Origin of the sequence: Peptoclostridium sp., from assembly GCF_009881055.1 — a bacterium.
Taxonomy (GTDB): domain Bacteria; phylum Bacillota; class Clostridia; order Peptostreptococcales; family Peptostreptococcaceae; genus Peptoclostridium_A.
On sequence record NZ_WXFG01000026.1, the window covers coordinates 1 to 57,671 of the forward strand.

The window sequence follows — 57,671 nt, forward strand, 5'->3', positions numbered from 1 at the left end:
CTTCGCGAAGGAGTTCAAGCACGATTGCGGCTTTCTCCTCAGGGGTCCAGTTTCTTCTCATTCTGCTCATATTCTTATTTTATCTTATTTTTTAGAATCTGTGTCCAATGCTATGTGTACATTTTAAAGTAATGGGAATGAGTAGTAATATATTAATTGTGTTGGTGCATACAACCATTTATGGCAGGCGTAATCCAATTGCGTAAATATTGATAAATAATTAACAAAACATATAATATTCAGGAGGGAACCGAAATGTTAGTTTTAGGCAGGAAGCCAGGAGAATATGTAATGATTGGAGACCATATAAAGGTGCAGGTGGTCAAGAGTGAAAATGGAAATTTGAGACTTGCAATAGATGCTCCAAGGGAGTATCCGATTACGCGTGGGGAGATATACGAAGAGAGCCTTGAAAAGAAACAGGCTATGGCTTGCGTGTAACATATTATATCAATGCATTATGACATATGTAAAAACCATAAAACATACAATATTACATAATATAATTTACTCAAGGAAGAGTTGATTAGTCCGATTCAAATGGATTTTGAATGGACATATCAGCTTTTTTTTATTTTCGTTATCACGCCGCAAGGCTTGATATATATCAATTGCGGGAAAGGAAGCCCGCAAAACAAAAACAGGGAGGTAGTAGTAACAATGATAATCAACCACAATATGAACGCAATGAATGCTCACAGAAATATGATGGGTAACACTGCAGCAGCAGGAAAATCAATGGAGAAACTTTCTTCTGGCTTAAGAATTAATAAGGCTGGAGACGATGCAGCAGGTCTTGCTATATCCGAAAAGATGAGAGGACAAATAAGAGGGCTTGACCAAGCATCAAGAAATGGACAAGACGCTATATCTATGGTTCAAACAGGTGAAGGTGCATTAAATGAAACTCACTCAATTCTTCAAAGAATGAGAGAGTTAGCAGTACAAGCATCAAATGATACTAATACTGCAGATGACCGTTCACAAATACAAAAAGAAGTTAACCAACTAACTGAAGAAATTAACAGAATAGGTAACAACACAGAATTTAATACAAAAAAATTATTAAATGGCGATGCTAAGGGTGCAGGTACTTCTGGAGCAGTACAAGAAAGTGTAAAATTTGATTTAACAGGTATTGTTGCAGGTGCAACTGGTAACACTAAATTAACGATAGGTGGAACTGAATATACAATATCATATGATGCGACAGTGGCAAATAATAATGATGGTAGTGCAGATGTAGTTAATGCTGGTACTAAAACTATCAAGCTTGCTACAATGACTTCTGATCCAAATGAATTAGGAGATCGTTTAAAAGCTGCATTCGAAACTATGCGTGGAGCAGATCCATCTTTATCAATAGCTGAGTTTGATTTCACTAGTGATGGTGGTGAAGGACTTACAATTACAGCTAGAGTTGGTGGAAGTTTTGATGGTCAAGCAGGAGATGGGCAGATTAAATTTAAGAGTGGAACAAATCCTACAACAACTCAAGTAGCTGAAGGCTCAAATGGAACAAATGGTACGTTAACATTCCAAGTTGGAGCAAATAACGACCAACAAGTATCATTATCTGTTAATGATATGAGAGCAGTTGCATTAGGAATTGCAAGCACTAGTGCGGGAGCTGACGCGGATGCCGGTGCTGGTGATGCTGCATTTGCATCTGGAGCAGATAATCAAATAACTAAAGATGTTACAAGTGGAACTGAGTATGCTCTAGATTTATCAAGTGCAGCTAAGGCTACTGATGCAGTTAAAGTTATTGATGAGGCTATAAAATCAGTTTCAACAGAACGTTCAAAACTTGGTGCATTCCAAAATAGATTAGAGCACACAATAGCTAACCTTGGAACAGCTTCTGAAAACTTAACAGCAGCTGAATCAAGAGTTAGAGACGTAGACATGGCTAAAGAAATGATGCAGTTCTCAAAGAATAACATCCTTAGCCAAGCTGCTCAAGCTATGCTGGCTCAAGCAAATCAACAACCTCAAGGAGTTCTTCAGCTTCTAAGATAATTTAAGTGACGTGCCTGACACGAGCTTACGAACTTATGGGAGAATCAGTCTTCGGACTGGTTCTTCTTTTTATCTGGATAACTATTCGTTAAAACTATATTCAGAGAATAGTGCGCTTGGTTTAAAAATAGCTGAGCCTGCCAAGAGCGTATGAACTTATTGGAGAATAAGTATTTGGACATTGTTTTTGGCATATTGCAGTGAATTTGATGTTGACACAACTAAAATCAAAATCATATGATATTATTGCATTTGAATTAGAGATTGGTTATATGGGTATACTTTAAAAACGGTAATTCCTTTATGCTGTTGCTCGAATAAATTATCAAAGGAGAGTGAATGCTGATGTCAACTATTAACCTAGGCACTGTCTCAGGGCACTCATACCCTACGGTGGAAATCAAGTCCCTGCCAGAAATAAAAACTCCGGCCGTGCAAGAAATTGAGCAGCAGAGCAAGGCGCAGGGAAGGAAAGAAATCGGAGAGAGGGCCCATGAGGCGGCGCTGCAGCATCTGGCAAAGCTTCTCCATCACAAGGACATACAGGTTTCAACATACATGGATACACGCTCGGGTCTCAAGAATACCGTCATTACAGACGGGGAAACGGGCAGGACAATTGCGGAGCTTCCTCCGGCAGCAGTAATAGAGATTACCGAGAAGGCCAGAGAAAAACACATCGGCTGGATAGTCGATGTCATGACTTAAAGCTCTGGTGACTAAAAATAGCAAAGCCTGACAAGGGCTTATGAACATATTCGAATACTTGACACCAATGGAAGAAACCGTGATGAACTCTAGGAAGGATAACATGATATAATAGATTTAATAAGAAAAATGCGGAGGCGAGAATATGGACATAGCAGCACTGTCAATAGTTATGAACCAGTCAAAGGTACAGCAGGATGCGGGGATTGCGGTAATGAAGATGGCAATGGATGCAGGAAAGGAAACTGCAGCCAAAATTACAGATATGATAGAGACTGTGGCTGTGGATCCCAACAGGGGCAGGCACATCGACATAAAGGGTTAGCAATGAGCCTTATGGCATCGCAGGTCAGGTCGCTTGATTAGGAAAGCAGAGTAACAGAATACGGGAAGATACTTTAGTTAGCACTGATGGCTGAAAAACAGCTGTAGTGCTATTTTTATTTTTTGGCTGGAAATATTTCTTGTAAAGGGCTTTACAAAAATGGAAACAGAGGATATACTAACTGTAACAACTGTACTAATTATAATAATACAGTTAATGCGAAAGAGGTGAATAAATGTTTGAGCTTGATTTGAGAAGCCGCGTCCCGATATACGAGCAGCTTGTGGAGAAGCTAAAGAAGCTTATAATAAGCGACATGTTAAGAGAAAACGAGCAGCTGCCGGCAGTGAGGACTCTGGCTAAGGAGCTGACTATAAATCCGAACACAATACAAAAGGCTTACAGGGAGCTTGAGCGGCAGGGGTACATATACTCCATTCCAGGCAAGGGAAGCTTCGTGAGCGAATCTAAAAGCGGGGTGAATATTGAAAAGATGAACGAGCTGAAGGCAGAGCTGGAAAAGATAGTGTCGGAGCTTATATTCATGGGAACCGACAAGGGGGAGCTTATAGAGCTCATAGAAAATGTCGGAGATAACGGAAAAAGGGGTGAGGGAGATGATTAGGGCTCAAGGCGTTTCGAAATCGTACCATGACGTGCTGGCACTCAGCGGCGTCAATCTAGATGTCAGAAGAGGAAGCATATACGGCCTTATAGGCTCTAACGGCGCGGGCAAGACTACTCTCCTTAAGATACTCTCGGGTATATACAGACAGGACAAGGGCAGATTGGAGATAGACGCCCAGGAGGTGTTCGAAAACGAGGGCCTAAAGCAGAGGGTGATTTTCATACCGGACAGCCCGTATTTCCTGCCCCAGCACACAATAGACGGCATGGCGGAGTTCTACAGGGGAGTATATGAAAACTTCAGCGACGAGCGCTATGAGAAGCTTAAGGAAGTTTTCCAGATAGACACGGGCAAGAAGATAGAGTCGCTCTCAAAGGGAATGCAAAGGCAGGTGGCATTCTGGCTGGCGCTTTCCATGATGCCGGACCTTCTGGTGCTCGACGAGCCCCTTGACGGGCTGGATCCGGTGGTAAGGCAGAGGGTCAAGAATCTGCTTATACAGGATGTGGCTCAAAGGGACATGAGTGTAGTCATATCCTCCCACAACCTGAGGGAGCTTGAGGACATATGCGACTCAATTGGCATACTCCACAGGGGTGAGATGGTGGCGCAAAAGGATATAGACGACTTCAAGTCGGACGTGCACAAGATACAGGTCGCCTTCAGGGATATGGTAGGGCCGAGGCTCTACGAGGGTATGGACGTGCTCTATCGGGAAGAGCGTGGGAGTGTCAGCATGCTCATAGTAAAGGGCAGAAAGGCAGAGGTGATTTCGAGATTCAGGGAGCTTCAGCCTGTGATACTCGACATATTGCCTCTGACTCTCGAGGAGATATTCATATACGAAATGGGGGATATAGGATATGCGATTAAAGACGTCTTTATTTAGCAGGGCCGTATTCTTAAACGACATTAAAAGGTTCACCTGGGCCTTCATAGGGTATTTTGTAATGCTCTCCCTTGCAGTGCCTATACAGCTTATAATGAAGGCCGGCTATCTGGAAGAAATCGGGTCCTTTACAGTAGCTGACAACCCGTTGGCTATGATATTCAGATTCAGGAGTTTTGACATGATGCTCATGGCGGTGGTGCCGATTCTTGCGGGGGTGTTCCTGTTCAGGTACATGCAGTCAAAACGGAGCGCGGACATGTACCACTCGCTTCCGGTTTGCAGGGATGCTGTGTTCAACTCGAAGCTGGCCGTGGGGGCATTGCTTTGCTCGCTGCCTGTGGTTGCAACCGGCATAATATGCATGGCCATAAGAAGCTACATAGGGCTGCAGGAGTACTTTACGCTAAATGCTGTGCTCAACTGGATGTACATAAGCGTGCTCTTCAACATGACGCTGCTCCTTGCAAGCGTGCTTGTGGGAATGACTACGGGAATATCGGTGATGCAGGGCGCGCTGACGTACATATACCTGTTCCTTCCCATCGGCCTGAGCACGCTCGTTATACTGAACATAGAGCCATTCATGCACGGCTTCAGCGCGGACTACTACATGACGCAGAAAATGATGTATTTTTCTCCGCTTGCAAGGATGGCAGAGCTAAGTTCGAAATTCACACTGAAACCAATGGAGATAGGAGGTTATGTAGCGGCGTGCATAGTAATGGCAGCGGCTGCAGTAATGCTCTACAGGATAAGAAAGACCGAGTCCTACTCCAGGGCGGTTGCGTTTGACGTGTTCGAGCCGGTATTCAAATACGGAGTTACGTTCTGTTCCATGCTGCTTGGAGGCACTTTCTTCGGGCAGACGGGCGACAGCATGGGCTGGATGGTGTTCGGCTATGCTGCAGGCTCCGTAATAGGCTATGTGGTCGTGCAGATGATACTCAAAAAATCATTCTCAATACTGGATTATAAAACATTTATAGGCTATGTGGGTTTTGTGGCTGCAGCAGTGCTGGTCTTTGGAGTGCTCAAGCTGGACGTAATGGGATTTGAAAAAAGTATACCGCAGGCAGATGAAGTGGACAGGGTATACATGGGGTACGGCATATATTCGTATATCGATGGCTATGATGAAGCGTCTTTTTACACAAGCGCCGAAAACATAAAAAATGTGATAGCAATGCACAAGAAGATGGCGGGTGATGAGCGAGCTTTTGAGAGCAGGAATTCCGATAAGAACTCAGCGAGAATAAGCATAGCATATGAGCTTGAAGGCGGCAAAAGGCTTGTGAGGGATTACAACGTGCAGCTTGATGAGTACAGGGATTTTCTAAAGCCTATATACGAGTCCATGGAGTACAAGAGGGCCAACTATGGAATACTCAAGGTGTCTCCGGAGAATGTGGAAAAGATAACGCTAAGCCCCAATCAAAGCAGCAGGGTAAATGGCGTTTCCATAGTGGACCCGTCGGAGATAAGGGAGTTCATGGAGATTGCAGGAGGGGACATAAAGGACGCTACCTATGATGAGCTCGAGAATACAAGGGGCTGCACATCAAGCGTAAATATTATGCTGTCTAACAACAAGACTCTTTATTTCACATACAACAAAAGCTTCGACAAGACCAGAAACTGGCTGGAGCAGAAGGGATACCTCAGGGGAGCGGTCATAATGCCTGAGGACGTAAGCTATATTGTGGTGGAAAAGAGAAGCAACTCCGATGCTTACACTATTGAAGACAATGAAGCGAAGGGCGGCAAGGCCATAAAGAGATTCGAAACCAGGGATAAGCAGCAGATAGCCGAGTGCCTTGATACGTTCGCTGACGGATACAAGAGTGACAATCAGTATATAATAGGGGTGTATACAGAAAGAATAGAGGAAGGATTCTACGGGACTTTCGATGAAGAATCTGTTCCGGATTTCGTCCAGAGCTACTTCAAGTAATAAATAAAATAAGTTTCAGGGGGACAAAGAATCCAAGGTTCGGTTTGCAATGCATACAAAGATTAAAAGGCTCTTGCGGCTAGATTTTAAGTCGCAGGAGCCTTTTTGCGCAGACGACATAAAATTTGTCTATATATTACAAAAAATGAATAAATTATTTCGATTTCATATTTTTATTCATAATAAGTATAATTTGTAATTGTAAAATGAAATTTACTGCAGTGAGGTCAATGACATGGCGGACAGAAAAAAGCACATATTGGGAGTTGAAAATCTGAGCAAATCATTCGGACATGTTAGGGCAATTGAAAATGTGTCCGTTGATTTTTACGCAGGGGAGATTACTGCGATTGTTGGCGACAACGGCGCAGGAAAGTCCACGCTAATTAAGATGCTCTCGGGAGCCGAAAGGCCTGACAGAGGAAAAATATGCATAAATAAGGTGGAACACAACTTCTTCACGCCATCAGAGGCTATAGAGAATGGGATAGCGACTGTATATCAGGACCTTGGGCTTGTGAACTGCATGGACATAAGCTCGAATATTTTCCTTGGTCTGGAGCCGCTTAGAAAAGGCATATTTGTGGACAAGGCCAGGATGAAAAGGGAAAGTCGAGAGCTAATAGAAAAGCTCAGGATTGGAATATCTGACATGGACCTGCTTGCAGGAAACTTATCCGGGGGCCAAAGGCAGGCTCTTGCCATAGGCAGGGCTATAAAGCAGGGCGGCAGGATACTAATACTTGATGAGCCGACCGCAGCCATGGGGGTTAAGGAGACACAGCAGGTGATAGAGCTGCTTTTAAACCTTAAAACCCAGGGCTACACAATAATAATAATAACTCACAACATGCAACAGGTTTTTTCGCTGTCCGACAGGGTTGTTGTGATGAGGCAGGGAAGAGTTGCTGGAGACCTTTCTACAGGGGAGTCCTCGCACAACGAGGTTGTGGGACTAATAACCGGCATGGAAGGGGTAAGCTGAGATGACTTTGACTGACAAAATAAGAAAAGTGAATATAGAGCCAGGCAGCAGCTTTCACCAGCTGCTTTTGATGGTAGTGCTTGTTGCAGCCGTGGCTGGTCTTAGCATATCGTCGCCGTTTTTCCTCAAGTGGGACAACATGAGGAATATTCTGGACCAGAGTGTAATAAACATAATAATAGGAGCAGGCATGACTTATGTGATAAGCAGCGGCGGGATAGACCTTTCCGTAGGGGCGGCAGCTGCTGTATGCGGCGTCATAATTGCCCTGCTGCTAAAGGCGGGACTGCCCGTATTCCCTGCGGCGGCAGCGGGGCTGCTTGCAGGAGCGCTTCTTGGCGGTGCGAATGGACTCATGGTCTCAAGGCTCAAGGTAAATCCTTTCATAGTTACTCTGGCCTCCATGTCTGTATTCAGGGGGCTGACGCTGATACTCACAAAGAGCATACCCATATACAGCTTTCCCACTGAATTCACATGGCTTGGAAGCGGCAGCGTAATAGGCATGCCTGTGCCTGTTATAATTACGCTTGCAGTGGTTGCGCTAGCGTGGACCACGATAAGGAGAACTAGGCTGGGGTATTACACGATGGCCATAGGAGGCAACGAGGAGGCCCTTAGGAGAACGGGCGTAAGCGTGGATTATTACAAGACTGCCATATACATGATTTCAGGTTTCACGGCGGCGCTTGCGGGGCTCATTGTCACAGCCAGGTTAAACAGCGCAGACCCGCTGGCAGGGTATATGTACGAGCTTGACGCCATAGCCACGGTCATACTTGGAGGAACGAGCATAAAAGGCGGTCATGGAAGCATGGCGGGCACGGTTATAGCAGGGCTTTTCCTTTCGGTTGTAAGAAACGGCCTTACAATAAACGGAATAGCATCCTACTGTCAACAGCTTCTAGTTGGGCTGATAATACTCTTTGCGGTTGTGATTTCTGAAAGAAGCGGAAGAAGACTATGAAGCTAGAGTGGAACAGAGACGAGATGACACCGCTGCAAAGAGCAAGTGCCATTTCCAAGGGTATGGCCTATGACAGGCTCCAGGCAAAGCCCTCAATAGGCGAGCAGCCTGCAAGGGTTCTGGGGATAAGCATAGAGGACTATCTGGGCGATCCAAGGCTAATGGCGCTTGCGCAGACAAAGGGATTCATGCTGTATGGCCAGGACGGCGTGGGAGTTGGTCCGGACCAGTTTGCATTGCCGGAGGCCATGGGGGCCAGGCTCGTATATTTCCGGAATGATATACCCCAGATGGGAGAGCCGATAATTAAAAATCATGGAGATTTAGATATGCTGGAGCCGCCGGACCCGGCAAGGGACGGCAGACTGCCGGTTTTCATCGAGGCGCTTGAAATTATAAGGGATAGGATAGGTCATATTGTGGGGGTTGGCAGCGGCATAGGAGGACCATTCACAGCGGCTGCATTTTTGAGGGGCACAGGTCAGCTGCTCCGGGACATGAGAAAGAGCCCCGAGCTTGTCCACGGCCTGCTTGAGATAACAACTACAGGAGTAATAGCCTACATGGAGGAGTGTTGGAGAAGAGGCTTTGGCTGTGGAATAGGCGAGCCGCTCGCATCAGGCACTGTGATAAGCGAAAGGGACTTTGTAGAGTTTGTTAAACCCTGTCTTTTTAGAATAGGCGAGTGGAGCAGGAAGAATTACGGCAAGGGTTACTCACTGCACATATGCGGCGACACGAGGAGAATATGGAATCACATGGCGGATGCAGGGGCATCAAGCATAAGCCTGGACAATATGGTAGACCTTGCGGATGCAAGAGAAGCCATAGGAAGCAGGGTATCGCTAGGCGGAAACGTACCGCCGGTTGACATCATGCTCCGCGGCGGCAGGGAAGATATATACCAGGCGGTGAAAGACTGCATATCAAAGGCGGGAGACAATCCCAAAGGGTATGTCGTGGGAACTGGCTGCAGAGTGCCTCTTGGCACGTCGAAGGAAAACGTAATTCATTTCATGGATGCGGTAAGGCTGCATGGCAGCTTTAAAAAGGAGTAGGCTATGGAACAGGACTTGTTTGAATCGTTTAGGGAAATGAAGGAAAAAAATATGATGCTTCTAAAGGAGGCCAAGGAGAGAGGCCAGAAAGTGGTGGGGCTATACTGCACATACGGCCCCCGGGAGCTTGTGCTGGCTGCGGGAGCCATAGGCGTTGGACTTTGCGGTACGCGAGAGGAGCCAATAGCAGATGCTGAAAAGCACCTGCCGAGAAACCTGTGCCCGCTTATCAAATCCTCCTATGGCTATGCCGTGACAGACGCATGTCCGTACTTTTACTTTTCGGATATGGTCATAGGTGAAACAACTTGTGACGGCAAAAAGAAGATGTTCGAACTGATGAAGGAATTCAAGAAGGTTCATGTGATGAATATGCCCCAGAATCAGGAATCGCAGTCTTCTCTTGAGCTGATGTACGCAGAGATGAAACGCCTGAAGGTCGCACTTGAAGAGTATCTTGAAACGAGCATAAGCGACGAAGATTTAAGAAGGGCAATACACACTGTAAACGAGGAAAAGAAGGCTCTAAAGAGGCTCTATGACCTCAACAGGGCAAAGCCGGCGTTTATATCGGGAATGGAGCTGCTGAGGGTATCCTGGCAGATAGGCTTTCACAGCGACAGAGAGGAGCGCGTCAGGCTAATACACAAGCTCTGCGGCGATATTCTATCGGAGGCGGCAAAAGGAAAGCACGCTGTATCCGAAGATGCGCCGAGGATACTCCTTACCGGAACTCCCGTAGGCATTGGCAGTGAAAAGGTGGTTGCAATAGTCGAAGAAAGCGGAGGGACTGTAGTCAACATGGAAAGCTGCGGCGGCTACAAGACACTTGGTTTTTACATTGACGAGAATGACACTAGGGATCCGCTGCTCCTTCTGGCTGAGAAATATCTAAAGATACCATGCTCCATAATGTCACCAAACGATGGGCGCTTGGAGCTAATCAAGGAAATAGTCAAGGAATTCAGCATAGACGGCATAATAGACCTTACGTGGCAGGGCTGCCACACGTACAACATAGAATCGAATCATGTGGCAAGGCTTGCTAAAGATAAGCTGGGCTTACCTTTTTTACACCTGGAGACGGACTATTCACAAAATGATGCAGAGATGCTGAGGGTACGCATAGGCGCATTCCTTGAAATGATGGGTTAGCTATACATTCAAAAGAGAAAGAGGGGGTTTTCATGAGTGTTGAGATATTAGGTCTTGGTGCGTCGGCCATGGATATAGTAATGCAGTGCGAGAATCTGCCAAAGGAGGATGGTTTTTCATTCATACACTGTGAAAAGCTTATGCCGGGTGGAAGCTGCGCAAATGTTCTCGTAACGCTAAGCAACATGGATATCAGAACGTCACTTGTGGCACAGCTTGGCGATGACCACTACGGAGGGCTTTTTCTCGAAGACATAAAGCTCAGCGGAGTGGAGACTGAGTACGTTAAAGTAAAGCAGGGCGGTGAATCGCTGCATACATTTATAACGGTAGATAAAAAAGGAGATAAGGCCATATATTGCAATTTGGGCGACAGCCTGCTGGAGCTTGGGGCGGACGATGTGGGCAGTGAAATGCTAAAAGGCATAAAACTTTTCTACACTGATATGTTCCCTGTAAAGCCGGCTATAAAGCTGGCAAGGCTGTGCAAGGAGGAGGGCATCCCAGTAGCAGTCAACCTGCAGTGTGCGCCTTCTTTCATGTCATTATGCAATGCAAGCAGTCAGGAGCTTGAGGAGATGTTCTCTCTGGCAGACGTGATATTTGCATGCAGGGAGGGCCTTTTGGAGCTGGCAGGGAGCGATGACTACCTCAGCGCCGGAAACAGCATATACGATAAGTACAGGCCAAAGTACGGGTTGGTATTTACTTTAGGAGAAAATGGAGCGCTTGTTTTTGGAGAGGAAGGATTAGCTGAGATTCCAGCAATTGATATTGAGGCGGTAGATACTACAGGCGCCGGGGACTCTTTCATAGGAGGCTTCATATATGCGTTTTTTATTAGCAAAATGACTGCTGCAGATTCGGCAAGATTTGCAAACGCCTGCGCAGCAATAAAGTGCACACAGCGAGGACCAAGGCTAAAGGCTTCAAAAGAGGACATACTTGAAGTGTTAAGCAGGGAAGCTTAAATTTGTTATGCATTGATTAATGCAAGTGAGCTGTTCCTGTATAATAAAAAATCAAACTACATTAGGAGGCTTTAATCGATGAAAAATGCAAAAAGACTAATCGCAGCTTTTTTGGCAGCAACAATGATGTTTTCGATGGCAGGCTGCTCAGCAAAGCAGGAAGCAAAGACAGCCGAACCAAAGAGTACTACGCAGGAGACACAAAAGAATTCTGCTTTTGCAGATGCGGAAAAGAAGCTTGAGGAAGCTCTAGCTCCACTGCCTGCAAAAGACAGCAAGGCAAAGCTTGCGGCTTTGGAGATAACTCTTGCAAATCCTTTCTGGGTGACAATGAAAGAAGGATACGAGTCTGCAGCAGCTGAATATGGAGTTACAATAGATGTGCTTGCAGCTCCGAAGGAAGACGACGTGAACTCTCAGCTTGAAACGCTGAAAACGCTACTTAGCAAAGATTACAACGCAATAGCTATATCGGCTATAACTCCATTCAACCTTGTTCCTGGAGTAGCTGAGGCGACAAAAAAAGGAATACCTGTGGTAGCGGTAGGAACATCTGTAGATGCAGAGGAAGCCAAAAAAGTAAACGCAAAGATAGAAGCCTTCATAACATCCGACTTTGAAGAGCAGGGCAAGATGGGCGCTGAATTCATAGCAGAAAAGATAGGCTCTGGAAAGGTTGCAATAATCGAAGGGCTTCCTGGAGCTGCTCAAGGTGAAGCTAGAAAGAGCGGCGCGCAAAAGGGCTTTGAAGGCAAGGACGGCATAGAAGTGGTTTCGGTTCAGCCAGGCAACTGGGACCGCAAAACTGCATACGATATAACTACGAACCTGCTTCAGGCCAACCCTGATTTGAAGGGAATATTCTGTGCAAATGACATGATGGCCCTTGGCGCTGTTGAAGCTCTTAAGGCTGCGAACAAGAAAGACCAGGTCGTTGTGGTAGGCGTTGACTTCATAGAAGAGGCGAAGGCTTCGATAGCAAAGGGCGAACTTGACGCAACAGTTGCTATGTCGCCATATCTTTTCGGTAAGGGCGGTTTGATAATTGCGCTTAAGGTTCTGGAGGGGCAGACGATAGACAAGGACATCTACTGGACTCCGCTTGGACTTGTAACAAAGGACAATGTTGACAGCTTCGAAGGCTGGAAATAGAAAACTTTCAGGGCAGCATTCACATAGGGTGCTGCTCGATTTATTTTTAAGGAGCTGAGTGATTTGAAGACGTGGAACATAAAAACTCCCAGGCTTGTCTACAGTGGACTGGGCTCGGTTTCAAAGCTAAAGGATATAATGGAGGCTAATTCGGCTAAAAGCGCATTTGTAGTGCTTGACAGAGGGCTCGAAGGAACTTGTTTTGAGACAAAGCTCAAGCTAGCCTTGGAAGGATATGAAACGACTTGCTGGGACGGTTTTTCAACAAATCCGAGCGTTATCCAGTGTGAGGATGGCGTAGAATGCTTCAGAAGAAACAAAGGGGACATAGTTATAGCGGCCGGAGGAGGAAGCGCAATAGATGCTGCAAAATACATCCTCATGAACAGTGGTTTTCAGACTTTCGTGGCAATACCAACTACATGTGGAACCGGCGCGGAATGCAGCCCATTTGCGATAATAAAGGAAACTGAGCCTTTGAGGAAAGCGGCAATATCACATGAGAGGTTCATACCAGAATACGTAATACTAGATCCGCAGTCGCTGGTGTCGCTGAGCAGGGAGATGATAGCTGCTACTGCAATGGACACGCTGGCTCACGGAATAGAGGTGCACATATCAAAAAATGCAGATTCCCTTGTCAGGATAAGCACAAGGGGGAGTCTTGATACCATTTTCAGACACATGGAAAGAGCCGTGTTCGACAGGGATATGGAATCTCTTGAAGCGCTTCAGAATGTGGCGTTTACGGCAAGACTACTTTATCCAAGGACGGGGCTTTCAATAGCACATAGTCTGGCCCACCCTCTTGGAGCAATCACGGACTGGCACCACGGCATTATAATAGCTCTCTTGCTGCCCCAGACGCTGATTTTCAACAAAGGGTACTGCCAGGAGTTTCTTGGAGAGATAAATGGAATATTATCGCTAAATGACGGGCGCAAAACCGATATAATAGAGTGGATAGAAGACATTGCCCATAGATCGGAGATGTTCAAGCATCTAAATGCATCAGGATATCCATTAGAAGAGCTGGCAATAGACAGGATAGCAAAGGAAGCAATGAAAAGCAGTAACATTGCATCAAACCCGAGGGAGATAAGCTCATCCGAGGAATTGAAAGAAGTTCTAGTTGAATCTCTAAAGAAGATAAAAGTTAGGTGATGGCTCTTGTGGCAGGCAGTTTAGGTCGCAGGAGCTTTTTAAAATATGGAGAATTTTGCTAAGGGATTATTTCGATTTTGAACACTATAGGTGGACTGGTTGAAAATTTCAGGTATCGGCTCTAAACTTTTCATGTCATTTGCCGATAAAACTCCTTAGAGGAAACAATATATAAGGACGGTGGATACATATGAAGATTGAAAGCTCTGTAGTAAGCACCAACACGCTGTCTCAAAGAAGCGAGATATCGCATTCAGAAAAGATGTCGTCCGAAAAGGCAGATATGGTAAAGCAGGCTCTAGGCAAGGAAGATCAGGCGTCATTTCCGGGAGAAAGAAAGCTCATAGAGGCCATAGAAAAGGCTAATCCCGAACTTGCCGGACAGAACACAAGCATAAGATTTTCAGTGCATGAGAAGACAAAACAGATAATGATAAAGATAATGGATAATTCGACAGACGAGGTCATAAAAGAAATCCCTTCGGAAAAGATACTCGACATGGTGGCCGACATGATGGAAAAGGCAGGTCTTTTCGTAGACAAGAGGGGCTAGAATTAATATAGGGGTGATAAAATGTCGACAATAAGGTTCGGCGGTATGGCATCGGGGCTTGACACGGAGAGCATGGTTAAGGAGCTAATGAAGGCCGAAAGGGCCAAGGTTGACAAGCTCCAGCAGAGCAAGCAGACAAAGACATGGGTGCAGGAAGCCTACAACGATATGAACAAGAGCTTCGCCAACTTCATACTGGATTCGAAAAAGGCGCTCGGCATCACAAGGACAAGCTCCACAGGCTCCACGTTTTCAACATCCTACAGCAGCTTCACATGGGTGAAAAGCGCATCGTCCTCAAATGAAAGCACATTTACAGCGACAGCTACCACTTCTGCGGTATCGGGAACTCATAGCATTAAAGTAGAGAAGCTTGCAGAGGGAGTCAACAAGGCAAGTATTAAGGATATCGCTGCCAGGAATGTCGAATTGGGAGGCGCTCTTACCGATGTCACTTCGACTACCAAGCTTTCAGAGCTTGGAGCAGGTGGTTCGGTAAACATAAAGACCACATCAGGAGAAGTGAATATTTCTATTACAGCTGATAAAACAATAGCTGACATAGTAAATGAAATCAATTCAGGGAATTTAGGCATAAAAGCAACGTTCGACGATACATCCAACAGGTTTTTTATTTCCACAACATCAATGGGGAGCAACGCCAAGATAAACATTACCGAGACAATAGATTCAGGTAAAAAAAGAGTTTTCGCTGAATCAGCAGAGGGCGCAGAAGATAGCATATTCGCAACTGATTTAGCAGCCGGAGTTGATATTACCGGCCAGGACGCTGAAATAGAATTTGACGGGGCGGCGGGAATAAAATATTCCTCAAACCAGTTTACAATAAACGGCATTACGATAGACCTCAAAGCGGCTCAGCCGGGAGTCACAAACACCATAAAGGTCGACACAAACACAGACGGCATAGTCGAGAAGGTCAAAGCCTTCGTTGACTCGTACAACACACTCATAGACAGCGTAAACACAAAGCTCGGCGAAAAAAAGTACAGGGACTACCAGCCGCTCACTGACGAGCAGAAGGAAGCCATGGACGAGGACACAATAAAGCTTTGGGAGGAGAAGGCCAAGTCAGGGCTTCTGAGAAACGACTCGACCCTGCAGAGGACTCTGGAAACCATAAGATCAAGCCTCTACGAAAAAGTCGAAGGTGTCTCGGGCTCGTTTTCTTCAATGTTTGAGATAGGCATAACTACAGGTTCCTACACAGACAAGGGCAAGCTGGAGATAGACGAGACAAAGCTCAGGGAAAAGATAATGCAGGATCCTGAAGGTGTGATGGAGCTGCTCTTCAAGACCTCAAGCTCGACTGATGAGGATACCAAAAAGGCAGAAACAGGAATAATCAACAGAATATACGACAACATGGTTGAGGGCATGAAGGACGTAATAGACAAGGCCGGAGCGGGCGACAACGCCAGCCTCTACAGGAAAGTCCAGTCCAACATAATGATAGAATTCGTAGTGAAGGGCTCAAAGAGCCTGATAGATGAAGACCTTCTCAGCATAGCCAAAAGGATAGACACAGAAAACGACAGGCTATCGGACGTAGAGGACAGATACTGGAAGCGATTCACCGCACTTGAAAAGGCAATGCAGCAGATGAACTCACAAAGCAGCTGGCTGTCACAGCAGCTTGGGGGAGGACAATAACGGTGCCAGGCACGAACTAATGAACATATAAGGGGTGTTAACTGTATGGCAATGACAAATCCATATGCGAAATATCAGGAGCAGTCGGTATTCACCGCAACTCCGGAAGAACTGACACTTATGCTCTATGACGGCTGCATAAAATTCATAAACAGAGCAGCAATAGGCATAGAAGACAAGAACATAGAAATGACAAACACAAACATAATAAAAGCTCAAAACATAGTAAGAGAGCTCAATATAACACTCAACATGGACTACGAGGTTTCAAAGGGCCTAAGGCCGCTTTACGACTACATGCATACAAGGCTCATAGACGCAAACATAAAAAAAGACTCACAGGCGCTGGAAGAAGTAAAAGAACTCATAACAGACATGAGAGATACGTGGAAAGAAGCCATAAAACTCGCCAGAATGAACTCGAGGTAATAATATGAGAATAGAAAGCATAATAGGAAGACTAATAGAGCTGCTCGACAAAAAAGCAGTGCTCATGGAAATGCTCTACTGGATGACACTAGAGCAAAAAAGCTTCCTGAAAACCGAAAGCATAGACTCATTCATGAACGAGATGAAAAAAAGGCAGCTCGCCATGGACGAAATAGACCAGATAGACTCGGAATTCTACAGACTATACATAGAAGTCAAGGAAATGATGGGCATAGCCTCACTCGAGCATGCGGACACAAAAAAATATCCGCAGCTTGCATCGCTCCACCAAAAAGTCCAGGCTGTTATGGAAATAACACAGAAAATACAGGAACTAGACGAGCAGAACAAAAGCGAAGTCAGCGAAAAATTCGAGCAGGTCAAAGAAGACATGAAAAAACTCCAGGCTCAAAAAAGCGCAGCCAGCAAAATATCAAAGGGTTACGCCTCTAAATACAACCACGCCCAGGGAGTATTCATAGACAATAAAAAATAAGAACAGCGAGCACATAAAAATGTGAAAGCGACGCCAACCGGCATCTCTTTCGCATTTTTTATTGCACAGAATCATACAGGAGAGCTTGATTTATTTGAGTTTTCTAATTGTCGAGTGAATCCAAGTGAAACAGGGGGCCTCTAAATTCATATGGGTTTGAAAGATTTCATAGTTAGGTAAGAGAGACATCTATATTTCGAATAATGCTGCGGAGAAAATCCAAGAGGAATAGGAGAGCCTTATTTTTTTGGTTTTGTTGGATTTCTAGACGAAGAGAATTGCAGAATTGAAGGAATTTCGAACTGTTTGAGCGAAGCGAGTTTTCGAAATTCCCAATGATGCAAATCGAGGAGTCGCTAGAAATCCTAAAAACAAAACATAAGGGCGTATATTCCATTGGATTCAGCTCCGCAATTTCAATTTTTGCAAGTTACAAGATTTAAGAAATCCCAAAACCATATAGGAAGTGCGACTGTTTCACAGGATTCACATTCACCGCACTAGAATTCCCATCCCCACACCTTCACGACTCTTTTCCTGCAACATTCAGATAAAAACCATAATTCGACACAAAAATCCTGTCAAGACCCAAAAATCTCTTAACACGTTCCTAACAAAACTGCCCACAGCCGGATAGTTGAAATATGAGTTATGCACAGAACTATCCACATTATCCACAAAAATTAATCCACGGAATCCAGGAAACGTATTTTTGCAATACAATGACGGAAGGGCACGTTTGGCGCCAGAAGTGAGGAAAATGAAGCATTTTATTCATACAAAAACAGCATGAATTTATAAGTCGATTTGTTCTCATTTTTAATTTTTGGTTGAATTTTTGCATGTGGATAACTTGGTTATAAACTCGAGAACCAGCTGTCGATTTCTATCAAGTTTACATCCGCCTGCCGGGGGTAACAATATTCAATAAGTGAAAACATTGCATGTTTGGGGGGGTTCGAATGGAGGACATAGAGATACTAAGACGGATACTCGACATAGATTCTCTAAGCAGGGCACTGGATGAAAAGACAAGAAAGCTTGCGGAGGATAATGACGCAGACATCAAAAAAGAGCTGGTGACCATGGAAACGCAAATGATTGAAGCGGCAAGGCAGGAAGGAAGGGCAAGCATGCAGTTCCTGATAGACGAAGGAAATAAGGAAGCCGAGAAGATAAAAAGCCGCTATGAGAGCAGGCTGACGGAGCTGGACGAGAAGTTTCAAAAGAGAAAAGACGGCATGGAAAACAAGCTTTTCTTCGAGATATTTCTAAAAGGGGATGTTTAGATGTCGAGCGTTCAAAAATATGCGGCTGTAAACGCGAAGGTCCGGGCGCTCAAAGCGAGGCTGCTAAGGGACGAGGACTATAAAAATATGCTGGCAATGGGAAATGAGGTCGAGATAGTAAGGTATCTCAAGGAAAAGACCGCATACAACCATGTGCTAAAGGACATAGACCCGGACAACTACAACAGGCAGGACTTCGAGTTTTGCCTCAGGAAGGCCATACTCGACGACTATGAAAAGATAATCCACTTCCTTACAGGAGAGAGCAAGCAGGTGCTCAAGGTGCTCACGATGGTCAGATACGAGGTGGAGGACCTCAAGCTAATACTAAGGTCGATAAGCCGCGGCGAGGATCCGGGAGAGATAACAAATCGCTTTCTCCGCAAGGAGAGTTTCACGGGCGTAAACAGGGAAGAGCTTGTAAAGGCCAGGACCATAGAGGATTTCGTGGAGCGGCTAAAGGGCACAATATATTATAGGCCGCTCAAGACGCTTACGCAGGAGGACATGGAAAAGAGGCAGTTCCATATGGAGATGAACATAGACAACGCCTATTTTGAGCTCCTCTTCAAGCACATAGAAAAGCTCGATCCGGAGGATAGGGAGCTCATGCTAATGCAGGTGGGCACTAACGTAGACCTTCAGAACATTCACTTCATATACAGGGCACTTACATTCTACAAGCTCACGGGCGTCGAGATATTCAACTACGCTTTGCCATTTGGATATTACCTCAAGGGTAAGACGCTCAAAAGGATATGCTTTAGTGGGACCCCCGAGAATTTCATGGCTGAAATGAGAAGCACCAGTTACTGGTCGCTGCTCGAGAGGGGCGTAAGTGACATATTCATGGAAAGGGCGATGTCACAGGCGCTCTACGACAACTACCAGACAGTCGGAAGTATGAACATAACCCAGATAATAGAGTACTACCACAGGATAGAGTTCGAGATGAGGGATATAATTTCTATCACGGAGGCTGTAGGGTACGGCATGGAATATAATGATGCCAGGAAATACCTCATAAGAAGGATATAAGGGGGTGATAGCGAATGGCCGTTGAAAAAATGGAGCTAATGACTGTGGCAGGCCCCAGGGAGAGTATTGAAGAGGTGCTAAGGAGTGTAGTGCTCCTTGAGAAAGTCCACATAGAAAGCTCGATCAAAAAGGCAGGCGAGGGGAGTCTGACGCTGTGCATGCTTGAAGAGGCCGAGGGTGAAATGGAATGCGACATAATGCCGTATGCCGAGTTCGAGGATTTTGGCGAGCTGGAAAAGAAGATGGCCATAATCAAGGGCTATTTCGGGATTGAATTCCATGCGGACAAAAATCTGATAACGAGCGAATGCTCCTACAAAAAATGTAGCCAGGAGCTCGAATGGCTCTACTCGAAAATAGAGCCCATTCACAATGAGATTGTCGACAAAGAAGCCCGTCTTGCTGCGCTGAGGGAATTCAAGGACAGCCTGAGGTATATAAGTTCAATAGACGTCACAATCGAAGAACTGGAACAGATGAAATACTTCAGCTTCAGGATAGGTACACTTTCGAAGGACAAGAGACTTAAGCTCAAGGAAAGCTACGACAGCATAACAGCCGCCATATTCCACATAGGCTCGAGTGAGAAGGAGGAGGTATATCTGGCCGTGTACCCGCGGGAGATAGAGGAGGATACGGACAAGGTCTTGAAGTCGCTCAATTTCCACGACATACGGATTCCGCAGGAGATAACCGGAAACCCGGGTCAGGCAATAGCGGTCATAGATGAGACTGTGGGAAATCTGGAAGCTGAGACGGGGAATCTCAAGTCGGAGCTCGAGGGATTCAAGGAGGAATACGAAGACGATCTTATAAAGGCATATAACATGCTGCTTGTCCAAAAGCAGATTGAAAGGATAAAGCGCAAGATGGCTTTTACCGACAACTTCTTCTTCCTGACGGGATGGGTTCCAAGAAGGGACAAGGCGCAGGTGCTCGAGAGCATTGAAAAGGCGGACGAGAGGGCCGTAGTGGTTTGGAGCAAGGACAAGAGCGCACAGGCGATTACGCGGCCGCCCACGAAGCTGCGGAACAACTGGCTCATAAAGCCATTTGAAAACCTGGTCAAGATGTACGGGGTGCCGTCTTATGACGAGCTCGATCCGACAACGTTCCTGGGCATAACATACATGCTGCTTTTCGGGGCGATGTTCGGAGACGTGGGGCAGGGCGCCGTGCTGTTTTTCACAGGGCTCTACCTTGCGCTGAAGGTCGAGAAGTTCAAGGCATACGGTGCCATACTCACAAGGATTGGAGCGAGCTCGGCCGTGTTCGGGCTGCTCTACGGCAGCGTGTTCGGATTCGAGGAAGTTTTGCCGGCATTGTTTGTGAGGCCAATCGAAAACATAAACTTCGTGCTCGCCTCATCCGTGGTTTTAGGGGTGGTACTTCTTACAATTAGCTTTGGGTACAACATAGTTAATGCCATAAAGCAAAGGAATATAAAGGATGGTTTGTTTGGAAGGAACGGCGTTGCGGGTCTCATATTCTACATTGTGCTGCTCATAATGATATACCAGGTGTTTGCAAGCGCATACATCTTGAATGTGACGGTCGGTGCAGCGCTGGCGGTGGTACTCATAGCGCTGATGGTGCTACGGGAGCCTCTTTCCAACATAATAATGAAAAAAAGGCCTCTCTACCACGAGAATCCATCGCAGTACTACATTGAAAGCGGCTTTGACATATTCGAGACTCTCATGAGCATGGCGAGCAACACCATATCGTTTATAAGGGTCGGGGCTTTTGCGCTCAACCACGCTGGGCTCTTTATGGCATTTCTTACGATGGCGAAACTGATGGGTAATCCGACAGGAAGCGCCATTATTATAATAATAGGGAACATAGTGATAATAGCGCTTGAAGGGCTAATAGTATTCATTCAGGGACTAAGGCTCGAATACTACGAGCTTTTCAGCAAGTATTTCAAGGGCGAGGGCAGGGAGTTTGACCCAGTTAAGATGAGCGCCGAATAGGCCGTAAATAAGCCATATAAAAAATTGGAGGGATAACATATGAAGGCTATTCTTATAATCAACTGCATGATAGTGTTTGCAACCATAGCAAGCGGAGTATACCTGGAACTTAGCAAATCAAACAGACTTGGCAAGCGGGCCAGCCTTATGCTCAAAGCCAGCATAGGGGCGTGTTCTGCTTTCATGCTCACTGCCGTTGGTATGATGGTTCCTGACATCGCATTTGCTGCAACAACAGGAGCTGCAACTAGCGCATCGGGTCTGGGATTCATAGCCGCCGCGCTCTGCACGGGCCTTGCCACAATAGGCGCTGGCTACGCTGTGGGTGCAGTCGGCTCTTCGGCGCTTGGAGCCGTATCTGAGGACCAGAGCATACTTGGAAAAACGCTAATATTCGTAGGCCTTGCCGAGGGAATTGCAATATACGGGCTCATAATATCAATACTTATACTAGGAAGGATATAGCACTTAGTTTGGAGGGACTGTATGAGATCATTCATTATAAGCGACGATAGCGACACCCTTCTGGCGATGCGGATTGCCGGCATAGACGGCGTCATGGCCAGGGAGCGCTCCGAGATATTAAAGGCTGTGGACATGGCAGTGGCCGACGAAGGGATAGGAATACTTATAATCACAGAGACGGCGTCGAAGAAGATTTCGGAGAGTATAAGCGCCGTGAAGCTCAGCGCAAAGCATCCGCTCATAGTCGAAATACCTTCGCGCAAGGGCAGCATAAAGCCGCCCGACTATATAACTAGCTATATAAGGGACTCTATAGGCATAAAGATATAGCATTGGGGTGATGAGCATGGTAACATTCGAGGACAAGCTCGAACTTTTCAAGAGCATGGTATACGACAAGGTCAAGGAAGAATCGGACGCCCGCATGGAGAAGATGAATGCAGAAAAGGAAAGGATACTTTCTCAAAACAAGGAAAGGCTTCAAGGCGAGGCTGAGAAGATAATAGAGGACATGATTGAAAGGGGCAACCTAAAAAAACAGGAGATAATATCCCAGGAGACTATGGAAGGCAGAAGGAGGGTATTGCTCAAGCTGAGCGGCTTTGTAGACACGCTAATGCAGCGCCTTTACGCAAGAGGTGCCGAATTTGCAAAGGGTGAAGGCTACAGGGAATTCTTCCTCAATAAGCTGGAGAAGGCTTTTGCATGCATAGCGGCCAAGGAATGCGCCGGCAGGACGCTCATGCTAGAGCTCACTGCAAAGGACAGGGAGATGTTCGAGGCGGACATAAGGAGACTGTTCGAAAGAAGAGGCTGCGAGAACAGCGGCATCGAATTCCTCGAGCTCGCAGAAGAGCACATAGGGGGGTTTGTGCTCACAGACAAGGACGGGACATTCAGGATTAACAGCTCCTTGTCTGAAATGATAGACGAAAACAGAGAAAAAGTCGGACGCATGGTGTTTGAATACCTTGAAGAGAATGGTGATGATTATGAATAACAACGGTGAAAATAGATCAGAAGAAATGCAGGATATGGACATGGATATTCATGATGTCCAGTCGGCGATTGTTGCCATGGTAAACGGGCCTGTCGTAAGAGCCGAAGGCGTAAAGGGTTTCAAGGTCAGAGAGATGGTTATGGTGGGAGGCAAGAAGCTCCTAGGTGAGGTCATATCAATAGAGTCGGACAATGCCACAATACAGGTTTACGAAGAGACAGAGGGGCTCAAGGCGGGCGAGGACGTGGTGCCCACAGGCAAGGCGCTATCGCTAAAGCTAGGACCCGGCATAATAGGCAACATATTCGACGGCATACAACGGCCTCTCATAAAGATTGAACAGATATCGGGCAATTTCATATCCGAAGGCATTGGGCTGATATCCATAGATCCAGACGCGCTCTGGCAGGTGGAAATCAAGGTGAGCGAGGGCGATGAACTCGCTCCCGGCAGCGTGTACGCAACAATACAAGAGACCAGCCTCATAGAGCACAGGCTCATGGTGCCTCCGGAGGTTACGGGCCGGGTGGTAAAGGCGGCCGATAACGGGAAATACAGCCTCGAGGATGAGATAGTGGTTCTAGAGGACAGTCAAGGCGAAAAACGCAGCCTCAGACTTTATCAGGAATGGGCCGTGAGGGAGCCCAGACCCACTCAGCAGAGGATGTCTATAGAGCAGCCGCTTATCACAGGCCAGAGAGTGCTAGATGTGTTCTTCCCGCTGGGCAAGGGCGGAACTGCAGCGCTGCCGGGGGGCTTTGGCACAGGAAAGACCATGACACAGCACCAGCTAGCCAAGTGGTCTGATGCGGACATAATAGTCTACATAGGCTGCGGCGAGCGCGGCAACGAGATGACAGAGGTGCTAGAGGACTTTCCGAAGCTAATGGACCCCAAAAGCGGCAGGCCGCTCATGGAAAGGACTGTGCTCATAGCCAACACGTCAAACATGCCTGTTGCGGCCAGGGAGGCGAGCATATACACGGGTATCACGATGGCCGAATACTACAGGGATATGGGATACCACGTGGCCATAATGGCCGACTCGACATCGAGATGGGCCGAGGCCCTGAGGGAGATATCAGGAAGGCTCGAGGAAATGCCCGCCGAGGAAGGATATCCCGCATATTTGCCTTCGAGGCTGGCGCAGTTTTATGAGAGGGCGGGGTATGTAAAGACGCTCTCTGGCAGCGAGGGCTCGGTCACTGTAATCGGAGCTGTTTCTCCTCCCGGGGGAGATTTTTCAGAGCCCGTAACTGAAAACACAAAGAGGTTTGTAAACGCATTCCTTGCGCTTGACCGGACCCTGGCATACGCAAGGCACTATCCGGCCATAAACTACCTGAGCAGCTACAGCGGCTACATCAAGATGCTGTCGAACTGGTTCAAGGACAACGTGGCGGAGGACATTATGAGCCTTAGGGCCAAGATGCTCGAACTGCTGCACGAGGAGAAAAAGCTCATGGAGATAGTCGAGCTTGTCGGCGAAGATGTGCTTCCGGACTCTCAAAGGCTTGTCATAGAGATTTCAAGAATAATAAAAAACGGCTTCCTGCAGCAAAACGCCATGCACAAGGAGGACACCTACGTGCCGCTCCAGAAGCAGTATCTCATGCTAAAGACTATAAACCTGCTCTACGAAAAGGCAAGCAAGGCCGTCAAGGAGGGCATACCTATATCCAAGGCGAAGGATGACATGCTTTTTGCGCAGGTAGTCAAGATGAAATACAACATACCTAACGACAACCTCGAAGGCTTTGAAAAGCTAAGGGACGACATCGAAAGCTACTACGAGGAGCTCTACAGGAAATACGAGGAGTAGGAGGGATACTAATACCATGAAAAAGGAATACCTGATGCTGGATAAGATAGAAGGCCCTCTTATAGTGCTCTCGGGCATCCGGGGAGTCGCCTACGGAGAGATAATAGACATAACAATAGACGGCCAGAAAAAAAGAAGCGGGAAGGTTGTAAAGGTCGACAAGGAAGTTGTCATAGCCCAGGTTTTCGAAGGCACCTCCGGCATGTCGACAAGTAACGCCAGAGTGTATTTCACGGGCAAGCCTCTTGAGATAGCGCTCTCCGAGGATGTGCTCGGAAGGGTGTTCGACGGCGTGGGACGCCCCATAGACGGCGGGCCGCAGATATTCAGCAAGGAAAAGCACAACGTCAACGGCAACCCCATAAACCCGGTCTCGCGTGAATACCCAAGGGACTTCATACAGACGGGCATATCAGCAATAGACTGCCTTGCGACTCTCATAAGGGGGCAAAAGCTCCCGATATTCTCGGGCAACGGTCTTTCCCACAATGAGCTTGCGGCCCAGATAGTGAAGCAGGCCAATGTGGGCGCCAAGGGCAGCGAGAGCTTTGCCGTGATATTTGCCGCAATGGGAGTAAAGCATGACGATGCAGATTTTTTCAGGAAGACATTCGAGCAGTCCGGTGCGCTAGAGAGGGTTGTAATGTTTATTAACCTCGCTGACGACCCAGTGGTCGAGAGGCTCTCGCTCCCAAGGTGCGCGCTTACAGCAGCTGAATATTTGGCGTTTGAAAAGGACATGCACATACTCGTAATACTAACGGACATGACAAGCTACTGCGAGGCCCTAAGGGAGATATCGTCGGCAAGGGAAGAGGTCCCATCCAGAAAGGGATATCCCGGCTATCTCTACAGCGACCTTGCAATGCTCTATGAAAGGGCGGGCATGATAAAGGGCAAGAACGGCTCCATAACGCTCCTGCCCATACTGACGATGCCAAGCGACGATATAACGCATCCTGTGCCCGACCTTACAGGCTACATCACTGAGGGGCAGGTCGTACTCTCAAGGGATCTGTTCCAGAAGAACATATACCCGCCGATAAACGTGCTGCCATCGCTTTCAAGGCTGATGAAGGACGGCATAGGAGAGGGCTTTACAAGGGAGGACCATGACGAGATAGCAAACCAGCTTTTCTCGCTCTATTCGAGGGTTCAGGACGTAAGGGCTCTGTCCCAGATAATAGGCGAGGAGGAGCTCTCGGAGCTTGACCGGAAATACATGGATTTTGGAAGAAGGTTCGAAGAGGTGTTCCTTGCCCAGGACTTCAACGAGAACAGGGAGATTGGCCAGACGCTCGATATGGGATGGAAAATGGTGGACATACTGCCTGTGGAGGAGCTCGACAGGCTTCAGCCTGAAACCATCAAAAAATATCTGCCGTCACAAAAGCAGGGGTGATGATGCATGAACGGACAGACAGCCGCAACCAAAGCAAATCTCATGAGGCTAAGAAGCTCCCTTGAGTTTTCGCAGAAGGCCTTCGAGCTTCTGGACAAGAAAAGGAACGTGCTCATACGCGAAATGATGACACTCGTTGACAGGTCAAAGGAGATACAAGCGGAGATAGCAATAGTCTTTTCGGACGCATACAAGGCGCTCGAGATGGTCAACGTGTCCTTCGGCACGGAGTACGTGGAGGAGCTGGCCCTCTCCATACAAAAGGACGAAGACTACGAAATACTCATGAAGAGCGTAATGGGAGTAGAGATTCCAAGCGTGAAATTCGAAAAGCATCCGGTTACCCCAAACTACGGCTTTTTCAGGACCAACCCGGCCTTCGACATAGCAATAAGAAACTTCAGACAGGTCAGGTATCTCATTTACGAGCTGGCAGAGGTTGAAAACTCGGTATACAGGCTGGCTGTAGAGATAAAAAAGACACAGCGCAGGGCCAATGCGCTAGAGAACGTCCAGATTCCAAGGTACAAGGCTCAGGCCAAGTATATACAGGAGGTGCTCGAGGAGAAGGACCGTGAGGATTTCTTCAGGCTGAAAAGGATAAAGGGCAAAAAATAAAAGTGTGATTTAAAAAGCACGGTGCTGGGTAACTATTTAATAGGCAACATGAAAGCCACAGAAGGGGGATGTAATTATGAAAGTAACAGTAAGCGGAAAAAACATACAAATAACGGATGCACTACAAAGCTCAGTAGAGACGAAGCTAAGCAAGCTTGAGAAGTATTTCAACAAGGAGATAGAGGCTACGGCAACGCTTAGCACCCAGAAGAACCTTCAGAAGATAGAAGTTACAATTCCGGTGGACGGTTCAATACTTAGAGGCGAAGAGGTTCAGGAAAACCTTTATGTAGCTATAGACCTTGTGGTTGACAAGCTGGCAAGACAGCTCAGAAAGTACAAGGAAAAGCTTCAAACCAAGGAACACAAGACAATAAGATTTGAAAACATAGAGCCTTACGTTGTTGAGGAAGGCGAGGAAGCAAAGGCTGAGTCCAAGATAGTAAGAAGAAAGAGGATAGGTCTCAAACCTATGATGGAGGAAGAGGCAGTGCTTCAAATGGAGCTCTCCGGACAGGACTTCTACGTGTTCATAAATGCAGAGACTGACGAGACTAACGTAGTTTACAAGCGTAAGGCTGGAAACTACGGAATAATAGAACCAGAATAGGAAATTTCAATTAACAAAAGCCATTAGAAAGTACTCCCTTTGGAGAAGCGCAAGCTTCTCCGTTTTTCTTTTTTTGCAAGGTTTTTTATGGTATAATTAACGATGGGATAATATGACAACAAGCGCAGTATCAGATAGAAGCCGCATCATTAAAAAAGATTATGGAGGTTGTAGATATGATAAAGAAAGTCAAAAAGGCTGTCATACCGGCTGCGGGACTGGGGACCAGATTTCTGCCTGCAACAAAGGCTCAGCCAAAGGAGATGCTTCCCATAGTCGACAAGCCTACTCTGCAGTACATTATAGAGGAAGCCGTGAATTCCGGCATAGAGGAGATACTCATAATAACCGGCAGGAATAAAAAAAGCATTGAGGACCATTTCGACAAGTCGGTGGAGCTCGAGCTCGAGCTTGAAAAAAAGGGAAAGGACGACCTGCTTGAGCTTGTAAGGGGGATATCCGAGATGGCCAACATATACTATATAAGGCAGAAGGAGCCTCTTGGCCTTGGGCATGCCGTATACTGCGCAAGAAGTTTCATAGGAGACGAGCCATTTGCGGTGCTGCTCGGAGACGACATTGTGGATGCCGAGACGCCGTGCCTCAAGCAGCTCATTGGCGCATACGAGGAATATGGAACTTCGATACTGGGGGTTCAAAGCGTTGCAAAAGAGGATGTCAACAAGTACGGCATAGTTGACGGCTACGAGGTAGGCGAGGGAGCCTACAGGGTCAACAGCCTCGTGGAAAAGCCAGAGCCTGAAAAAGCCCCTTCGGAGATTGCGATACTCGGAAGATACATAATAACACCTCAGATATTCGAAATACTAAAAAATACTAAGCCGGGCAAGGGTGGAGAGATACAGCTTACGGACGCTCTCAACGTGCTAGCCAAGGAGTCGAGCATGCACGCGTATGTGTTCGAAGGGAGAAGATACGACGTGGGCGACAAGATGGGATACCTTGAGGCGACTATAGATTTTGCGCTCAAAAGGGAGGACCTCAGAGCGGGCCTTTTGGAATACATGAAGCAAAAACTGGGATGCGGCGAAATTTAGAGCAGATACGGACACGCATGCTGCGCTCGGGCATATAATGCTTGCCCGGGCGCGTTTTTTTCGATGTCGGAAAATATTGACATTGGCACGGTTTGGATATAAAATTTATTTTGTATAATCCTCCGACTCGAGAGTCGGAAACTGGAGGGCGAACTCTATGCTAAGAAGAAAAACATGTATTTTACTTGCAGCATTACTTGCAGTGACAGCAGTTTTGGGTGGCTGCAGCAAGAAAGAGCAGGCATCGTCGGATGCTGACAAGGCCATAAGCGTGCAGGTCGAGCCAGCACAGGAGAGAGACATAACGATTACCACGGTCATTTCAGGAAAGATAAGTCCGATTCAGGAAGCTGGAGTTTCGGCAAAGCTGCAGGGTCAGATAGAAAGCGTAAATGCGGAGATAGGCGACTATGTAAGTGCCGGGGACGTACTCTTCACTATGGACAGCGACAGCCTGAGTGCCAGCTACCAGCAGGCACAGGCTGCTTACAATTCTTCGAGGGCAGGCTACGAAAAAGCCCAGCAGGCTTCTGCCAATGCAAAGCTTAACCTTGAGAGGAACAGAATGCTTTACGAGCAAGGCGCAATATCAAAGCAAGCGTATGAGAATATGCAGCTTCAGGCCATGGATCAGGATCTGGAGATGGCAAGATATGGCGTGGAGAGTGCTCAGGCTGCAGTCCAGAGCGCAGGCATAATGCTCGACAATGCAGTTGTCAGAGCACCTATATCTGGAACTGTTGCTCTTGTGAGCGTGCAAAAAGGCAGCATGCCGCCGCAGGGAATGCCGTCAATAGTTATAACGGATTCATCAAGAGTTCAAATGGATGCGACTGTTTCCGAGTATCTTATTAACAAAATAAAAAAGGGCGAGGAGCTTGATGTCAGGATAAAGTCGGCTTCTTCAAAACCTTTCAAGGGCATGATAACTGCCATGTCTGATGCAACTGCAAGCGGGTCAATGACGTATCCCATAAAGATAGAGCTTGAAAACCCGCAGGGTCTGATAAAGGCCGGAATGTTTGCCGAGGTTGACATAGCTACAGAAGGCGAAAAAGGCGTGCTCAGCGTGCCGTCTGAAGCTGTGGTTGTTAAAGGCGGCGAAAAGCTGGTTTTTGTAATAAAAGACGGCAAGGCCAAGGCAAGGAAGGTTGAAACCGGAATCGATGATGGAAAATTCGTAAAGATAATAAGCGGCATCAAAAAGGGCGAGCAGATAGCAGTCAAGGGGCAGAACTATCTTGACGACGGCTCGAAGGTCAAAATAAGCGGACAGGAGAGTGCCAAGTAATGAATCTTCCAAGTATGTCCGTAAAAAGGCCTGTAACGACGCTTATGTTCATGCTCATAGCAGTGCTCATAGGAACGGTATCTCTCTTCAGGCTCCCGGTAGATCTCTATCCGGAGCTCGAGGTGCCGGTGGCAATAGTGTCAGTCGACTACAAGGGCGTTGCGCCGCAGGAAATGGAGACGCTTGTCACAAAACCCCTGGAGCAGTCTCTGGCTACTGTAAGGGATCTTAAGAACATATCCTCGTATTCGAGGGAGGGCAACTCCATAATAGTTGTAGAGTTCGAATACGGGACAGACATGGACTTTGCAGCCCTCGAGATGAGGGAAAAGGTGGACATGGTCAAGGGGGCGCTGCCGGACGATGCGTCGGCTCCGCTTGTGCTAAAGATTGACCCGAATGCAATGCCTGTAATACAAATAGGCGCATCCTCGAGCATGGAGACGGGCGAGCTCAAGACTCTCGTTGAGGACGACATTCTTTCGAGATTTGAAAGGCTCGAGGGAGTGGCTTCGGTGAGCGTCTCCGGAGGCGAGGAGACTGAGGTGAAAATAGAGCTCGACCCTGAAAAGCTGTCTGGCTATGGGCTGTCAATCAGCGATATCAGAAACTCCCTTAGAGCAGAGAATCTGAACCTTCCGGGCGGAAACGTAAACAACGGGGATAAGGAATTTCTCGTAAGGACTACTGCCGAGTTCAAGAGCGTAGACGAGATAAGAGAACTTCCAATATCGCTGCGCGGCAATGGCGTTGTTAGGCTCTCGGACATAGCCTCCGTAAAGCTGGGCTACAAGGAGCAGACAAGCCTTTCGAGACTCAACGGGAAAAACAGCATAGGAATTGCAATAACAAAGCAGTCGGTGGCAAACACTGTTACTGTTGCAAAAAACGTGCTCGAGGAGCTCTCGAGCGTCAGGCAGGACCATCCGGAGATAGAATTCGTAGTCGGCTCGGACCAGTCGGAGTTCATAAACAAGTCGATAGACAACGTGACGTCGAATGCAGTGGCTGGCGGTCTGCTTGCAGTAGTGGTGCTATTTTTGTTCCTCAGGAACATAAGGTCGACTTTCATAGTCGGAATAGCTATACCGATATCCATTATTACGACTTTTGCGCTCATGTATTTCAACGGGCTTACAATAAACCTCATATCGCTTGGAGGACTGGCCCTGGGCATAGGAATGCTGGTGGACAACTCAATTGTAGTGCTTGAGAACGTATACAGGTTCAGGGAGGAGGGCTACAGCAAGCAGGAGGCTGCGGTCGCAGGAGCCAAGGAGGTTGCGATGGCAATATCCGCATCTACTCTCACTACTGTGGCCGTGTTCCTGCCTATAGTTTTTGTTCAGGGCTTTACAGCGATAATATTCAAGCAGCTCTCGTTCACTGTGGTATTTTCGCTGCTGTCATCGCTTGCAGTTGCACTGACGGTGGTTCCCATGCTGGCGTCGCAGGTGCTTGAGGTGGGAGAGGTCAAGCAGAGAAGGCACAAGGGAGTTGGCATAGGCAAATTCCTGGACATGTTCTCGAATTTCATTGATGCCGTTGACAGCAAGTACAGCAAACTGCTCCACTTTGTGCTGTCGCACAGGAAGACAACTGTCCTCACGGCCATAGGTATATTCGTGGCATCCATGATATCTGTAGCGTTTGTAGGAGGAGAGTTCTTCCCCAAGGAGGACCAGGGGCAGTTTACTGTGACCATAGAAACGCCTTTCGGCACCAGCCTTGAGGACTCGGACGCATACGTGCAAAGGATTGAGGAGATAGTCGAGGAAATACCGGAAAAGGATAAGGTGTTCTCAAGCGTAGGCTCTACAGAGGGCTTCAGCCTCACAGCCACAAACTCCTCAACTGTAAACGTAATGCTTGTAAATCAGAAGGACAGAAAGCGCTCGACGGAGCAGATTGTTGAGGAGGTCAGGAAAAAGGCACAGGACATTGCAGGCGCAAAGATTACTGTGACTGAGGCTTCCAGCATGGGAATGGGGCCGACAGGCTCGGCAATAGAAATAGAAATAAGAGGCGACGACATAGACATACTCAAGGGCATAGGAGCCGATATTGAGGAGATAATCAAAAATGTTCCCGGCACGGCTGAGGTGTCAAGCAACACCAAGGAAGGGGATCCCGAGGTGAGGGTTTCTGTGGACAGGAACCGAGCGTCGTATTACGGTATAACAGCCAGCGAGGTTGCAAGCGCGCTGGAGGCATCTGTGGAAGGTGTCAAGGCAACGACACTCAAGACGGGTAGCGACGAGATAGACGTAAACGTATCAATGAACGACAGGGTGAAAAACTCAGTCGAAAACATGAAGCAGATACTCATAAGCTCGAATTCCGGAACTTCTGTGGCGCTTGGCCAGATTGCGGAAATAGGCTACGGCAACTCACCGACCCAGATAACAAGAATTAACCAGACCAGGACTGTGAGCGTGGGCTCGCAGCTCAGCGGAAGGGACCTCAAATCGGTGACCGACGAGATAGAGGCAAAGCTAAAGGGCTACCAGCTGCCTGCAGGATATTCATACGAATTCAAGGGGCAGCAGCAAGACATGATGGAGGCCTTTTCGAGCCTTTTCCTGGCTCTGGTTCTGTCTATAGTAATCATATACATGATACTGGCGTCCCAGTTTGAATCTCTCATCCACCCGCTCACGGTAATGCTTTCGGTGCCGTTTGCGCTTTCGGGAGGATTCATGGCGCTCTTCCTGACGGGACGCGCGCTTTCAGTTCCTGCTTTCATAGGCGTCATAATGCTGGCGGGCATAGTCGTAAACAACGCCATTGTAATGGTGGACTTCATAAACCAGCTAAGGAGCAGGGGAATGGAGCGGAACGAGGCGGTCGTGAAGGCGGGCTTTACAAGATTCAGGCCGATACTTATGACCACGCTTACAACGCTTCTTGGACTGCTGCCGCTTGCGCTGGGAATAGGGGAAGGAGCAGCCACACAGGCTCCTATGGCGACCGTTGTAATCGGAGGACTGTCGCTTTCGACGCTCCTGACGCTTGCGTTCATACCGGTGGTCTATACTATATTTGATGATTGGACAGTAAAAATTAGAAGTTTTGCAGAAAAAGTGGGTATAATAAGAGACAGAAAAGGGGTGTAACATATTATGACATTGTCAAAACGAATTAAAAGAAGTGCAATAGCTCTCATGGCCGGGTTTCTTGTGCTGGCCTCGAGCATAATGACTTATGCGCAGGAGACTCCTGCGGCGGAAGTGGTTGCCCCTGCAGTGGCGCCAGCTGCAGAAGCAGCGAAGCCTGTTCAGCTTTCGCTTGAAAAGGCTATAGAGGATGCGCTCAAGAATTCGAGCGCAATTGAGATTGCGGATCTCGAGCTTGAAACCAAGACGGTGGAGCTTTCACAGGCAAAAAGAACAGAGTCGAAATACTCGGACAGCGATTCCTCGACATACCAGTATCTCAGCGGAACGCTAGAAGGCTTCCAACTGGACAAGAAGGTAAGCTCGACGGCGGCGACTTACGCACTCGAAGAGGAGAAGATAAAGAGGGAAAAAAGCATAGAAGACATAAAATACAATGCCACAAGGGCTTACTACGGGGTCATGAGCGCAAAGGGCGCTTTGGACGCCGCAACTGACAACCTGGACAATACGAAAAGAAGCCTTGATATAGTGAAGAAAAAGTATGAGCTGGGGGTTGTCTCAAAGTCGGACCTGATAATAGCGCAGCTTTCGCTCGATGAGGCTGTTTCGACAATGGAGAACGCCCAGAACACATATCAGAATGCTGTAATGGGGCTGAATCTTGTAATGAACTATCCGCTGCAGACTGAGCTTGTGCTTACAAGTCCGTACAGCATGGCCAAGTTTGCGGCCAACGTAGAAGAGGATATAAAAGCAGCATTTGAAAAAAGGCTGGACGTCAAGAGTGCGCAGCACGGTGCCCAGCTGGCACAGCTTGATCTTGACGCAACCAAGGTGGTATACACTCCAAATACATTCGTATACAGGAAAAAGGAGCTTGCACTCAAGAAGGCCCAAAAGGCACTCGAGAGCATGAAGCTTTCTGTGGAGTATGGAATAAGGGGCAAATACAACGACATAAGCACCAACCTTAGAAATATAGACCTAAAAAAGGCCAAGCTTGAGAAGGCCAAGGAGCAGCTGAGGCTCACCGAGCTTTCTTATGACGTAGGATACAAGACTATACTAGATGTGAGACAGGCAAGAAACATACTATACTATGCCCAGATTGACTATGACGGCGAGATTGCCGCATACAGCCTTTCTGTGCTTGACTACAACAAGGCTGTAAACATAGGCGACTAGCACAGCTAAATACGGGACTAAAGGAGAAGTATACGCTTCTCCTTTAATTTTATAGAAATATCACAAAATTTTTTTGAGTTTTTGCATTGCCGGGCGGATACTTTCCAGCCGGCGGATTAATTGATTTTGTTTTGGCAATAGAGTATAATCAAAACAAGTCAGTCATGCACTAACAAAATGGACAGAACAGCAAATTATTATTTTGCAGGAGGTCAGATATGAAAGATTGGATGAAAAGGGCAGTGGCCATAGCAATAGCTGTAATATTCGTGCTCAGCACAATAATGGTTTCATTTGGAGCCGAAATGAGCGACGTTTCAAGTCACTGGTCGAAGGCATATGTAAATGAGATGGTAAGCAAGGGCATAGTTACAGGCTATACGGACGGTACATTCAAGCCTGAAGCGCCTGTAAGCAGGCTCGAGGCAATAGTAATGATATCAAGGCTCTATTCAGCTGCCGAGATCGACAGCGTATATGCAAGCTCAAAAGCCACGTATGAGGCGGATTTCAAAAAATACGGAATACCGTCATGGGCGCAAAAATCTCTCGTATTCACAATACAAAAGGGCCTGGTTCCAAGCAGCATACTCACTAATGTTATGAGTGGAGACAAGCAACTTGAGGCAAAGCGCTACGAGATTCCAGTATACCTTGGCAGGGCTCTTGGCTTTAGCGACGAGAGCAAGGTGTACGTTCTTGATTTCGAGGATGCAGACAAAATACCAAAGAGTGCGCTTCCATACATAGGCTATATGGCGGACAAGAAGATTGTAAGCGGGCAGACAAACTATCCGAGCACGAGCGTGCTATTCAACTCTTATGGGATTGTCAAAAGAGGCGAGATGGCAAAGATGCTCAAGCTCACAGCAGACCTTATGGGAAAAACAAGCCAGCCTGTTGTAACGCCAACAGACGAAGCCGTCATATCGATAAAGGGCACAGTGTACTCTGTATCTCAAAGCAACGGCAGCATAACGCTCATAGTTGAAAATTCGGCAGGAACAAAGCTTACGTTCAAGAACACTTCAAGCGCTGTATCTGTAATGTTGGGTTCAAGCATAGGCAAGATTTCAGACATTTCAAGCGGAAGGGAAGTTGAGCTTGAGGTTTCGGGCGAAAAACTGTATTCAGTGAAGATCAAAGAGACCAGCTCAAGCCTGGTGGGCTATTTCCAGAAGACCTACTTCAAGCTTGAAAGCGACGGCTCCAACAGAGCGTATGTCGTAATAGAAGTCGACGACAGTGACAGGGAATATCCTGTGGGCTCAAGCATAAAGGTGACTCTGGACGGCAAGGCTTCAAATGTGTACAGCCTCAGCTCTGACGATAAGGTTTCTTTCAAGGTTGTAAGCGGAGCGGTGACCGAGGTGGAGGCGTTCTCCAAGAGCGGAAGCGCAACTGGATATGTCAAGAAGATAGATTCAAACGGCAAATACATGATAATCACGGACAAGAAGGATGAGGACAAGGAGTACAGATTCGACATAGACTCCAAGGCTGATGTTGAAAGGAACGGCGAAGATGCCGAGATTTCAGATATCAGAGTGGGCGATGACGTGACACTTTCGCTCAAGTACGCTGTTATTACGGCGATAGACGCAGAGAGCGTTACAAAGAAGGTTACGGGCGTGCTCAAGGAGATAATAATATCAGGAGAGCCGAAGATAACTATACAGGACAAGGACAAGAAGCTGGTGACATATCAGCTATCTCCTGAATTTGAGGTGGAAATCGACGGCAAGAGCGCGGGGCTTTACGACCTCAGGCTAAACTACGAGCTTGTGCTAAGGCTCGAGACAGATATTGTAAAGACAATAGAGGCTGACGACCAAGTTGTAATATCAACAATAACAGGCGAGATAACAAGCATAAGCACCAGCGACGATACAATAAAGCTGACAGACAGCTCTACAAAAAAGACGGTATACGTAAGATACACCTCAAGCACTACGCTTGAGGACTACGACGGAGACACTCTAAGAGAGAGCGGCTTCAGCGAGGGCGACATAATATCGGTGATAGGCAAGGACAATGTGGGCTCGTTCAGCGCCGACAGGATAATAAAGATAAAATAGTATAGCGAGCCAGGGGTATGATATGTAAGATGATCCTCTTGGCTCGTTTTTTCTATGCCATGGTTACACAAGGGGACGGTTCTGATGTCCCAGATTCTTTGTGCGAAATTAGTTAATATATTTACAAATATGCCGTATGGGAATATAATTAACATGTAAACAATTTATCGGAGGAGATGAAATTTATGAGCATGAAAAAGGCGTCAGCAGTCCTAATGGCATTGGCTTTGATTTTTTCGATGAGTGGCTGCTCGGGCACGGATTCAAAAAAAGACGACGAGCTCCACGGGACTATAGAGGCTGTAGAGGTAGACATAAACTCCAAGATACCGGGCAGGGTGGCCGAAGTGCTTGTGGAGGAGGGCGACAAGGTGAATAAGGGCGATGTGATTGCAATAATCGACTCCGACGAGCTTGTTGCAAAGAAAAACCAGATGCAGGCGCAGGTGGACGCGGCGCTGAGCCAGTACAACGCGGCCATGAGCCAGGTGGATGCGGCGAACGCACAGCTTGAGAAGGCGCAAAATGGAGCCAGGAGGCAGGACGTGGCAAAGGCTCAGGCGGCCGTGGATTTCATACAGCAGACCTACGAAAGGGTCGAGAGACTCTATGAAAAGGGCGCCGTATCCAGACAAAAAAGGGACGAGGTTAAGCTGCAGCTCGATGTGGCCAGGCAGGATCTTGACATGGCGCTCGAGGGCGCCCGCGCAGAGGACATAAGCGGAGCGCAGGCTATGGCGGCATCGGCAATGAACATGGCGTCGGCGGCAAAGGCCAAGTATGACCAGGCGCAGGCAGGCTTGGACGAGGTTATGGCCTACATCGACGATACCACAATCGAATCTCCAATAGACGGCACGGTGACTACTGTCGCTGCAAATGCAGGAGAGCTTGTATCTACGGGGATGAGCATTGCTGTTGTCAGCGACACTAGCGACATGTGGATCGAGGTCGATGTTGAGGAGACAAATGTCGAAAAGCTCAAGGAAGGCGATTATGCGCAGGTACAGGTGCTGGCCCTGTCGGGGAAACAGCTTGAGGCAAAGATTGTCAGCATAAACAAGAACCCTGATTTTGCAGTCAAGAAGGGCACCGATGAATCGGGCAACTATGACATCATCTCATACGGAGTCAAGCTAAAGCTCGAAGGAGTGGCTGAGGGCATAAGGCCGGGGATGAGCGCCAAAATAAAATTCAAGGAATAGGCGGTGCGCAAGTGTGGAATGGCTAAAAAGAAGGTACATGGACTTTGTGATGGTCCTGCTGATACCGCTCATAGTCACAGCGGCGCTGTGCGTCATGTTCCAGGACAGGACGATAAAGGAGATTCCAACTGCCGTATACCTGGGTGACAACAGTGCTCTTGCAAGAAAGATAGCGGGATATTTCGACGATTCCGAGACATTCGACATCAGATATTATGCTTCGAGTCCCTACGAGATTGAGGAGCTCATCGAAAAAGGTGATGCCAATTTCGGGCTTGTTATTCCCGAAGGCTTTGAGAGGGACATAAAAAGCCAAAAGCAGACTACGGTGCTTACTGTAATAGACGCCAGCAGGCTTGCAATGGCGTCTGCGGCTAAGATAAAGGCGTTCGAGATACTAATGAGCGTCAAGGCGGGAGCGCTCATGCAACTTCTGCAGGCGAAGCTTTCGCTGAATTCGCAGCAAGCGCTTCACACTGCGCTTGCGGTGGACATGAAAAGCAGGCTGCTCTACAACGAGCTGAGGGACTACAAGTCGTTTCTCATGCCGGGGATTATGGCAGGCATACTCCAGTCGGGCCTTGCAATGGCTGCTGCCGCCAGCAGGAGAAGCGATAAGGAAGGCCCAAGGCGGGTGCTCACCCGAATAGGCTATTTTTGGGCGCTTGGCTTTTCAGCTCTTGCTATTAACATAGCGATGCTGGCAATTGTATTCGGGGTGCCGCTGCGAGGAAGCGCTGCAGCCATAGTGGTGCTCTCAGCTGCGTTCGCCCTGTGCGTATCGGCGATGGGGGTGGCAATATCGTGCGTAGTCAAAAATAGCCTCACTTGCGCTCAGGCTGCTGCTGTGCTTTTTCTTCCCAACACAATGCTATCAGGCTACACATGGCCGCTTGGGGCAATGCCGCATGCGTACGAAACGGCCGGCAGGTTCATACCGTACACAAGGTACGCCGAGAGCCTTCGGGATATGATGATAAAGGGCGAATCGCAGAGCCTCCACTCGGACATGCTGTATTTGCTGCTGGTCGCGTGCGCGGTGCTTGCAGCAGCCCTCGTGTTTGCGCTTAAAAGGCCCCAGGGCATATCGGGCAAGCTGGAAATCGACACGACAAAGCGGAGCATTGCAATACTAACGGCAGGGCCCATATTTTTCACGCTGCTCTTTGGCGGCATATATCTTAATGACTACTACAACTCAATACCCTTTGCAGTGAGCGACAACGACAATTCGCAGCTTTCAAGGATGATAGTCTCGCAGTTCGAAAGGAGCGAAAAGTACGAGCTTGCAGGCTATGCTGATTCGCCGGCAGAGCTCAAGTCGATGCTGGATTCGAAAAAGGCCCATATAGGGCTTTATATACCAGCTGATTTTGAAAAAAACGTCAAAGCGCTCAAATCGCCAACGGCAGCCGTAATAGTCGACGGCTCAAATATTGCGGTGGCAAACAACGCGCAATCCAAGGCAACCGAGATAATCTCGACAATAAGCGCCGGAGCGAGCATAAAGGCCATGGAGGCCAGGGGCTTCACGCCTGATACGGCGCTAAACCTGGCTAAAATAATAAACATAGAGTCGCGGAACCTTTACGACCCCAAGCTGACGTACAAGATGTACATGATGCCAGGCTTCATAGTTATACTGGTGCAGCAGCTTTTCATGTCGGCGCTGACTCCAAAGCTCCTGGATAGGGGCAGGATATCATTCAACGCCGCAGGATTCTCTCTGCTTGGAGCCCTCGTATACTCTGTGTGCATGCTGCTGGGCAGGCATGCTTTGGGTATGGATTTTACGGGCAGCATAGCAACGGCTTCGCTGTATGTGTTTTTGATGCTCCTGGCGCTGAGCGGAGTGGCCGCAATAATAGCCTTCTCGTTCGGGGATGCGCTCAGGGCCACTCAGCTGTGCATGATGCTCTCGATGCCGACTTTCCTGACGGCCGGTTACGTTTGGCCGCTTGAGCAGATTGATCCTGCGCTGAAAGCAGTTGTTGGAGCTGTCTGGCCGGCGATTTATGCAGTATCGCCCATAAGGGACGTGCTCATAAAAAACGCGCCGCTTAATCAGTTTACAGTGGAGCTCTTGTCGCTCCTTGCATTCGGCCTGTTTTGGGGCGCGGCGGGTTATTATGTTTCGAAAAGGACTGGCCACATAAAAAAAAGAAAGCCGTCAGAGCAGGCGGCGATGGAGGTAGGGCATGAATAAAAAGGAGCTTTCCGGTTTTTTGGAGACATATGATTTTGTAGAGGACATGTCTGGCAAGACAATAGTCAATCTTATAAAGACTACCGCTATAATGAGGGCGGTGTATGACGAGCTTTTTCATAAGCATTCGATTTCAGAGCCCAAGTTCCTGGTGCTGCTGCTGCTCTATCAGGAGCCTGAGGGCATGGCCTTTAGCGAGATAGGCAGGAAACTGCTTGTGTCCAGAGCCAACATGACAGGGCTCATAGAGCGCATGATGAAGGAAGGTCTCGTAGAAAAAATGCTGAATCCGTCAGACAAGAGGTCGACCAAGGCAATTCTTTCGCAAAAGGGACGCGACTTATTTGAAAGCGTAAAGGATGGCCACATAGAGTTCAGCAGGAGGATGACGGCAGGGATAGACAATGAGGAGAAGGAGCTGCTGAACAGGCTGCTCGTAAAGCTGCAAAACGACATAGTAGATTCATTTGAATAGAAGCGGGGGTGTTTGTATGAATATAAAAATGAAGATAAGCTGTCTTGCCATGGCGGCAATTATGGCGGCTTCAAGCTGCGGCGCCGCAGTCTATGCAAGTGGTCAGGATGAGGTTGCAACACAGGAAACGGTGCTGAGCATAGACGTTGAAGGAGCAATAGAGCTGGCCATGCAAAACAACATGGACCTGAAATCAATAGCTGTAGACACAAAATCGACAGCTCTCTCAAGGGAGATGGCTGAAAGGGCCGAGAAAAAGCTAAGCGACGGGAAAAGCAGGCTCAGCGACGCCTCCGAAAGCGTCGGGGCTCTCGAGCAGCTTGCGGGCAAGCTGCCTGAAGGAGTTAAGCTTGGCGACATCGCAGGAAGCAACGAAGCAGTAGCAGGTCTTTTAAAGGAGCATCCTGAGTTTGCGGGGCTTGACAAGGCCGGACTTGAAAAAAACGTGATAAATCCCGCCAGAGATGCAATTGAATCGGGAGACGTAAAGCTGGAGCTTGGCATTGAAGATGTCAACGATTCGATAAAGGACAAGCTGGACATAACGGCGTCGAGATATCTCTCCATGAGTTCATCCACAAAGCTCCTTACGACCATGGCGCAGCTGCAGGAGAGCGTCACAGGCTCGGGCTACAAAATAGCAAGAAAAAACGTGGCTCTGCTCACAAGAAAAAGGTATTATGACGTCCTCAAGGCCAGCAGGATAGAGGAGATAAAGAGGCTGGCCCTGGAGAGGGCCAGAAGCCAGTATGACATGGCCAAGGCGTCATACGAGGAGGGCATGAAGGCAAAGGACGACATGCTGCTCTCGAGGGTGCAGCTGAATCTCTTTGGAGCAGCATACACAAAGGCTCAGATGGACAGGAGGAACGCTGAGATAGAGCTCAAAAGGGTCATGAACATAGACATGGACACAAAGCTTAGCCTCACAGAGAACTTTTCAACAGAGCCGCTACAGGCGGATCTGAATGAGGGACTCGCCCAGGGACTTGAAAAGAGGCTGGAGATGCAAAAGCTCATGGCACAGTACATCGTAGACAAGCTCAATTTCGAGCTGACAAAGGGGCCCTACCCTGAAAACACATACCAGTACAAGGAGGCACTAGTGAAGCTTGAAAAGGCGCAGGCCGAGCTTGAAAAAGGGCAGGTGGACACGGGGGCCCAGATAAGACAGTCATACGAAAGTCTTGTAAGCGCTACGCAGATGCTCGAGTATACACAGGGCATAGTGGAGGATGCGAGAGAGTCGCTTGCCATAGCACAGCTGCGTTATGACGAAGGCTACTCGTTTGAAACCTCGGGCATAAAATCAGCAGGGCTTTCGGATTTTGCAGGCACTATAGTGGAGGTCATAGCGGCGCAGGAGAGGCTTGCAGACGTTGAAGAAAAGACGGTCGACATAATATACAGCTACAACCTTGCAAAGGACAAATATCTAAATGACATAGGAACATACTAATTGCTGCTCGGGAATTCCTCAATGAGGCGCTACAAATAAAAAACCGCCATTTGGCGGTTTTTTTGGCATAGGATGAGAATTTGGGTATATAATTATAGATATAACAAAAATATAAAAAGATAATTCGTGGGGGGATAAGCAAATGATATTTTTCATCGATACTGCAAATGTGGACGAGATAAGGGAAGTCAACTCGTGGGGGGTTCTTGACGGAGTGACTACAAATCCGTCGCTTGTGGCAAAGGAAGGCAGAGATTTTCAGGAGGTCATAAAGGAGATAACCTCTATAGTTGACGGACCTGTTTCGGCAGAGGTCATATCGCTGAAGGCCGAAGGGATGATAGAGGAAGCCAGGGAGCTTTCCAAAATACACAGCAACGTGGTTATCAAAGTGCCTATGACTGACGAGGGACTAAAGGCTGTAAAGGTGCTTTCTAAAGAGGGTATAAGGATAAATGTTACGCTAGTGTTCTCGGCAAATCAGGCGCTCCTTGCGGCCAAAGCAGGAGCCAGCTTTGTGAGCCCGTTCGTTGGAAGGCTTGACGACGTAGGCAATAGGGGCATGGACGTCATAGAGGATATAGTCAGGATATTCGACACTTACGGCATAGATACTCAGGTTATAGCCGCAAGCATAAGACATCCGCAGCACGTAATTGAGGCCGCTCTTGCCGGCTCTCACATAGCAACTGTGCCATACGGCGTATTCAAGAACATGCTGAGGCATCCGCTTACTGACACAGGCATAGAAAAATTCCTCTCCGACTGGGAAAAAGCTGCGCAAAAATAATAATTTTAATAAAAGATGAGGCCTGCATAAAGAAATTGTATATCTCAATATGGAATATCTGCTATAATATTGGAGTGCGTTTTGAAAAACTGCGGAAAATCAAGAGCCATTTGCATGAATGCTTGACAATAGATAAGTATTGGGAGTGATAATCTTGGATAGAAATCTTGGGATAAACCTTGTCAGAGTAACTGAAGCTGCAGCGCTTGGAGCAGCAAAACATTTTGGTAAGGGAGACAAGAATCTGGCCGACCAGGCTGCTGTCGACAGGATGAGAGCTATGTTCGAGAGCATAGACATAAGCGGAGTAGTTGTAATAGGAGAGGGAGAACTCGACGAGGCTCCTATGCTCTATATCGGCGAAGAGATAGGAATGAGAAGGGAAGGCAGCCTCGAGGTGGACATCGCTGTAGACCCTGTTGACGGTACTAGCTGCGTTGCAAAAGGACTCCCGGGCTCGATTTCTGTTGTCGCAATGGGGCCAAGAGGAACACTGCTAAATGCTCCCGATATGTACATGGACAAGATAGCTGTTGGTCCAAAGGGGAAGGGTCTTGTCCAGCTTGATCTCCCTGTGAAGGAGAACGTCAAGAGGCTGGCTCAGGCTCTGGGCAAATCAATTGAAGACATGACGGTTACAACTATAGACAGGGAAAGAAGCCTTGGCGTAATAAGCGAATGCAGAAGCATGGGCTGCAGGGTGAGGCTTTTTGATTCTGGAGACATAGAGGCCGCAATAGCAACATGCTTTGAGGAAACAGGCATAGACCTGATGATGTGCATAGGCGGCGCTCCAGAAGGAGTCATATCCGCAGCTGCAATAAAATGCCTTGGCGGAGATTTTCAGGGAAGGCTAATGCCATACACTGAGGAAGAGAGCGCAAGATGCTACACCATGGGGCTTAACGTTGAAAAGCTGCTTACAATAGACGATCTGGCTGCCGGAAATGAGGTTTATTTTGCGGCTACTGGGATATCTGATGGCAGCCTGCTCAAGGGAGTTAAATTCTACGGAGACAGCGCGAGGACGCAGTCGGTAGTAATGAGAAGCGCTACGGGCACAATAAGATTCATTGATGCCATACACAGGCTTGAGAAGAAGCCTGGATACTCAAAATAAGCTGCTTATTTTTCAAATGGATATTCTATCAGCCGGATACGCCTTGGATTAAAGGCGTGCCCGGCTTGAAAAACGCCATGCTCATGATGATTGCTATAGCGCTGTGCAACTGTTTGAACAAAGTTTAGACTTCCTGTGAAGTGCAATTCAAATATCAATTCTTAATACATCCTCCTCTGGTTGAATTCCTGTATTATGACCTTGCATATACCCAAATAACACTATACATAGATACTAATTATGGCGCCGGCATATTTGACTGCCTTGTTTCATTTTGGATTTTACGTGGATTCATTTAGTTGTATATTTTATACTTTATATATTTTATATTTTTTGATTTATAGATTTTGGAGGTGCAGTTTTGGACAGAGATGAACTTGTAGGCAAGAAGCTTTCCGACCTTAAGGAGATTGCAAAGAAGCTCGGCATAAAGTCGATTGCCAAATATAAAAAAGAAGAAATCATAGACATGATACTAGCGGCAGAGGAAATAAATGACGAGGAAGAAATACACCTGCAGGAAGTGGGCGCTGAGGCTACGGATGTTGAGGATGCGGCAATCGATGAAATAACAGGCTATGCTGTAGTGGTGCAGGGCGCTGAAGTAGGGCCTGTTAAGGAAGGGATTATTGAAAAGCAGGAATTGGAAGCTCCTGCAGAAGAAGCTGTAATTGTCGTGGAAGACACTGCTGAAGGAGTCCTCGAGATACTGCCGGACGGATATGGATTTTTGCGGGGCTCGAATTACCTTTCCACAACACACGATATTTACATATCACCATCCCAGATAAGAAGATTCAACATGAAGACTGGAGATAGAATTACTGGTATAACAAGGCCTCCAAAGAGCGGCGAGAAGTTCAGGGCGCTGCTTTATGTTAAGAAAATAAATGATGAGAATCCGGAAACAGCCGTGAGAAGGCCGTCATTCGACAAGCTGACGCCGATATATCCGCAAAGCAGGATAACGCTCGAGAACAAGTCGTCGCAGCTTGCAACAAGGCTGATAGACCTTATAGCGCCTCTGGGTAAAGGTCAAAGGGGTCTTATAGTGGCTCCGCCTAAGGCGGGAAAGACTACTCTTCTAAAGAGTGTCGCAAACAGCCTTGCAAGCAACTATCCCGAAATCCACCTGATAGTGCTGCTTGTAGACGAGAGGCCTGAAGAGGTAACCGACATGCAAGAGTCCATAGACGGGGAAGTAATATATTCAACCTTCGACGAGCTTCCGTCGCACCACATAAAGGTGGCGGAGATGGTGCTAAGCAGGGCGAAAAGGCTTGTTGAGCATGGCAAGGATGTGGTGATACTCCTGGACAGCATAACAAGGCTTGCAAGAGCCTACAACCTGACTATACCACCAACCGGAAGGACGCTTTCGGGAGGACTTGATCCGGGGGCTCTCCACGGGCCGAAGCGATTCTTTGGAGCAGCAAGGAACCTCAGAGAAGGGGGCTCGCTCACAATACTTGCCACAGCGCTTGTGGAGACGGGTTCGAGAATGGATGATGTGATATTCGAGGAGTTCAAGGGCACAGGAAATATGGAGATACACCTGGACAGAAAGCTGGCCGAAAAGAGGATATTCCCTGCCATAGACATATATAAGTCGGGCACAAGGAGGGAGGAGCTTCTGCTTTCCCAGGAGGAGCTGGCAGCCGTATGGAAAATAAGAAGGGCCATGAGCAACGGGGCTTCACAGGAGGTCACTGAAAAGGTGGTCAATGCGCTTGTTAAGACAAGGGACAACAAGGAGTTTGTGGATCAGATAAACAAGACAGTTTAAAAGGCAAAAAAAACTTGAAGTTAAGAACTTATTGTGCTAGAATAAAGAAGTTGAATATCGACCATATATTTTCCTAGAGGGAAATAACATAGGAAAGAGAAATTTAAGGAAGAGGTGATACTGATGAAAAAAGATATACATCCAGATTTCAAAGTTGTAAATGTTCACTGTGCTTGTGGCAACACTTTTCAAGCAGGTTCAACAAACGATGAAATAAAAGTGGAGATTTGCTCTGAATGCCATCCTTTCTATACAGGAAAGAGCAAGGCTGTAGAAAAAGGCGGAAGAGTCGAGAGATTCAATAAGAAATACAACCTATAAGAACAGAACTCAAAGAGAGCTTAAACGGCTCTCTTTTTATTTTTTGCCAGCGCAATTAAATGTTTATGATATGCATTTTCCAATTGTCGATAATTTGAAAAAATTCGAATTTTTTTTATTATTATGACTAAAACGTAAGCGGTTCAACTGCAAAAAAAAGTGTGCTATAATGAACCAGCAATTTGATTTGTTTGAAAAATCACAATAGTATTCAAATTGAGCTTCAGAGTGCACTCATCCAGAAACAAAGCTTAACAGGTGGAAATGTATTAAACACTACATAGGACTCATGATCTTCAAGTAAACGTTTCCACGGACTCATCACTACAAAGTTCACATCAGACATCAGGAGGTATTAGCAATGAAGAAGAACCAAACTAAGGACTTTTTTGTACTTGGACTTGCCCTGTTTGCAATGTTTTTTGGTGCGGGCAACCTAATATTCCCGCCGGCTCTAGGGCTTGCATCGGGAGACAAGTGGCTGGCTTGCGCCATAGGATTTTTTCTTACAGGCATAGGAATGCCTATACTAGGAGTGCTTGCAGTTTCAAAGGCGGGTGGAACTATAGACGACCTTGCAAGCAAGGTTAATCCGACGTTCAGCAAGATACTAGGAACAATAATAATACTGGCAATAGGACCGCTGCTTGCGATACCAAGAACGGGTGCTACAGTTTATGAAATGGGCATAAAGCCAATGTTCCCTGAATTCAGCCCGATAATAGTATCAGTGATATATTTCGCAATAACTCTTTTCTTTGTAATAAAGCCGTCTGGCATAGTTGACAGCATAGGAAAAATACTTACGCCTGCGCTTTTGGTTATAATATTTGCTATAATAATAAAAGGCATAGTAGACCCTGTGGGAGCACCTGTGAGCACAGGCGTGGCAAATCCGTTCTCGAAGGGTTTCACTGAAGGCTACCAGACGATGGACGCCCTGGCTTCAATAGTATTTGGGGGCATAATGATGCTTTCTCTTGCTCAAAAGGGCTATGATGACAAGAAAGAGCAGATAAGTGTGGCAATGAAGGCCGGCGTTGTTGCGGGTATAGGCCTTGCGCTTGTATATGGCGGACTGCTTTACCTTGGATCCACAGCAAGCGGAGTTTTCCCTCAGGACATGGCAAGAACAGACCTTATAGTTGCAATAACTCAAAACGTGCTTGGAAACTGGGGCACTATAGGCATAGCTCTTGCGGTATCGCTTGCATGCCTTACAACATCGATAGGTCTTACTGCGACTGTGGGCAACTATTTTGAGGAGCTTACAAACGGCAAGCTTTCATACAAGATGATAGTAATAGGAACTGTAATATTCAGTGCCGTATTTGCCAACGTGGGAGTTGAAAATATTGTCAAGTTCGCGGTTCCGCTGCTTGTTACTGTATATCCGGTTGCAATAGTACTTATACTAATGAGCCTTTTCGACAACCTCATAAAAAACAAGAAGGCGTATACAGGAGCTGTATACGGAGCGCTTGTTGTAAGCCTTATAGACGGAGTGTCGGCTATGGGTGTCAACACTGAATTCATATCAAGATTCATAAAGATGCTTCCTCTTTCGGGAGCAGGCTTTGCATGGGTGCTGCCAGCTGCTGTAGGAGCTGTAATAACATCAATGATCATGAAAAATAGGGAAGAGAGCAGCACGCTTTAATTACACTGGCATGACACACTATGAGTGCACATTGTCTTTCTTTATTATGAAAGAAAGGGATAGTTTATGAAATTCTACATGGACGAGGCTTTGGGTCCCAGATTCGTCGTGTTCCACTACCTTATAAAATGGTATATTGATAACTTCGGACTGCTCTCGTATATGTGCGCAGTGGTAGGAAGTATCACAGCCATTTTTGCATACGCTATATACATCAACATGCAAAAGGGTGAAAAAGACAGGGCTATGCTGGTACTCATGCTGGCTGTGATAGTCTCGGGAGGTCTTGTCGGCCTGGGCATAGATATGTCCAACGGGTATATGCCCCTTAGATGAGTTCAAGCAACATCTATATATTATAATGAAAGAATAATTTTCAAATCAAAAAACTTCGCTGCTACGCGGAGTTTTTTGATTTTTGTCTCATTTTTAATTGCCGATTTGATATAATAATAAGTAGTGTGTTTAAACGAGTTGAAAATCTAGGAGCTGAGTGGATGAAAAAATGTAATGTAGGCGGTCAGGCTGTTATAGAAGGCGTAATGATGAAGAATGAGGACAGGCTGGCGGTAGCCGTAAGAAAGTCAGACGGCGATATAGAGCTCCAGGAAAAGGTGCTTTCAAGCTGGATAAAGAGCAAGGGCATAGACAAGATGCCTTTTGCAAGAGGCGCTTTTGTGCTTATAGAATCAATGGTGGAAGGCGTGAAAGCTCTGAATTTTTCTGCCGACTTCTTTGAAGATGAGGAGGAGGAAAAGAAGGGGGCGCTAGACAAGTTTTTTGACAAGGTTTTCGGGGACAAGGCTTCTGAAGTTGCAATATACATCTCGGTTGCAATATCCATAATGCTGACTGTGGTGCTGTTCATACTCCTGCCGACATTCATAGGGGGCTTAATAAATGGGATTACAGACAACGTAATAGCCCTAAACCTTGTTGAAGGGATTGCAAGGGTAGGATTGTTTGTCGCGTACGTATATCTCATATCGTTCAACTCTGACATAAAAAGGGTATACCAGTACCATGGAGCTGAGCACAAGACTATACACTGCTATGAAAACGGGCTTGAGCTGACGCCCGAGAATGCAGCAGGCTTTACCAGGATACACACAAGGTGCGGAACTAACTTCATGTTTGTTGTGCTGATAATATCTATGCTCATGTTCTCGCTGTTCGGATGGCCGAACCCATTTATGAGGGTGCTTTACAGGCTTGCTCTGCTGCCGGTGGTTGCAGGCATATCCTACGAGATAATAAGGCTGGCGGCCAAAAGTGATACACCTCTTCTAAAGCCTCTAATGTGGCCGGGGCTTATGCTGCAGAAGATAACAACAAGGGAGCCGGACAATTCGCAGCTTGAGGTTGCGATAGCGGCGCTAAAAGCCGTAGTCGAAGAAAAGAAGGCGGCAAATGAGACTTCCGTGGAGGGTGAAGCCTGTGAAGGTTAAGCAGCTGCTGGAAAACGCAGTGAAAAAAATAGCGGACATGTCTGAAACTGCGCTGCTCGATGCCCAACTTCTGCTATCAAAGGCGCTCGGAAAGGACAGGCTCTATGTAATCACGCATATTGAAGATGAGGTTGAAGAAAAAGCCGAGTCTGAGTTTTGGGGAATGGTGTGCGAACGAGGCAACGGAAGGCCTCTTCAGTATATAACAGGAAGCCAGGAATTTATGGGACTTGATTTTTATGTGAGTGAAGGCGTGCTTATACCGAGGCCGGACACGGAGATCCTCGTTGAAGAGGTCATAAGGCTCGCGGGCGGATTTGAAAAGCCGGTGATAGCCGACATAGGCTGCGGCTCGGGGGCCATAAGCGTTTCTCTGGCGAAGTATGTAAAGGGGGCATTCGTATACAGCCTGGACATATCCAAGGCGGCCCTGGATATAGGGCGCACTAATGCAAAAATTAACGGGGTTGAGGAGAGCATTGAGTTCATGGAATCTGACATCCTATTGGCGCTCGAAGACTCCGGAATAATGTTTGACATAATCGTCTCGAATCCGCCGTATATAAGGAAGAAAGACATTGAAGAGCTCCATTTGCAGGTGAGGGGCTATGAGCCGCTTACTGCGCTGGATGGAGGAACGGACGGCCTTGAATTTTACAGAAGGATTACAAAGGAGAGTCTGGCATTTCTAAAGCCCGGAGGATACCTTGCTTACGAGGTCGGGCACGACCAGGCCGGGGATGTAAATCGGATAATGGAGGCCTGCGGAGGTTTTGGCGAGTTGCGCATATTAAGCGACCTTGCAGGCATAGAAAGAGTTGTAATAGGCAGGAAACTGTGATATAATACTTTTGCTGGAAAAATGGTAAAAAATAGCACGAAGAGTTATCCATATCGATCATAGAGTAATTAGGAAGGTGGAAATAGATGTTTGACAAGCTGGAATTTCTAGAAGATAAATATGAAGACATAACAAATAAAATATCTGATCCCGAGGTTATTAATGACCAGTCACTTTGGCAAAAGCTCATGAAGGAGCACGCCGAAGTGGAGCCTATAGTCATGAAATACAGGGACTACAAGAATACTATCGCAGGTATAAAGGATTCAAAGGAGATAATACAGGAGTCATCTGACGAGGAGCTCAGGGACCTTGCCAAGATGGAGCTTGACGAGCTTGAGGATAGGATAGAAGGGATAAAGGACGAGCTTAAGATACTGCTCCTGCCGAAGGACCCTAACGACGAAAAGAACGTAATAGTCGAGATACGAGCAGGCGCAGGCGGAGACGAGGCCGCTCTGTTTGCAGGCAACCTTTTCAGGATGTACTCAATGTATGCCGAGAAGAGAAACTGGAAGACGGAGCTCATGTCGGCAAACTCGACCGGCGTAGGTGGCTACAAGGAAGTAATATTCATGATAAAGGGAAAAGGCGCCTATTCAAGGCTCAAGTACGAGTCGGGCGTTCACAGGGTTCAGAGAATTCCTGACACTGAATCGAATGGAAGGATACACACTTCTACCGCTACTGTGGCTGTGCTTCCCGAGGTTGACGACGTGGAAATTGAAGTTAACCAAAATGACCTGAAGATCGACGTGTTCAGATCTTCGGGCAATGGCGGACAGTCTGTAAACACTACCGATTCGGCCGTAAGGATGACGCACCTCCCTACAGGCATAGTGGTGTCGATGCAGGACGAGAAGTCGCAGCTCAAGAACAAGGAGAAGGCCCTAAAGATACTTAAGGCCAAGCTTTATGAGATTGAGCTTGAGAAGCAAAACAAGGAAATAGCCCAGTCCAGAAAGAGTCAGGTAGGCACTGGAGACAGGTCAGAGAGGATAAGAACCTACAACTATCCTCAGGGCAGGATAAGCGATCACAGGATAAACCTTACAATATACAGGCTCGACTCGTTCCTTGACGGGGACATAGACGAGATACTGGATGCGCTCATAACTACAGACCAGGCTGAAAAGATGCAGATGGTTGAATAATAAGTACTCGGGAGAGCTCGTAAGGGCTCTCTTTGATTTTAGGCATTCAAAAATGCGAGGTGGAATCATGAAAAAGACTCTTATAAGCAAAATGGATCCGGAGAACATAGATATTGAGCTCCTGAAAAAATATGCAGGCATTATACGCGATGGAGGCACAGTTATATTCCCGACAGAAACGGTGTATGGGCTGGGAGCTAACGCTCTCGACGAGCAGGCTGCCGAGAAGATATACAGGGCCAAGGGAAGGCCCTCGGACAATCCTCTGATAGTTCACATATGCGACATTGCCCAGCTTGACATGCTTACAGACAGCGTAGGCGAGAAGGCAAGGCTTGTAATGGAGAGATTCTGGCCGGGTCCTGTAACGCTGATATTTTCAAAGAAAAAAACCGTTCCGTATGCGACTACCGGGGGTCTTGACACGGTGGCCGTAAGGATGCCGGCACATCCGATAGCACTCGGGCTGATAAGAGAATCCGGGGTCCCAATAGCCGCGCCCTCTGCCAACATATCGGGAAGGCCATCGCCTACAAGGGGAGAGCATGTGGCAGAGCAGATGGATGGCAGGGTCGATGGAATAATACTAGGCGGCGACTGCAAGGTGGGAGTTGAATCTACGGTTATAGATCTAAGGGGTGATGTACCTGTGATTCTAAGGCCGGGCGGATTATCATCGGAGGAGCTTGAAGCTGTGGTTGGCCGAGTGGAAACAGATCCGGCTATAAAGAGCGCTGATACTGGAGCTGCCCCGCTCGCGCCAGGCATGAAATACACCCACTATTCGCCTGATGCGCAGGTGTACGTTGTAAAAGGCAGTGGAGAAGAGGCGGCCAGAATTATAAACAGGCTTGTTGAGGACAATGCAAAAAAAGGCATTGTATGCGGTGTAATATGTACAAGTCAGAACTCCAAGTACTATGATGCGCCCGTAAAGCTCGAGCTTGGCTACGACAGTGCAGATGCTGCCAGGAACATTTTCAGCATATTAATAGAGATGGACAAGCGCGGTGTTCACGTTGTATATTCAGAGAGTCTTGAGGAAAAGGGGCTTGGAGCCGCCGTTATGAACAGGCTTGTCAAGTCGGCCGGCTACAGGTTTATAGAAATACAGGAGGATTAGTCATGAGGTTACTTTTTGTATGCACCGGCAACACCTGCAGAAGCCCTATGGCTGAAGGCTTTGTTAATGACATGTCACAAAGAATGGGACTTGACATAGCTGTTGCTTCAGCCGGAGTGATGACTGCTGACGGGCTTGCTGCCTCGGAAAATGCAGTACTTGCCATGAGGGAATATGGAATAGACATATCCGGCCATAGGAGTGCGCGCATAAGAAAGGAAGCCCTCGAGTCGGCGGACATAGTTCTTACGATGAGTCGATCTCATAGGGACATACTGCTAAGCCTGGAGAGCGACAGCAAGAACATATTTACGCTCAAAGAATTTCTGGGAATTGCTGAACTTGACGTTATGGATCCCTACGGAGGGGATATAAATATCTACAGGGATACGGCTGCGGAAATAAAATACCTGGTTGAGAAGCTGGTTGATTTGCTATTTAAAAAAATTTAGCCATACGCAAAAAAAATATTAAACTGTCACTATAATGTAGTATAATATACAAGGTTTAATCTTGGAGGTGAATTTCTTGAAAATAGCAGTTGCAAGTGATCATGGTGGTTTTTGCCTTAAAGAGGAGATAAAGGGCTATCTTCTGCAAAAGGGCTATGAGGTTGTTGATTTTGGAACTGACAGCGACAAGTCTGTGGATTATCCTGCATTCGGCAAGGCTGCAGCGGTGGCTGTATCTTCCGGAGAGGTAGACAAAGGCATAATATGCTGCGGCACAGGAATAGGCATATCCATGGCTGCAAACAAGGTGAAGGGAATAAGGTGCGCCGTCGTTTCAGATACGTTCTCGGCGAAAATGTCGAGGGCCCACAATGACGCGAACATGCTTTCGCTTGGCGAAAGAGTTGTAGGAAAGGGTCTTGCACTTGAGATAGTAGACGCCTGGCTGGCCACTGAATTCGAGGGCGGAAGGCATGAAAACAGGGTAAGGCAGATAATGGAGATAGAAGGCTGCTAATAAATTTGAGGAGGCGAGACATGTCTAAGGTTATAGAAGTGCAACACCCGCTTATACAGCATAAACTTACACTTATAAGGGATAAGAATACAGGCTCGAAGGATTTTAGGCTGCTTGTAAAGGAAGTATCGCTGCTTCTTGGATATGAGGTTACGAGCGATCTTCCGCTGGAAGAGGTTGAAATAGAAACTCCGCTTGTGAAGACAAAGAGCAAGGTTATTGCAGGCAAGAAGCTGGGCATAATCCCGATACTGAGGGCCGGGCTTGGAATGGTAGATGCAATGCTTGAGCTGATGCCTGCGGCCAAAGTAGGGCACATAGGCCTTTACAGGGATCCGGAAACATTGAAGCCAGTGGAATACTACTGCAAGCTGCCTTCTGATGTAAGTGAGAGGAAGCTTATAGTAGTTGATCCGATGCTTGCTACAGGAGGATCTGCAGCTGCAGCAATAACGTTCCTCAAGGAGAGAGGGGCAAATGACATAAAGCTTGTCAATATTATTGCTTCTCCTGAAGGTATAAAAACGGTTCAGGAAGCTCATCCGGACGTGGATATATATGTGGCTTCAATAGACGAGAGGCTAAATGATCATGGCTACATACTCCCTGGTCTTGGAGATGCTGGAGACAGGCTTTTCGGAACAAAATAGCAATGCTAAGGCGGCAGTTTTACTGCCGTTTTTTGTTTGCGCAATATTACAGTAAGGGTACAACTTAACATATTGACTTGTAAATTCTGAGAAAAGGGTATAAAATTAAAAATAAGATGCATTTTTAAGAAATTGTTTATTTTATAAGGAACATTTATGCTTGGACGGAGTCCAACTATGCGGGAGGAATATACTTTTGAGCAGGCCTTCTTGGGATGAGTACTTCATGGAGATTGCACATGTAGTAAAGAAACGCTCCACATGTCTTAGGAGGCAGGTGGGTGCTGTAATAGTAAAGGAACGACAAATACTTTCAACGGGATACAATGGGGCTCCTAGGGGCCTTTTGCATTGCATAGACATAGGCTGCCAAAGGGAAAAGCTCGGGATTCCTTCGGGTGAAAGGCACGAGCTGTGCAGGGCCACCCATGCGGAGCAGAATGCCATAGTGCAAGCCGCATACAGCGGCATAAGCATAAAGGATGCCACTGTATACTGCACCACCATGCCATGCGTGCTGTGTTCAAAGATGATAATAAACGCGGGCATAAAGCGGGTTGTGTTCGAAGGCAGCTACCCTGACGGCATGTCGCTTGACATACTCAGGGAAGCTGGAGTGGAAATCATTCAGGTTGATTAATGGAGGGGTTAGTATGGAATTAAAGAGCATCATGAACGTGTTCCTCTCGTTCGGAGTGGCATTTGCAGTGTCGTATCTTTTGACTCCTTATGTAATACGGCTGGCTCACAAGGTTGGAGCTATAGACGTGCCAAAGGACGACAGGAGAGTACATAAGAAGCCCGTGCCAAGGCTTGGCGGAATAGGAATATTTGTGGGATTCATAGTCGCCTCATTCATGTTCGTAGATATGAGTCCGCTACATATGTCAATAATAGCAGGTTCGTTTATAATAGTCGGAATAGGAATAATAGATGATATAAAGCCGGTCAGCCCAAAGGTCAAGTTCTCGGCTCAGATACTTGCGGCTTTTGTTGTTATGTACTTTGGCGTAAGGATAGAATGGCTGACAAATCCGTTCGACAAGGTGGACGGTATGATGTACCTTGGAATGTTCGGAATACCTCTTACTCTCCTTTGGATAGTGGGAGCGACAAACACAATAAACCTGATAGACGGCTTGGACGGACTGGCTGCAGGAGTGTCTGCAATAGCGGCTCTTGCACTTACGCTTGTGGCGGTAATAAACAACCAGTCTACAGAGGTTGTGCTTCTTGTTGCACTTGCAGGAGGGGCGCTCGGATTTTTGCCGTATAACTTCAATCCCGCAAAGGTGTTCATGGGAGATACGGGGTCGCTGTTTCTGGGCTTCATACTTGCGGTTATATCCATAGAGGGCGTTATGAAATCGGCCACGGCGCTTGCTGTTGCTATACCCATACTTGCGATGGGATTCCCTATATTTGACACTACTTTTGCAATAATAAGACGTGCGGCAAACGGGAAGTCTATAGTCGAGGCTGACAAGGGACACTTGCACCACAGGCTCCTGAGCAAGGGACTTTCACAAAAGCAGACAGTGCTCGCACTCTACGGCATTAGCATAATGCTGGGTGTAAGCGCGGTTGCAATATGCGAGGTTAGCACCATGGAGGCCGTTGGAGTGCTTTCTGTGGTTATGATGGCAATATATTACGGCATGATAAAGCTCAGGCTTTTGTCCCTGGATGATGAATTAGAATAGGTGGTAGCATAATATGAAGAAAAAGATAATGACTGTATTTGGAACAAGGCCTGAAGCTATAAAGATGGCTCCGCTTGTGAAGCTGCTTCAAAAAAGCGATGAATTCGAAGTGAAGGTGTGCGTGACTGCCCAGCACAGGCAGATGCTGGATATGGTACTTGAGCTGTTTGCGATAGAGCCGGACTATGACCTTGACATAATGCAGCACGGACAGACTATTACAGATATAACCTCGAGAGTGATAAAGGGCATGGAGGAAGTTCTCAAGGCAGAAAAACCCGACATGCTGCTTGTGCACGGCGATACAACAACTACATTTGCGTCTGCTCTGGCAGCGTTCTACCAGAAAGTGCCTGTTGGGCACGTAGAGGCGGGGCTGCGAAGCGGAAACAAGTATTCTCCTTATCCTGAGGAGATGAACAGGATGCTTACAACTTCAATATCAGAGCTTTACTTTGCCCCGACTCAGGGCAACAGGGAAAACCTGCTCAAGGAAAACATAGCAGACTACAAGATAGCAGTCACAGGCAACACTGTCATAGATGCGCTTATGTCTGTTATAAAAAAGGACTACAGTTTTGGAGAGAATCTAGATGCTGTAGACTTTGAAAACAAGAAGGTAGTACTGCTCACATGCCACAGGAGAGAAAACTGGGGCGAACCGATGGCTAACATATTCAGAGCTGTCAGAAGGCTCGTAGACGGCCATAAAGACGTGGAGGTTGTATTCCCTATACATATGAATCCAAACATAAGGAAAATGGCTTCAGAAATACTTTCAGGCAGCGAGAGGATACATATAATAGAGCCGCTTGACTACGAGCCGTTTGCAAATCTAATAGACAAATGCCATATTGTCATGACCGATTCAGGAGGGATACAGGAAGAAGCTCCTGCACTGGGCAAGCCAGTTGTTGTGATGAGGACTGAGACGGAAAGGCCTGAGGCTGTTGAGGCAGGCACTGTCAAAATAGCGGGCGTGCTTGAAGAGGACGTCTATAATGCGGCAGCGCTGCTTATAGAAGACGAGGCTGAGTATCTGAAAATGGCAAAGGCGGTCAACCCTTATGGGGATGGCACCGCATGTGAAAAAATAAACAAAAAACTCATTGAGTTTTTCTACAATTAGAATTATGAATCCTGCATGAAGCTTTTACTTCAAAAAACCCCATGCAGGATTTTTTATATGCAGTATTGTATACATCATAAAGATGCAAAAAAAATGATGAAACAATGCGCATTTTATGGTAAAATTCTATATGTATTATCGCTATACAAAAAAATATATTTTGGGTTTTGAAAAAATACAAAATTCATTGTATAATATAAAAGGAATTCGCTTTGCGATAATGAAGCGACATGGTTAAAATATAAACTTAGTGCTCACACCCTGGATGTAAAAAGTATACATATATGAGCATACATAATGGAGAATATTTATGAAAGGCAGCGCAAGAAAAAAATGGCTTGGTGATGCAGGCAGAAGGAAAAAGTGGGTTGGCTCTCTAGGCAACTTGAGGCTCTTTACCCATCTTGGGATAATGATGTCTGTGCCTATTGTGTTTTGCGTATGGCTGGGCAATCTGATTGACAAAAAGCTGGGCACCGCTCCTTGGTTTCTCTTCATATTCATACTGATAGGAATAGCGGCTTCTTTCTTAAATCTGTACAAGATAGTCCTACAGGAAAAGAATCGGAATGAAGGCATGAAGAGATGAAAATATTCTAAATAAAAGAATGATAAGTAGGTGCAAAGACTTGGAAGACTACACAGGCAAACTAATGCAAAATGTAATAAAAAGAGTAATAGCAATAAATTTTTTAACCGTGCTGATAACGTTTGCACTAGGCAAATTCTCACAAGGACTGCTCTTCGGACTTCTGTTTGGAAGCACAATATCGGTTCTGAATTTCAGGCTGCTTGCCTTATCGGTTACAAAGGCCCTTGAGATGAGCCCTGGAAAAGCACAGATATATGCATCAAGCAGGTACCTTGTAAGGATGTTAATAATCGGGGCAGTCGTATTCGTTTCCATAAAGGCGCCTTACATTAACACGATAGGCACAATAATAGGTCTACTTTCGGCAAAGCTTGCCGTCATACAAATGGGAACAAGCGGCAAGGATATTATGGAGTAAGTACTTTCATGGATTTGAATTTTGTTTTGATTTGAATTGTTTTGATTTTTTTATGGTGAATATAGTTTCTGATAAAATGCTTATAATCAATTTTTTATATAAGAACAATAAAACTAAATATCTTTAGAACCAAATCAAAAAAACAAAAAATTCAAAAAACTTATGAAAGGAGGTTGAACATGAACGGACCAGAGATTCTGTTTCACATAGGGGATGTGGCTATAAGTGAAACAGTAAGAAACACATGGCTTGTAATGATAGCGCTCACCATATTTGCATACTTTGGCGGGAGAAAGCTTGAAAGAGTTCCAGGAAAGTTTCAGATAGTTGTTGAGGCTTTTGTTGGAGGCATCAATGGCTTGGTAAAGCAGACTATGGGAGAAAAGTACATTAACTACGCTCCATACATAGCAACCGTATTTACTGTAATAATGCTATCAAACCTTTTAGGACTTTTAGGGCTCAGATCGCCTACAGCAGACTTGGTAACAACACTTTCGTTTGCTTTAACAACATTTGTATTGATACAGCTAAACGGACT

At 46.8% G+C, this 57,671-nt stretch carries 56 protein-coding genes (1 of these 56 running past the window's edge); all 56 read left to right on the forward strand.

Features of this window, described 5'->3' with window-relative positions:
* Nucleotides 1–255: 255 nt before the first annotated feature.
* Nucleotides 256–441, forward strand: coding sequence for a carbon storage regulator (locus GT589_RS06900; protein WP_293397957.1), 186 nt, complete (start codon nucleotides 256–258; stop codon nucleotides 439–441).
* 99 nt (nucleotides 442–540) lie between these two features.
* Nucleotides 541–2,022: a flagellin N-terminal helical domain-containing protein gene (locus GT589_RS06905; protein ID WP_330582882.1), complete on the forward strand. Its 1,482-nt coding sequence runs from the start codon at nucleotides 541–543 to the stop codon at nucleotides 2,020–2,022.
* 345 nt (nucleotides 2,023–2,367) lie between these two features.
* Nucleotides 2,368–2,730, forward strand: coding sequence for a flagellar protein FlaG (locus tag GT589_RS06910; RefSeq protein ID WP_293397958.1), 363 nt, complete (start codon nucleotides 2,368–2,370; stop codon nucleotides 2,728–2,730).
* Nucleotides 2,731–2,875: 145 nt separating this feature from the next.
* Complete coding sequence (locus tag GT589_RS06915; RefSeq protein ID WP_293397959.1) at nucleotides 2,876–3,055, forward strand: YjfB family protein; 180 nt, start codon at nucleotides 2,876–2,878, stop codon at nucleotides 3,053–3,055.
* 235 nt (nucleotides 3,056–3,290) lie between these two features.
* Nucleotides 3,291–3,680 (forward strand): GntR family transcriptional regulator, encoded by a 390-nt coding sequence (locus GT589_RS06920; protein ID WP_293397960.1) that lies wholly within the window; start codon nucleotides 3,291–3,293, stop codon nucleotides 3,678–3,680.
* Entirely contained in the window at nucleotides 3,673–4,572 is a 900-nt protein-coding gene (locus tag GT589_RS06925) for an ABC transporter ATP-binding protein (RefSeq protein WP_293397961.1), read from the forward strand. The genes GT589_RS06920 and GT589_RS06925 overlap by 8 nt, the downstream gene beginning before the upstream one ends.
* Nucleotides 4,547–6,526, forward strand: a complete 1,980-nt coding sequence (locus tag GT589_RS06930) for a DUF6449 domain-containing protein (protein ID WP_293397962.1) — start codon at nucleotides 4,547–4,549, stop codon at nucleotides 6,524–6,526. Before GT589_RS06925 ends, GT589_RS06930 begins: the two co-directional genes overlap by 26 nt.
* A gap of 235 nt (nucleotides 6,527–6,761) precedes the next feature.
* On the forward strand, nucleotides 6,762–7,511 hold the full coding sequence (locus tag GT589_RS06935; protein WP_293397963.1) for an ATP-binding cassette domain-containing protein: 750 nt from the start codon (nucleotides 6,762–6,764) through the stop codon (nucleotides 7,509–7,511).
* A 1-nt stretch (nucleotide 7,512) separates the two neighbouring features.
* Entirely contained in the window at nucleotides 7,513–8,478 is a 966-nt protein-coding gene (locus tag GT589_RS06940; protein WP_293397964.1) for an ABC transporter permease, read from the forward strand.
* Entirely contained in the window at nucleotides 8,475–9,536 is a 1,062-nt protein-coding gene (locus tag GT589_RS06945; RefSeq protein WP_293397965.1) for a uroporphyrinogen decarboxylase family protein, read from the forward strand. Before GT589_RS06940 ends, GT589_RS06945 begins: the two co-directional genes overlap by 4 nt.
* Nucleotides 9,537–9,539: 3 nt before the next feature.
* On the forward strand, nucleotides 9,540–10,691 hold the full coding sequence (locus GT589_RS06950; protein ID WP_293397966.1) for a double-cubane-cluster-containing anaerobic reductase: 1,152 nt from the start codon (nucleotides 9,540–9,542) through the stop codon (nucleotides 10,689–10,691).
* Nucleotides 10,692–10,723: 32 nt separating this feature from the next.
* A complete protein-coding gene (locus GT589_RS06955; protein WP_293397967.1) occupies nucleotides 10,724–11,662 on the forward strand; it encodes a carbohydrate kinase family protein in 939 nt (312 codons plus the stop codon).
* A 78-nt stretch (nucleotides 11,663–11,740) separates the two neighbouring features.
* Entirely contained in the window at nucleotides 11,741–12,814 is a 1,074-nt protein-coding gene (locus GT589_RS06960) for a sugar ABC transporter substrate-binding protein (RefSeq protein WP_293397968.1), read from the forward strand.
* A gap of 63 nt (nucleotides 12,815–12,877) precedes the next feature.
* Entirely contained in the window at nucleotides 12,878–13,978 is a 1,101-nt protein-coding gene (locus tag GT589_RS06965) for an iron-containing alcohol dehydrogenase family protein (RefSeq protein ID WP_293397969.1), read from the forward strand.
* Nucleotides 13,979–14,168: 190 nt separating this feature from the next.
* Complete coding sequence (locus tag GT589_RS06970) at nucleotides 14,169–14,531, forward strand: flagellar protein FlaG (protein ID WP_293397970.1); 363 nt, start codon at nucleotides 14,169–14,171, stop codon at nucleotides 14,529–14,531.
* Nucleotides 14,532–14,552: 21 nt separating this feature from the next.
* A complete protein-coding gene (gene fliD / locus GT589_RS06975; RefSeq protein ID WP_293397971.1) occupies nucleotides 14,553–16,205 on the forward strand; it encodes a flagellar filament capping protein FliD in 1,653 nt (550 codons plus the stop codon).
* 45 nt (nucleotides 16,206–16,250) lie between these two features.
* On the forward strand, nucleotides 16,251–16,634 hold the full coding sequence (gene fliS, locus GT589_RS06980) for a flagellar export chaperone FliS (RefSeq protein ID WP_293397972.1): 384 nt from the start codon (nucleotides 16,251–16,253) through the stop codon (nucleotides 16,632–16,634).
* Between the two features lie 4 nt (nucleotides 16,635–16,638).
* Complete coding sequence (gene flgN, locus GT589_RS06985) at nucleotides 16,639–17,130, forward strand: flagellar export chaperone FlgN (RefSeq protein ID WP_293397973.1); 492 nt, start codon at nucleotides 16,639–16,641, stop codon at nucleotides 17,128–17,130.
* Between the two features lie 962 nt (nucleotides 17,131–18,092).
* Nucleotides 18,093–18,419 (forward strand): hypothetical protein, encoded by a 327-nt coding sequence (locus GT589_RS06990; RefSeq protein WP_293397974.1) that lies wholly within the window; start codon nucleotides 18,093–18,095, stop codon nucleotides 18,417–18,419.
* Nucleotides 18,420–19,457 carry a V-type ATPase subunit gene (locus GT589_RS06995; RefSeq protein WP_293397975.1) on the forward strand — a complete coding sequence of 346 codons (1,038 nt, stop codon included), beginning with the start codon at nucleotides 18,420–18,422 and terminating at the stop codon, nucleotides 19,455–19,457.
* A 14-nt stretch (nucleotides 19,458–19,471) separates the two neighbouring features.
* On the forward strand, nucleotides 19,472–21,433 hold the full coding sequence (locus tag GT589_RS07000; protein WP_293397976.1) for a V-type ATP synthase subunit I: 1,962 nt from the start codon (nucleotides 19,472–19,474) through the stop codon (nucleotides 21,431–21,433).
* A 39-nt stretch (nucleotides 21,434–21,472) separates the two neighbouring features.
* A complete protein-coding gene (locus GT589_RS07005) occupies nucleotides 21,473–21,898 on the forward strand; it encodes an ATP synthase subunit C (protein WP_293397977.1) in 426 nt (141 codons plus the stop codon).
* 21 nt (nucleotides 21,899–21,919) lie between these two features.
* Nucleotides 21,920–22,228: a V-type ATP synthase subunit F gene (locus GT589_RS07010; protein WP_293397978.1), complete on the forward strand. Its 309-nt coding sequence runs from the start codon at nucleotides 21,920–21,922 to the stop codon at nucleotides 22,226–22,228.
* Between the two features lie 10 nt (nucleotides 22,229–22,238).
* Entirely contained in the window at nucleotides 22,239–22,898 is a 660-nt protein-coding gene (locus tag GT589_RS07015) for a V-type ATP synthase subunit E (protein ID WP_293398030.1), read from the forward strand.
* 40 nt (nucleotides 22,899–22,938) lie between these two features.
* Nucleotides 22,939–24,720: a V-type ATP synthase subunit A gene (locus tag GT589_RS07020; RefSeq protein WP_293398031.1), complete on the forward strand. Its 1,782-nt coding sequence runs from the start codon at nucleotides 22,939–22,941 to the stop codon at nucleotides 24,718–24,720.
* A gap of 16 nt (nucleotides 24,721–24,736) precedes the next feature.
* Complete coding sequence (locus GT589_RS07025; RefSeq protein WP_293397979.1) at nucleotides 24,737–26,122, forward strand: V-type ATP synthase subunit B; 1,386 nt, start codon at nucleotides 24,737–24,739, stop codon at nucleotides 26,120–26,122.
* Nucleotides 26,123–26,128: 6 nt separating this feature from the next.
* On the forward strand, nucleotides 26,129–26,740 hold the full coding sequence (locus GT589_RS07030; protein WP_293397980.1) for a V-type ATP synthase subunit D: 612 nt from the start codon (nucleotides 26,129–26,131) through the stop codon (nucleotides 26,738–26,740).
* A gap of 76 nt (nucleotides 26,741–26,816) precedes the next feature.
* Nucleotides 26,817–27,350 carry a ribosome hibernation-promoting factor, HPF/YfiA family gene (gene hpf / locus GT589_RS07035; RefSeq protein ID WP_293397981.1) on the forward strand — a complete coding sequence of 178 codons (534 nt, stop codon included), beginning with the start codon at nucleotides 26,817–26,819 and terminating at the stop codon, nucleotides 27,348–27,350.
* A gap of 176 nt (nucleotides 27,351–27,526) precedes the next feature.
* Nucleotides 27,527–28,408 (forward strand): UTP--glucose-1-phosphate uridylyltransferase GalU, encoded by an 882-nt coding sequence (gene galU / locus GT589_RS07040; RefSeq protein WP_293397982.1) that lies wholly within the window; start codon nucleotides 27,527–27,529, stop codon nucleotides 28,406–28,408.
* Nucleotides 28,409–28,565: 157 nt separating this feature from the next.
* Nucleotides 28,566–29,699 (forward strand): efflux RND transporter periplasmic adaptor subunit, encoded by a 1,134-nt coding sequence (locus GT589_RS07045; RefSeq protein WP_293397983.1) that lies wholly within the window; start codon nucleotides 28,566–28,568, stop codon nucleotides 29,697–29,699.
* Complete coding sequence (locus tag GT589_RS07050) at nucleotides 29,699–32,815, forward strand: efflux RND transporter permease subunit (RefSeq protein WP_293397984.1); 3,117 nt, start codon at nucleotides 29,699–29,701, stop codon at nucleotides 32,813–32,815. The genes GT589_RS07045 and GT589_RS07050 overlap by 1 nt, the downstream gene beginning before the upstream one ends.
* A gap of 6 nt (nucleotides 32,816–32,821) precedes the next feature.
* Nucleotides 32,822–34,003 carry a TolC family protein gene (locus GT589_RS07055; RefSeq protein ID WP_293397985.1) on the forward strand — a complete coding sequence of 394 codons (1,182 nt, stop codon included), beginning with the start codon at nucleotides 32,822–32,824 and terminating at the stop codon, nucleotides 34,001–34,003.
* A 218-nt stretch (nucleotides 34,004–34,221) separates the two neighbouring features.
* Nucleotides 34,222–36,081: an S-layer homology domain-containing protein gene (locus tag GT589_RS07060; RefSeq protein ID WP_293397986.1), complete on the forward strand. Its 1,860-nt coding sequence runs from the start codon at nucleotides 34,222–34,224 to the stop codon at nucleotides 36,079–36,081.
* Between the two features lie 185 nt (nucleotides 36,082–36,266).
* Nucleotides 36,267–37,286 carry an HlyD family secretion protein gene (locus tag GT589_RS07065; RefSeq protein WP_293397987.1) on the forward strand — a complete coding sequence of 340 codons (1,020 nt, stop codon included), beginning with the start codon at nucleotides 36,267–36,269 and terminating at the stop codon, nucleotides 37,284–37,286.
* Between the two features lie 13 nt (nucleotides 37,287–37,299).
* The gene (locus GT589_RS07070) at nucleotides 37,300–39,492 is read left to right on the forward strand and encodes an ABC transporter permease (RefSeq protein WP_293397988.1); all 2,193 of its coding nucleotides are present in this window, start codon (nucleotides 37,300–37,302) and stop codon (nucleotides 39,490–39,492) included.
* Nucleotides 39,485–39,967 (forward strand): MarR family winged helix-turn-helix transcriptional regulator, encoded by a 483-nt coding sequence (locus tag GT589_RS07075; protein WP_293397989.1) that lies wholly within the window; start codon nucleotides 39,485–39,487, stop codon nucleotides 39,965–39,967. Before GT589_RS07070 ends, GT589_RS07075 begins: the two co-directional genes overlap by 8 nt.
* 16 nt (nucleotides 39,968–39,983) lie before the next feature.
* Nucleotides 39,984–41,426 carry a TolC family protein gene (locus GT589_RS07080; RefSeq protein WP_293397990.1) on the forward strand — a complete coding sequence of 481 codons (1,443 nt, stop codon included), beginning with the start codon at nucleotides 39,984–39,986 and terminating at the stop codon, nucleotides 41,424–41,426.
* A 142-nt stretch (nucleotides 41,427–41,568) separates the two neighbouring features.
* Nucleotides 41,569–42,216, forward strand: a complete 648-nt coding sequence (fsa, locus tag GT589_RS07085; protein ID WP_293397991.1) for a fructose-6-phosphate aldolase — start codon at nucleotides 41,569–41,571, stop codon at nucleotides 42,214–42,216.
* 154 nt (nucleotides 42,217–42,370) lie between these two features.
* Nucleotides 42,371–43,336 (forward strand): class II fructose-bisphosphatase, encoded by a 966-nt coding sequence (gene glpX, locus GT589_RS07090; protein ID WP_293397992.1) that lies wholly within the window; start codon nucleotides 42,371–42,373, stop codon nucleotides 43,334–43,336.
* A 361-nt stretch (nucleotides 43,337–43,697) separates the two neighbouring features.
* Entirely contained in the window at nucleotides 43,698–45,122 is a 1,425-nt protein-coding gene (gene rho / locus GT589_RS07095) for a transcription termination factor Rho (RefSeq protein WP_293397993.1), read from the forward strand.
* Nucleotides 45,123–45,245: 123 nt separating this feature from the next.
* Nucleotides 45,246–45,443, forward strand: coding sequence for a 50S ribosomal protein L31 (rpmE, locus tag GT589_RS07100; RefSeq protein WP_293397994.1), 198 nt, complete (start codon nucleotides 45,246–45,248; stop codon nucleotides 45,441–45,443).
* A 361-nt stretch (nucleotides 45,444–45,804) separates the two neighbouring features.
* Nucleotides 45,805–47,103, forward strand: a complete 1,299-nt coding sequence (gene brnQ, locus GT589_RS07105) for a branched-chain amino acid transport system II carrier protein (RefSeq protein ID WP_293397995.1) — start codon at nucleotides 45,805–45,807, stop codon at nucleotides 47,101–47,103.
* 66 nt (nucleotides 47,104–47,169) lie between these two features.
* Nucleotides 47,170–47,439 carry a hypothetical protein gene (locus GT589_RS07110; protein WP_293397996.1) on the forward strand — a complete coding sequence of 90 codons (270 nt, stop codon included), beginning with the start codon at nucleotides 47,170–47,172 and terminating at the stop codon, nucleotides 47,437–47,439.
* 161 nt (nucleotides 47,440–47,600) lie between these two features.
* On the forward strand, nucleotides 47,601–48,551 hold the full coding sequence (locus GT589_RS07115) for a DUF1385 domain-containing protein (RefSeq protein ID WP_293397997.1): 951 nt from the start codon (nucleotides 47,601–47,603) through the stop codon (nucleotides 48,549–48,551).
* Nucleotides 48,514–49,392 carry a peptide chain release factor N(5)-glutamine methyltransferase gene (prmC, locus tag GT589_RS07120; RefSeq protein ID WP_293397998.1) on the forward strand — a complete coding sequence of 293 codons (879 nt, stop codon included), beginning with the start codon at nucleotides 48,514–48,516 and terminating at the stop codon, nucleotides 49,390–49,392. The genes GT589_RS07115 and prmC overlap by 38 nt, the downstream gene beginning before the upstream one ends.
* Before the next feature lie 86 nt (nucleotides 49,393–49,478).
* The gene (gene prfA, locus GT589_RS07125; RefSeq protein WP_293397999.1) at nucleotides 49,479–50,546 is read left to right on the forward strand and encodes a peptide chain release factor 1; all 1,068 of its coding nucleotides are present in this window, start codon (nucleotides 49,479–49,481) and stop codon (nucleotides 50,544–50,546) included.
* A gap of 67 nt (nucleotides 50,547–50,613) precedes the next feature.
* Nucleotides 50,614–51,669: an L-threonylcarbamoyladenylate synthase gene (locus GT589_RS07130; RefSeq protein WP_293398000.1), complete on the forward strand. Its 1,056-nt coding sequence runs from the start codon at nucleotides 50,614–50,616 to the stop codon at nucleotides 51,667–51,669.
* A 2-nt stretch (nucleotides 51,670–51,671) separates the two neighbouring features.
* Nucleotides 51,672–52,121, forward strand: coding sequence for a low molecular weight protein arginine phosphatase (locus GT589_RS07135; protein WP_293398001.1), 450 nt, complete (start codon nucleotides 51,672–51,674; stop codon nucleotides 52,119–52,121).
* Nucleotides 52,122–52,197: 76 nt separating this feature from the next.
* Nucleotides 52,198–52,638: a ribose 5-phosphate isomerase B gene (gene rpiB, locus GT589_RS07140; RefSeq protein WP_293398002.1), complete on the forward strand. Its 441-nt coding sequence runs from the start codon at nucleotides 52,198–52,200 to the stop codon at nucleotides 52,636–52,638.
* Between the two features lie 20 nt (nucleotides 52,639–52,658).
* The gene (gene upp, locus GT589_RS07145; protein WP_293398003.1) at nucleotides 52,659–53,288 is read left to right on the forward strand and encodes a uracil phosphoribosyltransferase; all 630 of its coding nucleotides are present in this window, start codon (nucleotides 52,659–52,661) and stop codon (nucleotides 53,286–53,288) included.
* A 196-nt stretch (nucleotides 53,289–53,484) separates the two neighbouring features.
* Nucleotides 53,485–53,928 (forward strand): deoxycytidylate deaminase, encoded by a 444-nt coding sequence (locus GT589_RS07150; protein WP_330582884.1) that lies wholly within the window; start codon nucleotides 53,485–53,487, stop codon nucleotides 53,926–53,928.
* Nucleotides 53,929–53,941: 13 nt separating this feature from the next.
* On the forward strand, nucleotides 53,942–54,991 hold the full coding sequence (locus GT589_RS07155; RefSeq protein WP_293398004.1) for a glycosyltransferase family 4 protein: 1,050 nt from the start codon (nucleotides 53,942–53,944) through the stop codon (nucleotides 54,989–54,991).
* A 13-nt stretch (nucleotides 54,992–55,004) separates the two neighbouring features.
* Entirely contained in the window at nucleotides 55,005–56,120 is a 1,116-nt protein-coding gene (gene wecB, locus GT589_RS07160) for a non-hydrolyzing UDP-N-acetylglucosamine 2-epimerase (RefSeq protein WP_293398005.1), read from the forward strand.
* A 310-nt stretch (nucleotides 56,121–56,430) separates the two neighbouring features.
* Complete coding sequence (locus tag GT589_RS07165) at nucleotides 56,431–56,709, forward strand: AtpZ/AtpI family protein (protein ID WP_293398006.1); 279 nt, start codon at nucleotides 56,431–56,433, stop codon at nucleotides 56,707–56,709.
* 19 nt (nucleotides 56,710–56,728) lie between these two features.
* Nucleotides 56,729–57,130, forward strand: coding sequence for an ATP synthase subunit I (locus tag GT589_RS07170; RefSeq protein WP_293398007.1), 402 nt, complete (start codon nucleotides 56,729–56,731; stop codon nucleotides 57,128–57,130).
* 179 nt (nucleotides 57,131–57,309) lie between these two features.
* Nucleotides 57,310–57,671: the 5' portion of a F0F1 ATP synthase subunit A gene (gene atpB, locus GT589_RS07175; RefSeq protein ID WP_293398008.1), read on the forward strand. It continues 325 nt past the right edge of the window; the window shows 362 of its 687 coding nt (coding positions 1–362); its start codon is at nucleotides 57,310–57,312; its stop codon lies beyond the right edge, outside the window.

What these genes read in the sequence shown, in the direction of transcription:
- fsa (WP_293397991.1), top strand. Translation starts at nt 41,569, where the DNA reads ATGATATTTTTCATCGATACTGCAAATGTGGACGAGATAAGGGAAGTC.
- GT589_RS06995 (WP_293397975.1), top strand. Translation starts at nt 18,420, where the DNA reads ATGTCGAGCGTTCAAAAATATGCGGCTGTAAACGCGAAGGTCCGGGCG.
- GT589_RS07165 (WP_293398006.1), top strand. Translation starts at nt 56,431, where the DNA reads ATGAAAGGCAGCGCAAGAAAAAAATGGCTTGGTGATGCAGGCAGAAGG.
- GT589_RS06925 (WP_293397961.1), top strand. Translation starts at nt 3,673, where the DNA reads ATGATTAGGGCTCAAGGCGTTTCGAAATCGTACCATGACGTGCTGGCA.
- fliD (WP_293397971.1), top strand. Translation starts at nt 14,553, where the DNA reads ATGTCGACAATAAGGTTCGGCGGTATGGCATCGGGGCTTGACACGGAG.
- GT589_RS06905 (WP_330582882.1), top strand. Translation starts at nt 541, where the DNA reads ATGGATTTTGAATGGACATATCAGCTTTTTTTTATTTTCGTTATCACG.
- rpmE (WP_293397994.1), top strand. Translation starts at nt 45,246, where the DNA reads ATGAAAAAAGATATACATCCAGATTTCAAAGTTGTAAATGTTCACTGT.
- GT589_RS06915 (WP_293397959.1), top strand. Translation starts at nt 2,876, where the DNA reads ATGGACATAGCAGCACTGTCAATAGTTATGAACCAGTCAAAGGTACAG.
- GT589_RS07005 (WP_293397977.1), top strand. Translation starts at nt 21,473, where the DNA reads ATGAAGGCTATTCTTATAATCAACTGCATGATAGTGTTTGCAACCATA.
- GT589_RS06960 (WP_293397968.1), top strand. Translation starts at nt 11,741, where the DNA reads ATGAAAAATGCAAAAAGACTAATCGCAGCTTTTTTGGCAGCAACAATG.
- GT589_RS07075 (WP_293397989.1), top strand. Translation starts at nt 39,485, where the DNA reads ATGAATAAAAAGGAGCTTTCCGGTTTTTTGGAGACATATGATTTTGTA.
- brnQ (WP_293397995.1), top strand. Translation starts at nt 45,805, where the DNA reads ATGAAGAAGAACCAAACTAAGGACTTTTTTGTACTTGGACTTGCCCTG.
- GT589_RS07110 (WP_293397996.1), top strand. Translation starts at nt 47,170, where the DNA reads ATGAAATTCTACATGGACGAGGCTTTGGGTCCCAGATTCGTCGTGTTC.
- hpf (WP_293397981.1), top strand. Translation starts at nt 26,817, where the DNA reads ATGAAAGTAACAGTAAGCGGAAAAAACATACAAATAACGGATGCACTA.
- GT589_RS07000 (WP_293397976.1), top strand. Translation starts at nt 19,472, where the DNA reads ATGGCCGTTGAAAAAATGGAGCTAATGACTGTGGCAGGCCCCAGGGAG.
- GT589_RS06970 (WP_293397970.1), top strand. Translation starts at nt 14,169, where the DNA reads ATGAAGATTGAAAGCTCTGTAGTAAGCACCAACACGCTGTCTCAAAGA.
- GT589_RS07060 (WP_293397986.1), top strand. Translation starts at nt 34,222, where the DNA reads ATGAAAGATTGGATGAAAAGGGCAGTGGCCATAGCAATAGCTGTAATA.
- GT589_RS06930 (WP_293397962.1), top strand. Translation starts at nt 4,547, where the DNA reads ATGCGATTAAAGACGTCTTTATTTAGCAGGGCCGTATTCTTAAACGAC.
- GT589_RS06955 (WP_293397967.1), top strand. Translation starts at nt 10,724, where the DNA reads ATGAGTGTTGAGATATTAGGTCTTGGTGCGTCGGCCATGGATATAGTA.
- GT589_RS07030 (WP_293397980.1), top strand. Translation starts at nt 26,129, where the DNA reads ATGAACGGACAGACAGCCGCAACCAAAGCAAATCTCATGAGGCTAAGA.
- GT589_RS07130 (WP_293398000.1), top strand. Translation starts at nt 50,614, where the DNA reads ATGAAAAAGACTCTTATAAGCAAAATGGATCCGGAGAACATAGATATT.
- GT589_RS06935 (WP_293397963.1), top strand. Translation starts at nt 6,762, where the DNA reads ATGGCGGACAGAAAAAAGCACATATTGGGAGTTGAAAATCTGAGCAAA.
- GT589_RS06940 (WP_293397964.1), top strand. Translation starts at nt 7,513, where the DNA reads ATGACTTTGACTGACAAAATAAGAAAAGTGAATATAGAGCCAGGCAGC.
- GT589_RS06920 (WP_293397960.1), top strand. Translation starts at nt 3,291, where the DNA reads ATGTTTGAGCTTGATTTGAGAAGCCGCGTCCCGATATACGAGCAGCTT.
- GT589_RS06910 (WP_293397958.1), top strand. Translation starts at nt 2,368, where the DNA reads ATGTCAACTATTAACCTAGGCACTGTCTCAGGGCACTCATACCCTACG.
- GT589_RS06990 (WP_293397974.1), top strand. Translation starts at nt 18,093, where the DNA reads ATGGAGGACATAGAGATACTAAGACGGATACTCGACATAGATTCTCTA.
- GT589_RS07025 (WP_293397979.1), top strand. Translation starts at nt 24,737, where the DNA reads ATGAAAAAGGAATACCTGATGCTGGATAAGATAGAAGGCCCTCTTATA.
- GT589_RS07135 (WP_293398001.1), top strand. Translation starts at nt 51,672, where the DNA reads ATGAGGTTACTTTTTGTATGCACCGGCAACACCTGCAGAAGCCCTATG.
- GT589_RS07020 (WP_293398031.1), top strand. Translation starts at nt 22,939, where the DNA reads ATGGATATTCATGATGTCCAGTCGGCGATTGTTGCCATGGTAAACGGG.
- GT589_RS07080 (WP_293397990.1), top strand. Translation starts at nt 39,984, where the DNA reads ATGAATATAAAAATGAAGATAAGCTGTCTTGCCATGGCGGCAATTATG.
- GT589_RS07170 (WP_293398007.1), top strand. Translation starts at nt 56,729, where the DNA reads ATGATAAGTAGGTGCAAAGACTTGGAAGACTACACAGGCAAACTAATG.
- upp (WP_293398003.1), top strand. Translation starts at nt 52,659, where the DNA reads ATGTCTAAGGTTATAGAAGTGCAACACCCGCTTATACAGCATAAACTT.
- GT589_RS07055 (WP_293397985.1), top strand. Translation starts at nt 32,822, where the DNA reads ATGACATTGTCAAAACGAATTAAAAGAAGTGCAATAGCTCTCATGGCC.
- GT589_RS07065 (WP_293397987.1), top strand. Translation starts at nt 36,267, where the DNA reads ATGAGCATGAAAAAGGCGTCAGCAGTCCTAATGGCATTGGCTTTGATT.
- GT589_RS07010 (WP_293397978.1), top strand. Translation starts at nt 21,920, where the DNA reads ATGAGATCATTCATTATAAGCGACGATAGCGACACCCTTCTGGCGATG.
- wecB (WP_293398005.1), top strand. Translation starts at nt 55,005, where the DNA reads ATGAAGAAAAAGATAATGACTGTATTTGGAACAAGGCCTGAAGCTATA.
- fliS (WP_293397972.1), top strand. Translation starts at nt 16,251, where the DNA reads ATGGCAATGACAAATCCATATGCGAAATATCAGGAGCAGTCGGTATTC.
- GT589_RS07050 (WP_293397984.1), top strand. Translation starts at nt 29,699, where the DNA reads ATGAATCTTCCAAGTATGTCCGTAAAAAGGCCTGTAACGACGCTTATG.
- GT589_RS07045 (WP_293397983.1), top strand. Translation starts at nt 28,566, where the DNA reads ATGCTAAGAAGAAAAACATGTATTTTACTTGCAGCATTACTTGCAGTG.
- prmC (WP_293397998.1), top strand. Translation starts at nt 48,514, where the DNA reads ATGAGACTTCCGTGGAGGGTGAAGCCTGTGAAGGTTAAGCAGCTGCTG.
- GT589_RS06900 (WP_293397957.1), top strand. Translation starts at nt 256, where the DNA reads ATGTTAGTTTTAGGCAGGAAGCCAGGAGAATATGTAATGATTGGAGAC.
- galU (WP_293397982.1), top strand. Translation starts at nt 27,527, where the DNA reads ATGATAAAGAAAGTCAAAAAGGCTGTCATACCGGCTGCGGGACTGGGG.
- GT589_RS07115 (WP_293397997.1), top strand. Translation starts at nt 47,601, where the DNA reads ATGAAAAAATGTAATGTAGGCGGTCAGGCTGTTATAGAAGGCGTAATG.
- prfA (WP_293397999.1), top strand. Translation starts at nt 49,479, where the DNA reads ATGTTTGACAAGCTGGAATTTCTAGAAGATAAATATGAAGACATAACA.
- GT589_RS07155 (WP_293398004.1), top strand. Translation starts at nt 53,942, where the DNA reads ATGGAATTAAAGAGCATCATGAACGTGTTCCTCTCGTTCGGAGTGGCA.
- GT589_RS07015 (WP_293398030.1), top strand. Translation starts at nt 22,239, where the DNA reads ATGAGCATGGTAACATTCGAGGACAAGCTCGAACTTTTCAAGAGCATG.
- flgN (WP_293397973.1), top strand. Translation starts at nt 16,639, where the DNA reads ATGAGAATAGAAAGCATAATAGGAAGACTAATAGAGCTGCTCGACAAA.
- GT589_RS06945 (WP_293397965.1), top strand. Translation starts at nt 8,475, where the DNA reads ATGAAGCTAGAGTGGAACAGAGACGAGATGACACCGCTGCAAAGAGCA.
- GT589_RS06950 (WP_293397966.1), top strand. Translation starts at nt 9,540, where the DNA reads ATGGAACAGGACTTGTTTGAATCGTTTAGGGAAATGAAGGAAAAAAAT.